Source organism: Nocardioides acrostichi, from assembly GCF_015319165.1.
In the GTDB taxonomy this organism is placed as follows: Bacteria; Actinomycetota; Actinomycetes; order Propionibacteriales; family Nocardioidaceae; genus Nocardioides; species Nocardioides acrostichi.
Genome location: NZ_JADIVZ010000001.1, coordinates 681,845 through 738,781 on the forward strand (window position 1 = coordinate 681,845; position 56,937 = coordinate 738,781).

General features: G+C 69.2%; 53 protein-coding genes and 1 tRNA gene (2 of these 54 only partly in view). 44 read left to right on the forward strand and 10 right to left on the reverse strand.

Annotated elements, in window-relative coordinates; all coding sequences use genetic code 11:
* Both ISG29_RS03235 and nudC read left to right on the forward strand, forming a co-directional pair.
* On the forward strand, nt 1-1,353 hold the end of the coding sequence (locus ISG29_RS03235; protein ID WP_328827774.1) for an ATP-dependent DNA helicase. 1,866 nt of this gene lie to the left of the window's left edge; the window shows 1,353 of its 3,219 coding nt (coding positions 1,867-3,219); the start codon falls outside the window, past its left edge; its stop codon occupies nt 1,351-1,353.
* A complete protein-coding gene (nudC, locus tag ISG29_RS03240) occupies nt 1,350-2,261 on the forward strand; it encodes an NAD(+) diphosphatase (RefSeq protein WP_194501879.1) in 912 nt (303 codons plus the stop codon). The genes ISG29_RS03235 and nudC overlap by 4 nt, the downstream gene beginning before the upstream one ends.
* Before the next feature lie 114 nt (nt 2,262-2,375).
* Here nudC and ISG29_RS03245 read toward each other — a convergent pair whose 3' ends face one another.
* A complete protein-coding gene (locus ISG29_RS03245) occupies nt 2,376-2,618 on the reverse strand; it encodes a mycoredoxin (RefSeq protein WP_194501880.1) in 243 nt (80 codons plus the stop codon).
* Between the two features lie 120 nt (nt 2,619-2,738).
* On the opposite strand from ISG29_RS03245, the gene ISG29_RS03250 reads away from it, so the two are divergent.
* The 6 genes from ISG29_RS03250 (at nt 2,739) to ISG29_RS03275 (ending at nt 6,480) form a co-directional block, all read left to right on the forward strand.
* A complete protein-coding gene (locus tag ISG29_RS03250) occupies nt 2,739-4,847 on the forward strand; it encodes an ATP-dependent helicase (RefSeq protein WP_194501881.1) in 2,109 nt (702 codons plus the stop codon).
* A 127-nt stretch (nt 4,848-4,974) separates the two neighbouring features.
* A complete protein-coding gene (locus ISG29_RS03255) occupies nt 4,975-5,199 on the forward strand; it encodes a hypothetical protein (RefSeq protein WP_194501882.1) in 225 nt (74 codons plus the stop codon).
* A gap of 190 nt (nt 5,200-5,389) precedes the next feature.
* A complete protein-coding gene (locus ISG29_RS03260) occupies nt 5,390-5,713 on the forward strand; it encodes a WhiB family transcriptional regulator (RefSeq protein WP_194501883.1) in 324 nt (107 codons plus the stop codon).
* Nucleotides 5,714-5,817: 104 nt separating this feature from the next.
* Nucleotides 5,818-5,982: a hypothetical protein gene (locus ISG29_RS03265; RefSeq protein ID WP_194501884.1), complete on the forward strand. Its 165-nt coding sequence runs from the start codon at nt 5,818-5,820 to the stop codon at nt 5,980-5,982.
* A 9-nt stretch (nt 5,983-5,991) separates the two neighbouring features.
* Complete coding sequence (locus tag ISG29_RS03270; RefSeq protein ID WP_194502296.1) at nt 5,992-6,219, forward strand: hypothetical protein; 228 nt, start codon at nt 5,992-5,994, stop codon at nt 6,217-6,219.
* A 99-nt stretch (nt 6,220-6,318) separates the two neighbouring features.
* Nucleotides 6,319-6,480: a hypothetical protein gene (locus ISG29_RS03275; protein ID WP_194501885.1), complete on the forward strand. Its 162-nt coding sequence runs from the start codon at nt 6,319-6,321 to the stop codon at nt 6,478-6,480.
* 19 nt (nt 6,481-6,499) lie between these two features.
* Here the strand turns inward: ISG29_RS03275 and ISG29_RS03280 are convergent, their stop codons facing one another.
* A complete protein-coding gene (locus tag ISG29_RS03280) occupies nt 6,500-7,471 on the reverse strand; it encodes a hypothetical protein (protein ID WP_194501886.1) in 972 nt (323 codons plus the stop codon).
* 141 nt (nt 7,472-7,612) lie between these two features.
* Entirely contained in the window at nt 7,613-7,771 is a 159-nt protein-coding gene (locus ISG29_RS03285) for a DUF5679 domain-containing protein (RefSeq protein WP_194501887.1), read from the reverse strand.
* A gap of 185 nt (nt 7,772-7,956) precedes the next feature.
* On the opposite strand from ISG29_RS03285, the gene ISG29_RS03290 reads away from it, so the two are divergent.
* The 3 genes from ISG29_RS03290 (at nt 7,957) to ISG29_RS03300 (ending at nt 10,698) form a co-directional block, all read left to right on the forward strand.
* Complete coding sequence (locus tag ISG29_RS03290) at nt 7,957-8,775, forward strand: enoyl-CoA hydratase/isomerase family protein (protein WP_194501888.1); 819 nt, start codon at nt 7,957-7,959, stop codon at nt 8,773-8,775.
* A gap of 301 nt (nt 8,776-9,076) precedes the next feature.
* The gene (locus ISG29_RS03295; RefSeq protein ID WP_328827780.1) at nt 9,077-10,123 is read left to right on the forward strand and encodes a PHP domain-containing protein; all 1,047 of its coding nucleotides are present in this window, start codon (nt 9,077-9,079) and stop codon (nt 10,121-10,123) included.
* A gap of 17 nt (nt 10,124-10,140) precedes the next feature.
* A complete protein-coding gene (locus ISG29_RS03300; protein ID WP_194501889.1) occupies nt 10,141-10,698 on the forward strand; it encodes a M48 metallopeptidase family protein in 558 nt (185 codons plus the stop codon).
* Between the two features lie 470 nt (nt 10,699-11,168).
* Here ISG29_RS03300 and ISG29_RS20660 read toward each other — a convergent pair whose 3' ends face one another.
* Nucleotides 11,169-11,606, reverse strand: coding sequence for an NUDIX hydrolase (locus ISG29_RS20660; protein ID WP_328827782.1), 438 nt, complete (start codon nt 11,604-11,606; stop codon nt 11,169-11,171).
* 110 nt (nt 11,607-11,716) lie between these two features.
* Nucleotides 11,717-13,135: a zinc-dependent metalloprotease gene (locus ISG29_RS03310; protein ID WP_194501890.1), complete on the reverse strand. Its 1,419-nt coding sequence runs from the start codon at nt 13,133-13,135 to the stop codon at nt 11,717-11,719.
* Between the two features lie 92 nt (nt 13,136-13,227).
* On the opposite strand from ISG29_RS03310, the gene ISG29_RS03315 reads away from it, so the two are divergent.
* From ISG29_RS03315 to ISG29_RS03370, 12 genes are all read left to right on the forward strand, one after another.
* The gene (locus tag ISG29_RS03315) at nt 13,228-13,656 is read left to right on the forward strand and encodes a molybdenum cofactor biosynthesis protein MoaE (protein WP_194501891.1); all 429 of its coding nucleotides are present in this window, start codon (nt 13,228-13,230) and stop codon (nt 13,654-13,656) included.
* A 65-nt stretch (nt 13,657-13,721) separates the two neighbouring features.
* A complete protein-coding gene (locus ISG29_RS03320) occupies nt 13,722-13,976 on the forward strand; it encodes a hypothetical protein (RefSeq protein WP_194501892.1) in 255 nt (84 codons plus the stop codon).
* A gap of 76 nt (nt 13,977-14,052) precedes the next feature.
* Nucleotides 14,053-15,126, forward strand: coding sequence for a YlbL family protein (locus ISG29_RS03325; protein WP_194501893.1), 1,074 nt, complete (start codon nt 14,053-14,055; stop codon nt 15,124-15,126).
* A complete protein-coding gene (locus ISG29_RS03330) occupies nt 15,123-15,734 on the forward strand; it encodes a PPA1309 family protein (RefSeq protein WP_328827787.1) in 612 nt (203 codons plus the stop codon). Before ISG29_RS03325 ends, ISG29_RS03330 begins: the two co-directional genes overlap by 4 nt.
* On the forward strand, nt 15,731-18,754 hold the full coding sequence (locus ISG29_RS03335) for a UPF0182 family membrane protein (RefSeq protein ID WP_194501894.1): 3,024 nt from the start codon (nt 15,731-15,733) through the stop codon (nt 18,752-18,754). Before ISG29_RS03330 ends, ISG29_RS03335 begins: the two co-directional genes overlap by 4 nt.
* Nucleotides 18,755-18,838: 84 nt before the next feature.
* A tRNA-Met gene (locus ISG29_RS03340) sits at nt 18,839-18,912 on the forward strand.
* 258 nt (nt 18,913-19,170) lie between these two features.
* The gene (locus ISG29_RS03345) at nt 19,171-20,727 is read left to right on the forward strand and encodes a TIGR02677 family protein (RefSeq protein WP_194501895.1); all 1,557 of its coding nucleotides are present in this window, start codon (nt 19,171-19,173) and stop codon (nt 20,725-20,727) included.
* Between the two features lie 5 nt (nt 20,728-20,732).
* Complete coding sequence (locus ISG29_RS03350) at nt 20,733-21,938, forward strand: TIGR02678 family protein (RefSeq protein ID WP_194501896.1); 1,206 nt, start codon at nt 20,733-20,735, stop codon at nt 21,936-21,938.
* The gene (locus ISG29_RS03355) at nt 21,935-26,011 is read left to right on the forward strand and encodes a TIGR02680 family protein (RefSeq protein ID WP_194501897.1); all 4,077 of its coding nucleotides are present in this window, start codon (nt 21,935-21,937) and stop codon (nt 26,009-26,011) included. Before ISG29_RS03350 ends, ISG29_RS03355 begins: the two co-directional genes overlap by 4 nt.
* A complete protein-coding gene (locus ISG29_RS03360; protein WP_194501898.1) occupies nt 26,008-27,228 on the forward strand; it encodes a TIGR02679 family protein in 1,221 nt (406 codons plus the stop codon). The genes ISG29_RS03355 and ISG29_RS03360 overlap by 4 nt, the downstream gene beginning before the upstream one ends.
* 74 nt (nt 27,229-27,302) lie before the next feature.
* A complete protein-coding gene (locus tag ISG29_RS03365) occupies nt 27,303-27,632 on the forward strand; it encodes a DUF433 domain-containing protein (protein WP_194501899.1) in 330 nt (109 codons plus the stop codon).
* The gene (locus ISG29_RS03370) at nt 27,629-27,985 is read left to right on the forward strand and encodes a DUF5615 family PIN-like protein (RefSeq protein WP_194501900.1); all 357 of its coding nucleotides are present in this window, start codon (nt 27,629-27,631) and stop codon (nt 27,983-27,985) included. The genes ISG29_RS03365 and ISG29_RS03370 overlap by 4 nt, the downstream gene beginning before the upstream one ends.
* A gap of 805 nt (nt 27,986-28,790) precedes the next feature.
* Here ISG29_RS03370 and ISG29_RS03375 read toward each other — a convergent pair.
* Nucleotides 28,791-29,063: a hypothetical protein gene (locus ISG29_RS03375; RefSeq protein WP_194501901.1), complete on the reverse strand. Its 273-nt coding sequence runs from the start codon at nt 29,061-29,063 to the stop codon at nt 28,791-28,793.
* A 429-nt stretch (nt 29,064-29,492) separates the two neighbouring features.
* Between ISG29_RS03375 and ISG29_RS03380 the strand changes: the two genes are divergently transcribed.
* The 13 genes from ISG29_RS03380 (at nt 29,493) to ISG29_RS03440 (ending at nt 42,262) form a co-directional block, all read left to right on the forward strand.
* Nucleotides 29,493-30,170, forward strand: a complete 678-nt coding sequence (locus tag ISG29_RS03380) for a GntR family transcriptional regulator (RefSeq protein WP_194501902.1) — start codon at nt 29,493-29,495, stop codon at nt 30,168-30,170.
* 260 nt (nt 30,171-30,430) lie between these two features.
* Nucleotides 30,431-31,465 carry a BMP family lipoprotein gene (locus tag ISG29_RS03385; RefSeq protein WP_194501903.1) on the forward strand — a complete coding sequence of 345 codons (1,035 nt, stop codon included), beginning with the start codon at nt 30,431-30,433 and terminating at the stop codon, nt 31,463-31,465.
* A 90-nt stretch (nt 31,466-31,555) separates the two neighbouring features.
* Nucleotides 31,556-33,049, forward strand: a complete 1,494-nt coding sequence (locus ISG29_RS03390; RefSeq protein ID WP_194501904.1) for an ABC transporter ATP-binding protein — start codon at nt 31,556-31,558, stop codon at nt 33,047-33,049.
* Nucleotides 33,046-34,170 (forward strand): ABC transporter permease, encoded by a 1,125-nt coding sequence (locus ISG29_RS03395; RefSeq protein ID WP_194501905.1) that lies wholly within the window; start codon nt 33,046-33,048, stop codon nt 34,168-34,170. Before ISG29_RS03390 ends, ISG29_RS03395 begins: the two co-directional genes overlap by 4 nt.
* 3 nt (nt 34,171-34,173) lie before the next feature.
* A complete protein-coding gene (locus ISG29_RS03400) occupies nt 34,174-35,268 on the forward strand; it encodes an ABC transporter permease (RefSeq protein WP_194501906.1) in 1,095 nt (364 codons plus the stop codon).
* 1 nt (nt 35,269) lies between these two features.
* A complete protein-coding gene (locus ISG29_RS03405; protein ID WP_194501907.1) occupies nt 35,270-36,202 on the forward strand; it encodes an amidohydrolase family protein in 933 nt (310 codons plus the stop codon).
* The gene (locus tag ISG29_RS03410) at nt 36,199-36,903 is read left to right on the forward strand and encodes a cupin domain-containing protein (protein ID WP_194501908.1); all 705 of its coding nucleotides are present in this window, start codon (nt 36,199-36,201) and stop codon (nt 36,901-36,903) included. The genes ISG29_RS03405 and ISG29_RS03410 overlap by 4 nt, the downstream gene beginning before the upstream one ends.
* 55 nt (nt 36,904-36,958) lie before the next feature.
* Entirely contained in the window at nt 36,959-37,504 is a 546-nt protein-coding gene (locus ISG29_RS03415; RefSeq protein ID WP_194501909.1) for a YbhB/YbcL family Raf kinase inhibitor-like protein, read from the forward strand.
* Nucleotides 37,504-38,688: an FAD-dependent oxidoreductase gene (locus tag ISG29_RS03420; protein ID WP_194501910.1), complete on the forward strand. Its 1,185-nt coding sequence runs from the start codon at nt 37,504-37,506 to the stop codon at nt 38,686-38,688. The genes ISG29_RS03415 and ISG29_RS03420 overlap by 1 nt, the downstream gene beginning before the upstream one ends.
* Nucleotides 38,685-39,605 (forward strand): MBL fold metallo-hydrolase, encoded by a 921-nt coding sequence (locus tag ISG29_RS03425; RefSeq protein WP_328827800.1) that lies wholly within the window; start codon nt 38,685-38,687, stop codon nt 39,603-39,605. Before ISG29_RS03420 ends, ISG29_RS03425 begins: the two co-directional genes overlap by 4 nt.
* 22 nt (nt 39,606-39,627) lie before the next feature.
* Nucleotides 39,628-40,032, forward strand: a complete 405-nt coding sequence (locus tag ISG29_RS03430) for a carboxymuconolactone decarboxylase family protein (RefSeq protein ID WP_194501911.1) — start codon at nt 39,628-39,630, stop codon at nt 40,030-40,032.
* Nucleotides 40,029-40,919, forward strand: coding sequence for an NAD(P)-dependent oxidoreductase (locus ISG29_RS03435; protein WP_194501912.1), 891 nt, complete (start codon nt 40,029-40,031; stop codon nt 40,917-40,919). Before ISG29_RS03430 ends, ISG29_RS03435 begins: the two co-directional genes overlap by 4 nt.
* A complete protein-coding gene (locus ISG29_RS03440) occupies nt 40,916-42,262 on the forward strand; it encodes an aldehyde dehydrogenase family protein (protein ID WP_194501913.1) in 1,347 nt (448 codons plus the stop codon). Before ISG29_RS03435 ends, ISG29_RS03440 begins: the two co-directional genes overlap by 4 nt.
* A 546-nt stretch (nt 42,263-42,808) precedes the next feature.
* Here ISG29_RS03440 and ISG29_RS03445 read toward each other — a convergent pair.
* Both ISG29_RS03445 and ISG29_RS03450 read right to left on the reverse strand, forming a co-directional pair.
* Entirely contained in the window at nt 42,809-44,137 is a 1,329-nt protein-coding gene (locus tag ISG29_RS03445; RefSeq protein WP_194501914.1) for a PGN_0703 family putative restriction endonuclease, read from the reverse strand.
* Between the two features lie 36 nt (nt 44,138-44,173).
* A complete protein-coding gene (locus ISG29_RS03450) occupies nt 44,174-45,160 on the reverse strand; it encodes a hypothetical protein (protein ID WP_194501915.1) in 987 nt (328 codons plus the stop codon).
* Between the two features lie 173 nt (nt 45,161-45,333).
* On the opposite strand from ISG29_RS03450, the gene ISG29_RS03455 reads away from it, so the two are divergent.
* Nucleotides 45,334-45,657 carry a hypothetical protein gene (locus ISG29_RS03455; RefSeq protein WP_194501916.1) on the forward strand — a complete coding sequence of 108 codons (324 nt, stop codon included), beginning with the start codon at nt 45,334-45,336 and terminating at the stop codon, nt 45,655-45,657.
* A gap of 585 nt (nt 45,658-46,242) precedes the next feature.
* Here ISG29_RS03455 and ISG29_RS03460 read toward each other — a convergent pair.
* The gene (locus tag ISG29_RS03460; RefSeq protein WP_194501917.1) at nt 46,243-48,246 is read right to left on the reverse strand and encodes an oxidoreductase; all 2,004 of its coding nucleotides are present in this window, start codon (nt 48,244-48,246) and stop codon (nt 46,243-46,245) included.
* Nucleotides 48,243-49,493 (reverse strand): NAD(P)/FAD-dependent oxidoreductase, encoded by a 1,251-nt coding sequence (locus ISG29_RS03465; RefSeq protein WP_194501918.1) that lies wholly within the window; start codon nt 49,491-49,493, stop codon nt 48,243-48,245. The genes ISG29_RS03460 and ISG29_RS03465 overlap by 4 nt, the downstream gene beginning before the upstream one ends.
* Before the next feature lie 248 nt (nt 49,494-49,741).
* Here ISG29_RS03465 and ISG29_RS03470 point away from each other — a divergent pair, with 248 nt between their 5' ends.
* The 7 genes from ISG29_RS03470 to hglS all read left to right on the forward strand — a co-directional run.
* Nucleotides 49,742-50,368 carry a GntR family transcriptional regulator gene (locus ISG29_RS03470; RefSeq protein ID WP_194501919.1) on the forward strand — a complete coding sequence of 209 codons (627 nt, stop codon included), beginning with the start codon at nt 49,742-49,744 and terminating at the stop codon, nt 50,366-50,368.
* Between the two features lie 72 nt (nt 50,369-50,440).
* Nucleotides 50,441-51,400, forward strand: coding sequence for an ornithine cyclodeaminase family protein (locus ISG29_RS03475; protein WP_207792652.1), 960 nt, complete (start codon nt 50,441-50,443; stop codon nt 51,398-51,400).
* A gap of 31 nt (nt 51,401-51,431) precedes the next feature.
* Nucleotides 51,432-52,373 carry a proline iminopeptidase-family hydrolase gene (locus ISG29_RS03480; RefSeq protein WP_194501920.1) on the forward strand — a complete coding sequence of 314 codons (942 nt, stop codon included), beginning with the start codon at nt 51,432-51,434 and terminating at the stop codon, nt 52,371-52,373.
* A gap of 202 nt (nt 52,374-52,575) precedes the next feature.
* Nucleotides 52,576-54,039: an APC family permease gene (locus tag ISG29_RS03485; RefSeq protein WP_194501921.1), complete on the forward strand. Its 1,464-nt coding sequence runs from the start codon at nt 52,576-52,578 to the stop codon at nt 54,037-54,039.
* A gap of 121 nt (nt 54,040-54,160) precedes the next feature.
* Complete coding sequence (locus tag ISG29_RS03490) at nt 54,161-55,429, forward strand: Glu/Leu/Phe/Val family dehydrogenase (protein ID WP_194501922.1); 1,269 nt, start codon at nt 54,161-54,163, stop codon at nt 55,427-55,429.
* 67 nt (nt 55,430-55,496) lie between these two features.
* Nucleotides 55,497-56,666 carry a Glu/Leu/Phe/Val family dehydrogenase gene (locus tag ISG29_RS03495; protein ID WP_207792653.1) on the forward strand — a complete coding sequence of 390 codons (1,170 nt, stop codon included), beginning with the start codon at nt 55,497-55,499 and terminating at the stop codon, nt 56,664-56,666.
* A protein-coding gene (gene hglS, locus ISG29_RS03500; RefSeq protein WP_328827810.1) for a 2-oxoadipate dioxygenase/decarboxylase crosses the window boundary here: on the forward strand, nt 56,663-56,937 show its beginning. 1,093 nt of this gene lie beyond the right edge of the window; 275 of the gene's 1,368 nt are visible here — the first part of the coding sequence; its start codon is at nt 56,663-56,665; its stop codon lies off the right edge, out of view. The genes ISG29_RS03495 and hglS overlap by 4 nt, the downstream gene beginning before the upstream one ends.

Below are 56,937 nucleotides of genomic sequence, written 5' to 3' on the forward strand. Positions count from 1 at the left end.
GTGGCCGACTTCCAGGCCGTCGACGGCGACGTGTCGCTGGCGGCCCTGCTGGCCTACCTGACGGCCGAGGATGATCAGGGCAACGGACTCGACGTGGCCACGCCTACCGAGGCCGACTCGGTGAAGCTGCTCACGGTGCACCGCTCCAAGGGTCTGGAGTGGTCCTCGGTGTTCTTGGTCGGGGTGTGCGAGACGAGGTTTCCCTCCAACCGCTCCCGTACGTTGTGGACCTCCTCGCCGGCCGTGCTGCCCGCGCCACTGCGGGGCGACCGGGCCGACCAGCCCCAGCTCGCCGGGTACGACAAGGCGGCGCTCGACGCCTACCGCGCCGAGACCCGCGCCCACGACGCCGAGGAGGAGCTGCGTCTGGGCTATGTCGCGGTCACGCGGGCCGCGCACCGGCTCTCGGTCACCTCGTTCTGTTGGACCGAGCGCGCCACTCCGTTCGGCCCGTCGGCCTACCAGCGCACCGTCGTCGAGCAACTGGGCGCGTGGGGCGAGTCTGCCGACCCGTGGCTGGAGCGTCCGGCCAGGGGCGATGCCAACCCCTACGACGCGGTCGACCCGTCGCGTCCGTGGCCGCGGAGCGGCGTGGGGGCTGAGCGTGAACGACGGCTCTCCGCGGCCGCGATGGTGCGTGCCGCGCAACCGGGTGCGCTCGACGAAGGGCTCGACATGATCGAGGCCGCGCGGGTCGCCGAGTGGGACGCCGAGCTCGACCGGCTGTTGGCCGAGGCGCGGGCCGACCGCGACGAGGAGCGGGTGGTCGAACTGCCCGGCACCCTCTCGGCGACCTCGATGGCCCGGCTGCGTGACGACCCCGAGGGCTTCGCGGCCGAGCTGGCCAGACCCATGCCGCGCGCGCCGTCGTCCGCCGCTCGGTTCGGTACCCGCTTCCACGCCTGGGTCGAGGCCCGGTTCGGGCAGCAGGATCTCTTCGACCCCGACGACCTGCCCGGCCGTGGCGATGCCGGCATCGACGACGAGCAGGATCTCCGAGAGCTCATCTCGACCTTCGAGTCCGGGCCGTTCGCGAGCCGCGTGCCTCACCGCGTCGAGGCCGCGTTCTCGCTGGTGCTGGGCGGGCAGGTCGTGCGCGGGCGCATCGACGCCGTCTACGCCGAGCCCGACGGCGGCTTCCTCGTCGTGGACTGGAAGACCAACCGCACCTTTGACGCCGACCCGCTTCAGCTGGCGCTCTATCGCACCGCCTGGGCCGAACTCGTCGGAGTTCCGGTCGAGCGGGTCCGCGCCGCGTTCTACTACGTGCGCACCGGCGATCTCGTGCGGCCCGAGGGATTGCCCGACCGGGCGGGGCTCGAGCAACTGCTGGCGCTACCGTCGGAGCCGTGACCTACGCCCACGAACAGCTGGCCGCCGATCCGCACGACCGCCTCGGACTGCGGCGTGGCGACGACGACTGGCTGAGAGCTCGGTGGGCCGACCCGGCGTCCCGGGTTCTGGAGGTGCGCGGCAGCCGGGCGCGACCGCTCGATGGCCGGTTGGTGTGGACCTCGCCGGCCGATGCCCCCGACGGACTGCGGCTGCTGCTGGGGGAGCAGGACGGCGCGGCCTGGTTCGCCGTCGTCACCGAGGGCCGATCGGCCCGCGTCGAGGACGGCTGGCTCCCGCTGCGGGGACTGCTCCCTGCACTCGACGACGACGTCGCGGTGCGCGAGGCACCGCTGGCCTTCCACGCCCTCGGCATGGCGGAGTGGCTGTTCGCCACGAAGTTCTGCCCCCGCTGCGGAGGCGGGTTGGAGCCGCAGAAGGCGGGACACGAGCTCAGATGCTCTCGGTGCGGCCGCTCCCAGTTCCCCCGCACCGACCCGGCCGTGATCATGGTCGTCACCCGCGGCGAGCCCGGCGCGCCCGACGAGACCTGCCTGCTGGGGCGCAATGCTGCCTGGCCCGAGCACCGGTACTCCTCACTGGCGGGCTTCTGCGAGCCTGGGGAGTCGCTCGAGGACGCCGTGCGCCGCGAGGTCGCCGAGGAGACCGGCGTCGTGGTGGGTGAGGTCCGCTACTTCGGCAACCAGCCCTGGCCGATGCCGGCCAGCCTGATGCTCGGCTTCCACGCACGCGCCGAGACCGAGACGATCGAGGTCGACGAGCACGAGATCGCGGACGCCCGCTGGTTCACCCGCGAGCAGATGCGCGCCGAGGCCGAGGCCGGGTCCCTCGTGCTGCCCGGAGGCGTCTCGATCAGCCGCTCCCTGATCGAGCACTGGTACGGCGGTCCGCTGCCCGGTCAGTGGTGACGGCTCCAGCCCGTAGCCCACGTTTGGTCGAGAACTGCACTCCCAGGGCCGTTGAAGCCCACGTTTGGGACCAATCGGCATCCGACTTGTCCACAGCAGACCTGTGGACAGGTCTCACGCCAGGGCGGCGAGCTTCTCCTTGACCTGGGCGATGGAGGGGTTGGTCTGGGCCGAGCCGTCGGAGTAGACGAGGGTGGGCACGGTCTGGTTGCCGTGGTTGACCTTCTCGACGATCTGGGCGGCCTCGGGCTGCTGCTCGATGTCGACGACCTCGAAGGCGATGCCCTCACGCTCGAGCTGTCCCTTGAGGCGGTGACAGTAGCCGCACCAGGGGGTGGAGTACATCGTGAAGCTCATCCGCACGTCGTCCTTCGCTGAGTCGGGTGTTGGTCCGTCCGGCGCAACGACGACCCGGGCCTGGATGTTCCCCGAGCCGACCCGGCCGCTGTCGGTGGGTCGCCCTAGTCTGGTCCGACGATGACGACCCCTGCTGCCGGCCCGACCGCCCCGCCCGACGCCCGCGCTCTGCTCGACGCCCTCGATCCCGAGCAGCGGCAGGTGGCCGAGGCGCTTCGGGGCCCGGTGCGGGTGCTGGCCGGTGCCGGCACGGGCAAGACGCGCGCCATCACGCACCGCATCGCGCACGGAGTCGCCACGGGCACCTATGCACCTACCGAGGTGCTGGCCGTGACCTTCACGACGCGAGCCGCGGGGGAGATGCGTCAGCGGCTGCGCGGTCTCGGTGCCGGCGGCGTGCAGGCGCGCACCTTCCACTCCGCAGCCCTGCGCCAGCTGCGCTACTTCTGGCCGTCCGTGCACGGTACGGAGCTGCCGCGCCTCACCGAGTCCAAGATCCCGCTGTTGGCGGGCGCCGCTCGCGCGCAGCGCACCCGGCTCGACCAGGCGCAACTGCGCGACCTCGCGGCCGAGGTCGAGTGGGCCAAGGTCTCCAACGTCGCTCCCGAGGAGTACGCGCGTGTGGCGGCGCGTCGTCATCGTTCCGGCAGCGTCAACGGCCTCGACGACGAACACGTGGCGCGCCTCTTCGACTCCTACGAGAACCTCAAGCGCGACGAGTCGCGCATGGACATGGAGGACGTGCTGCTCCTGACGGCCGGCCTCCTGGCCGAGGAGGAGCGTGTGGCGGCCGCCGTCCGCCGACAGTACAAGTGGTTCGTGGTCGACGAGTTCCAAGACGTCTCGCCACTGCAGTCCGCCCTGTTGGAGCTCTGGCTGGGTGGCCGCGACGAGATCTGCGTGGTGGGGGATCCCGCTCAGACCATCTACTCCTTCGCTGGCGCCGACGCCTCCTACCTGCGTGACTTCGCCCGCAAGTACTCCGGCACCACCTCGGTCGAGCTCGTGCGCAACTACCGCTCGACACCGCAGGTGGTCACCACGGCCAACGGACTGCTCGAGGGCACCCCGAGCGCTGGGGTGTCGCTACGGGCGGTGCGGGAGAGCGGCCCGGCAGTGCGGTTCTCCTCCCACCCCGACGAGGTCGAGGAGGCCGAGGCCACCGCCGCCCGCATCCTGGCTCTGCGCGACCAAGGGCATGCGCTCTCCGAGGTCGCGGTGCTGTTCCGGATCAACGCTCAGTCCGAGGCGTTCGAGGAGGCACTCGCCGCCCGCGGCCTGCCCTACGTCATCCGCGGCGCGGCACGCTTCTTCGATCGGCCCGAGGTGCGCGAGGCGGTCACCCGCATCCGCGGCGCCGTGCGCGGCGGTGAGGGTGAGGATCTCATGGAGATCGTGCGCTCGACCCTGGCCGGCATGGGCTGGACCTCGCGTCCGCCCGAGACCCGCGGCCAGACGCGCGACCGGTGGGAGTCCTGGCAAGCTCTGGTCGATCAGGCCGAGGAGTACCTCTCCGGCGAGGGCGCCCAACTCGAGGATCCGCGCTCCGGCTTCGTCGCCGAGCTCGACCGCCGAGCCGCCGAGCAGCACGCACCGGTCGCCGAAGGGGTCACGCTGGCCACCTTTCACGCGGCGAAGGGGCTCGAGTGGGACGCCGTCTTCTGCTGTGGCCTGCACGACGGCACCCTCCCGATCACCTACGCCACGACCGCGCAGGCGATCGAGGAGGAGCGTCGGTTGCTCTACGTCGGCGTCACCCGGGCGCGCCGCGATCTGCACCTCTCGTGGGCGCTGGCCCGCAACCCGGGCGGGCGTGCCTCGCGCAAGCCGTCCCGGTTCTTGGACTCCCTGTTGCCCGCCGATGCCCGCCCAGAGTTGGGTGGCGGCCGGCGCAACCGTCAGCACAAGGCACTGACCTGCCGCGAGTGCGGCCGTCCGCTGGGCACGGCTCGGGAGAAGAAGCAGGCCCGCTGCGCGGACTGTCCGGCTTCCTACGACGAGGCACTCTTCGAGCGCCTGCGCGCGTGGCGCAAACAGCGCGCGGACGCCGACAGCGTGCCCGCCTTCGTCGTGTTCACCGACGCCACCTTGCAGTTGGTCGCCGAGGTCGCCCCGACCACCGACCAGGCCCTATTGGCGATCAGCGGAGTGGGCCGCTCCAAACTCGAGAAGTACGGCGACGAGGTGCTCGCCGTGGTGGGCGGATGCGGGTCGGGAGAAAAAGAATAGAGAAACTCCGGAAAAGAATTTGCTGCCTGCGATCGACCCGAGTACTTTGCTTGAGCCAAGCAAATACTCGCGCACCACGGACCCTGGCACGGTCCGGCGCCCGACCACCCGAAGGAGGTGAGCACCGATGAACAGCATCACGAACGAGACCACCACGGCCCCGCAGCTGCTCGCTGCCGACCGCGGCGTCGTCATGCCCATCTGCGCTTACCTCCCGCTGACCTCCCCGGTCAGCGCCCGGACCACGGGCGCCGATGTGCGCGATCGCCAGGGCGGCATCGAGTCCGTCAAGGGCGGCACCGCCGTCGCGCACTTCCCGGGTGACCGGGCCTGGAGACCACCGATCTGTTGACACGACAGTCATCGGCAGCCTCCAGGCCGCGGAATCCCGAACCAGGGATCCGCGGCCTTCGTGTTTCTCAAGGGCCTTTCGCACAGCAGACCACCGAGCACGACCGAGACACAGGACTCACGTGACCAGACCGACACCCACCCAGGTCCACCACGAGAAGACCGAGCCGAACCGAGGAGGTGACATACCGATGACAACCAGCGTTCTCGACCGCCAGGAGACCGAGCCGACCCTCGGGCAGCTTCACGACGAGATGGAACGCGCCGACGACACGTCGATGCCCTGCCGGGTCAACAACCCCGAGCTGTGGTTCGCCGAGTCGCCGGCCGACGTCGAGGCGGCGAAGGCCCTCTGCCTCGACTGCCCCGTGCGCAGCCTCTGCCTCACCGGCGCCCTCGAGCGGCGCGAGCCGTGGGGCGTGTGGGGCGGCGAGCTGTTTCTCCAAGGCGTCGTGATCCCGCGTAAGCGGCCGCGGGGCCGCCCGCGGAAGCACCCGCGCCCCGAGGCGGCCTGACCCCGGCACCGCCTCCACGTCCGGTCGACGAGCAGCGACCGGTCCTGGTCCGGCAGCACTTCGCCCCATCACCACCGACACCACCACCGAGAGAGACGACCTCCATGACCCCGAACACCGAGACCCACGCTCGCGCGCACCTCGACGCGCGACTGACCGATGCCGCCCAGCGCAGGCGAGACCACGAGCTCGTTCGCGCCCAGCGCTTCCACCGCAAGGCCGAGCGGACCGCCCAGCGCGCCCGCCTCGCCCTCGCTCGGGCCTTGTGAGCCACTGACGTGACCACCGTGGCCGAGCGAACCCACACCACACACCACCTCGTAGCGAACCGGAGCAAGCAGATGTCACTACTCAACGAAGACCTGGCGCGTGCGCAAATGGCCGCGCGCCTGGGAGAGGCGCAAGCACTGCGGCGCGGCCATCAGTTGGCTCGCGCTCGGCGACTCAGCCGCAAGGCGGAGGCTGCCGCTTCGCAGGCCCGGCTCGCCCTGGCGCGGATCGTCTGATCCGAACCGCAGGTGAGCCTCCCCGGAGCCGGGGCACGATCCGACGCTCGTCGGAGCCGTGTCCCGGCTCCGTTCGCGTGCGCGGCCTACGATGCCGCCATGGCCAGCTGCGACTTCTGCGGACGCACCGAGGAGGATCCCGGACGACTGCTCACCTGGTCGACCGCCGTCGAGCACGGCCGCCAACAGATGTTCTGCACCGAATGCTCGCGCACCCACGTGCGTTCGATGGAGGGCAAGCTCGACTCCGAGTACTGGTGAGCCTCGGCACGAGGCCCGCTCACCACGAACACCCGCACTCCGGGTTCAGCGGCGCCGACACGACGACCGGCGCGCCCGTGGCCGACAAGGTGACGGTCGCCGACCAGGTGGTCGGTGTCTCGCCGTCCAGCCAGGCGATCACGTCGCGTACCGCCCAGGCCTGGGCCAGGTGACGGAGCACCGGATCGGCCGGGCGCCGCGCAGTGCCGCGTGCGTGCTGCTCGAGCACCAGGGGGTGCGCGGGGTCGATGGCGGTGCGCTGGGCATCGAGGCATCGCAGACAGGCGGTGACGCCCGGCAGGCAGAACGGGCCGACGACGGCACGGTCGACCTCGTCGCGGACCACGAGGTGGGGGACGTCGTGCCGGAGGAGCTCGTCGAAGACCTCGCGGCGTGGTTCCCGGTCACCGGCCCAGACGACCAGGTCGGGCGGGGAAGCCTTCGAGGGGGCACTCGCCACGGCGTCGAGGGCGACCAGTCGCACGACACCGACCAGCGCCTCGTCGAGCAGGTGGACCACCGACGCCAGGCCGGCTCCGGAGCATGCGGCCTCCGCTCCCGTGACCCACACCTCGCCCCGGAACCGGGAGAGCATCCGGGGGACCGCACTCGCCGGCTCCCGGGCGAAGACCGAACCCACGGTGAGAGGCGCACCCGGGCGTGAGGCGGCCGCGGTGCTGGTGGCGGCCAACAGGCGGGAGTCGGCCAGCAGGCCCCGCTCGTGCAGCCGCACCAGGGCCCGGGCCTGCACGTGCGAGAGATCCTCGAGACCGAGGGGCGAGCCCTCGGGTGCTTCCAGTCGGGCGAGAAGCCAGCGGATCTCGTCGGAATCGATCAGCGTCAGTCGTCGAGACTGCTCGAACCCCACCTGGAGGTGGTCGCCATCGCGACGCATCACCTCGGTGCCGGGAACGAGGGTGGGATGACCGGGCAACCGGTCTCGCTGTGGGTTCTCGGATGTCTGGGAGGTCTCGGAGGCATGGAGCGACACGCCTCTGGTGTACCCGCTCCCGGTGCTGAGCCGCGGCGGCTATCCACAGGCAGCCCACGCAACTGGCTCTCGTCAGCGCACCGGGCACGAGCGCCACGCGGCGGCGAGGACTCGCCGCGCTGCGTGGCGCTCGTGGGTGGATCAGGCCTTGCCGAGGATCCGGTTCAGGTTGGTGCTGCACACCGGGCACTGCGCCTTGGCCATGCGGGTGCCCTTGTCGTTCACCTTGACCTCGCCCGATGCCTCGCGCTTCTCCTTGCACTTCACGCAGTAGAACTCGCCGCTCCAGGTCTCTGCCATGACGGCCTCCTTGCCTTCTTGTCGAACGAATCGTCGCGACGGGGACAGCAGGGAAGCCCGCCGGGGCACGGGCGTGTGCCACGCAGCCGCTTCGACCCTACGACACGGTGTGACCGCCGCGCGTGAAGCAGCCGGCGCTCTGCGCGTCGGTGGTGGCCTCTGCGAGGCGGCGGTACGTTGCGACCATGAGCGAGCAGAGCGTCGAGCCCGCGTCCGCTGTCGAGCACCTGAGGGTCGAGCGTCCCGCCGAGGGCGTCGTGCGCCTGGTGCTGGACAACCCCGGACAGCGCAACGCGATGTCGGCTCCGATGACCGCGTCCTGGACCCGCGCCGTCGACGAGATCGCCGGCGACCCGAGCGTGCGTGTCGTGGTCGTGACCGGTGAAGGGCCTGCCTTCTGCTCCGGTGGTGACACGAGCTGGATCGCCAGTGAGCCCGACGCGAGCGTCGACGCGCTGCGCACACGGATGACCGCGTTCTACCGATCCTGGCTCTCGATCCGCCGCCTCGAGGTGCCGACGATCGCCGCCGTCAACGGTGCCGCGATCGGTGCCGGGCTCTGCCTGGCCCTGGCCTGCGACGTGCGCTACGCAGCCGCCGGCGCGAAGCTCGGAGCGCCGTTCACGAAACTCGGGATGCACCCCGGCATGGCGGCCACCTACCTGCTGCCCGACGTCGTCGGGCAGGCAGCGGCGCGTGACCTGCTGCTGACCGGTCGCATCGTCAGCGACGACGAGGCGTTGCGGCTGGGGCTGGTCTCGCGCGTGCTGTCGCCCGAGTCGTTCGCCGACGACGTGGTGGCGGCGGCCACGCAGATGGCGGCGTCCGCGCCGATCGCGCAAAAGCTCACCACCCTCGCGCTGCGCGGCTCCGGCCACGGTGACATCGAGGCGGCGGTGCAGTGGGAGGCGCTGGCGCAGCCGGTGACGCTGGCGACCGAGGATCTCCAGGAGGGCATCGCGGCCTCTCGGGAGAAGCGGGCGCCGCGCTTCTCCGGACGCTGAGTGGGGTGCACGGCATGAAGAAGGGCCCCGGGCGACGAACAGGCCTGCCTTCCCCTTGCGGACCTGCGCGACGGCACCGGGGCCCGTCTGACTCCCAGACTAGGAGGTCTCGACGAGGCCGGTCAACGACGTGTCGTCCCCCGCTGTGCAGAACCCTGTGGATGACTGTGGAGAACCGCTCGGTTCCGGTGGAGAGCCGTGTGCGAGCGGGGGAGGACGGTGTGGACGCCGAACCTTTGCCGAGCCCGGGGGTCGGCGCTGACCTGGGCAGTCGTCGTCCACCGGCTGTGGAGGAGAGATCGTGACCCCGTGGAGCCCGGTGGCTGCCCTGCGACGCATCGCCTTCCTGCTCGAGCGCGGTCGCGAGGACACCTACAAGGTCAAGGCGTTTCGAGGCGCGGCCGCGGCCCTGCTGCCGCTCTCGGACGACGAGATCGCGCGCCACGTCACCGACGGAACCCTGCGCTCCGTGCCCGGTGTGGGGGCCAGCTCGGCCGCGGTCGTGGAGCAGGCGCTCGCGGGGGAGGTGCCCGATCGGCTGGCCGCGCTCGAGGCCGAGCACGGCGGACCGCTCGTCGCGGGTGGTGAGGAGTTGTTGCCCCTGCTGCGCGGCGACCTGCACTCGCACTCGGACTGGTCCGACGGCGGCTCGCCCATCGAGGAGATGGCCTTCACCGCCATCGAACTGGGCCGGGAGTACCAGGTGCTCACCGACCACTCGCCCCGGTTGAAGGTCGCCCGCGGACTGTCCGCCGAGCGGCTGGCGCGTCAGCTCGACGTGATCGACGCGGTGAACGATCACCTCACCGCGGCGGCGGGGGAGGGCGGCTTCGCGCTGCTCAAGGGCATCGAGGTCGACATCCTCGACGACGGGTCGCTCGACCAGACCGACGCCATGCTCGACCGGCTCGACGTGCGGGTCGCGAGCGTGCACTCGAAGCTGAAGATGGACCCCGAGCCGATGACCCGGCGCATGCTGGCGGCCGTGCGCAACCCCCGTGTCAACGTGCTCGGCCACTGCACCGGTCGCCTGGTCACCGGAGGGCGCGGCACCAGGCCGGAGTCCCGCTTCGACGCACGGGCGGTGTTCAGGGCCTGCGCCGAGACCGACACGGCCGTCGAGATCAATGCGCGACCCGAACGTCGCGACCCCCCGACCCGGCTGCTGGAGCTGGCCCGGGATCTGGGCTGCCTCTTCGCCATCGACACCGACGCCCACGCTCCGGGCCAGCTCGACTTCCTCGCCTACGGTGCCGAACGGGCCGCGGCCGCCGGGATCGACCCGAACCGGATCGTCACCACGTGGTCGAGGAAGCGTCTGCTGGAGTGGGCCGGTGCTGGGGTCTGATTGGGTAGCCTGCGGTCATGGCCGTCCACGGTGTGACCTCCACCACGGACGGCGCACCCGAGCAGCGCGTCGAGGTGCGCCGCTCGAAGCGACGCCGGCGCACGGTCTCCGCCTACCGCGACGGCGACCGGATCGTGGTGCTGGTGCCCGCGGCCCTCAGCCGAGCCGAGGAGGCCGAGTGGGTCGCCACGATGGTCGCCAAGGTCGAGCGCGCCGAGGCCAGGCGGCGTCCGAGTGACGACGACCTGCTGGCCCGGGCGCTGCGCCTCTCCGACACCTACCTGGGCGGCATAGCGGCGCCGGAGTCGGTGCGCTGGGTGCGCAACCAACGCTCGCGTTGGGGCTCGTGCACTCCCGGCGACCGCACGATCCGGCTCTCCTCACGGCTCCAGGGCATGCCCGCCTGGGTCGTGGACTACGTGATCGTGCACGAGTTGGTGCACCTGATCGAGCCGCACCACTCCGCGGAGTTCTGGGCGTGGCTCGAGCGCTACCCCGAGGCGGAGAAGGCCAAGGGCTACCTGCTGGGGTGGTCGGCGGCATCGAAGCTCGACGAGCCGCCCACCGGCGGTTGAGCCGTCCCCGCCGGTGGTTGAGCCGGTCGAGCCGTCCCCGCCGGTGGTTGAGCCGGTCGAGCCGCTAGGCGAGACCGTGTCGAAACCCGGTGAGACGAAAGTCGGCGTTGCCCTCACAGTTGCTGGGTTTCGACGCGCTCGTCGCTGGCGCTCCTCACGGCTCAACCACCGGGGCCATCACGGTGGTTGAGCCGGTCGAGCCGCTAGGCGAGACCGTGTCGAAACCCGGTGAGACGAAAGTCGGCGTTGCCCTCACAGTTGCTGGGTTTCGACGCGCTCGTCGCTGGCGCTCCTCGCGGCTCAACCACCGGCGGGGGCGCTCGTCGATTTCGACACGCCTTCGCCTTCGGCATCCGGCGGCTCAATCCACCGGCTGGCGCTCCTCGCGGCTCAACCACCGGCGGGGGCGCTCGTCGATTTCGACACGCCTTCGCCGTCGGCATCCGGCGGCTCAACCACCAGCGCCGCGCTCAGCTGCCGGTGCCGAGGCGGCTGCGTCCGATTGCGATGAGTTCGTACATCTCGGCCTCGAGGTCGGGCGGGTGGGAGACCGGCCACCAGCGCACGTCGAGCGACTCGTCGCTGACGGCGGGCTGAGCGGTGTCGGGCGCGTAGGCCACGAAGCGGACGTCGAGGTGGTGCACCTCGACCCCAGGAGAGCAGAAGGGCACGACGTGCTCGTCGAGCTGGGCCGGTTCGGGGTCGAGCTGAAGCCCGGGCACTCCCGATTCCTCGCGGGCCTCTCGCGCGGCGACGTCGAGGAGGGTCGCATCGGCCGGCTCGCAGTGCCCGCCGAAGTGGAACCAGCGCCGGGCCTTCTTGTGCAGGTTGAGCAGCACGTGCTCGCCGGTGGCGTCGAGCACCAGTGCGCCGGCGGTGAGGTGGTCGGGGACGCAGTCACGCCACACGCCCCCCGGCTCGGCCTCGAGGTGCGTGACATAGCGCTGGCGCAGCCGCTCCTGGCGCTCGGACGGCGCACGCCAGGCAGCGAGCGCGGTGAGCGCGGCGTCGTGGAGGCTCAGGAGTCGTCCTCGCCGGAGCTGCCGTCGGTCCCGTCGTCCGTGTCGGTCTCGCCCTCCAGCAGCTTCGCAAGCTCGGCGTCGAAGTCGTCGTCGGTCAGCGGTTCGGGCGCACCCGCATCGGCGCGGAACCCGAGCGGGTCGTCGAGGTCGGCGTCGGTGGGCAGCAGGTCGGGGTGGTGCCAGACGCCGTCACGGCCCTCGACACCCTGCCGGGTGCGCAGCGAGCCCCACAGCGTGGAGGCGTCACGCAACCGGCGCGGGCGCAACTCGAGACCGACGAGTGAGGCGAACGTCTCCTCGGCCGGGCCGCCGGAGGCACGACGTCGTCGCATGGCCTCGCGGAGCTTCGGGGCGGCCGGCATCTTGCCGTCGGTGGCCTGGCCCACCACCTCGTCGACCCAGCCCTCGACGAGCGCGAGCACGACCTCGAGCCGCTTGAGGGCGGCGTCTTGGCGCGGAGACTTGGGCAGGTCGAACATGCCGCCGTCGAGCAGTTGCTGCATCGAGGCGGGGTCGGCGGGGTCGATGCCACGCATCTGCTCCTCGATGCGCTGTTGGATCGCCTCGGTGTTGATCTCGATGCCCTCGGCGTAGTCGCGCACGGCGCCGAGCACGTGCTCGCGCAGCCACGGCACGCCGGCGAAGAGCCGCTGATGGGCGGCCTCGCGCAACGCCAGGTAGAGCAGCACGTCGTCGTCGGAGACGTCGAGGCCCTCGGCGAACGCCTCGACGTTGGTGGGCACGAGTGCCGCCACTCCCGGCTTGGTGAGCGGTACCCCGACCTCGGAGGCGCCGAGCACCTCGTGGGCCAGTGCGCCGATGCCGGAGCCGCTCTGGCTGGCCAGCATGCCGCCGATCGCGGAACCGATCATGCCGAGCAGCGGGCCCGACATGGCGCGTGCCTGGTCGGGCAGTGCCTTGCCGAGGGAGTCGACGGACTGCTGAGCCACGGGCTCGACCAACACACGCCACACGTCGGCGGTGTGCACGACCCATTCCGCGCGACTCCACGCTGCGGTGGTGGTGATGCCCGAAGGCAGCTCGGTGACGGCGTCGAGCCAGTGGTCGGCCAGCCGCAGCGAATCGGCGACTGCGTCCTTCTGCTTCTGGGTGGGCGTCGGGTCGGGCTTCTGCGCGACCGTCTTGCGCGCGGTGTCGACCGCGAGCTCCCAGTTGAGAGGGCCGTCGTGCGGCTTCATCATCGCCTGCAGTTGGCCGAAGAGCTGGTTCAGATCGGGCATCTGGCCGCCGAACGCGCCCGCGAGCTGGGAGAAGTCGAAGCCGCCGCTACCTCCCGCGCCACCGCCGAAGAGAGCCTCGAACGGCGTGCCCTTGAACGGGTTCTGCCCCGCCCCGTGGTCGTCGCGGGGCTCCTCGCCGTCGCTGTCGCCGCTGCCGCGCTCGATGTCGCTCATGGGTCCACGATACGCAGCCGCGCCCAACCCCCGAGCGGCCCTCCGGAGCGCTCCGCACCCGACCGGGGGAGCTCATCCTCTAGGGTGCCCGCATGGCCGAGCCCGTGGTCCGACTGGTCGACATCCGCGACGTCGCGTTGGACGTCGAGGAGGCGATCGCCGCGGTCGCCGACGAGGGCGCCGGGGGCGAGACGGTGTTCGTGGGCCGGGTGCGCGACCACGATGGCGGCAAGGGTGTCGTCGGCCTGGAGTACTCCGCCCACCCGACCGCGTTGGCGCGCCTGCGCGAGGTCTGCGACCAGGTGGCGTCGCGCCAGCAGGTGCACGCGTTGGCGGCCGTACACCGCACGGGCACGCTGACGATCGGTGACATCGCCGTGGTGGTGGCGGCCTCCGCGTCGCACCGCGGTGAGGCGTTCGACGCCGCCCGCGACCTCATCGACACCCTCAAGGCCGAGGTGCCGATCTGGAAGCACCAGCGCTTCGACGACGGCCAGGAGGAGTGGGTCGGTACCCCCTGATCAGGGCCCGACCCGTCGCGGCGTGGCTACCCGCGGACGTACGGCTCGCTCCTTACCGTGAGTGCGTGGAGATCCTGCTGTGGCTGGTGCCGTCGGTGGTCGTGACGCTGCTCGCGTGCTGCTGGGTGGGCTGGGCCGGGCGGGAGCGCCGTGAGGTCGACCGGGAGGTGCTGCTCGCCCGCATGGCCGCCGGCATGAACAAGGAGACCCCGTTGCGTTATGCCGCGCCGACGCCGCCGCGCGACCGCAGCACCGGGATCGCCGTCCGTCGCTCGCGGGCACCGGGCGCGGGGGGCTCCGAGCAGCGCCGCGCCAGCTGAGCACGGGTGCCCGCTGCGTGAGGGGCGCCACAACCTCAGCGGCGGCTCGGGTTGAGCGGGATGAGAAGGTGTGCGCATGACGCAGCGCCTGGTGGCCATCTTCGTGGCGCTCCCGCTGACGCTCGCGCTCTTCGCCGCTGCGCTGTTCGTGCCGCTGCCCTATGCCACCTACATGCCGGGGCCCACGATCAACGTGCTCGGTGAGGTGAACGGCTCCGAGACGGTCTCGGTGCGTGGCGCGAAGACCTACCGCGACGACGGCGAGCTGCGCATGACCACGGTCAGCGTCTCCCCGGTGGGCGACCGACTCTCGCTGGTCGGACTCATGCGGGCCTGGTTCGACCCCCACGACGCCGTCTACCCCTACGACTTCGTGCACCCGAAGGACGTCTCGGCCGAGCAGGACCAGCAGCAGGGCGCGGTCGACATGGTGACCAGCCAGGATCTCGCCATCGCGAACGCGCTCACGGCGCTGGGCTATCAGGTGAAGCCGACCCTCCAGGTCGCCTACGTCGACCCGGACACGCCCGCCGACGGCGCGCTGAAGGTGCGTGACACGCTGCTGGAGCTGAACGGGCAGAAGATCACCGGCGCGCAGATGCTGGTCAAGGGCATCCGCGCCACCCCGGCCGGCGACTCGATCACCTTGACGATCCTGCGCAACGGCAAGAAGCGCACCGTGACGGTCAAGCCGAAGGACTCCGACGGCGTGCCGCGCGTCGGCTTCACCCCCGGCCGCGGTTTCACCTACCCGTTCCAGGTGGCGGTCAACATCGACCCCAATATCGGTGGGCCGAGCGCGGGGCTGATGTTCGCGCTGGCCATCTACGACACCCTCACGCCCGGTTCGCTCACCGGCGGCGGCGATGTGGCCGGCACCGGCACCATCGATGTCAACGGCAAGGTCGGACCCATCGGCGGCATCCAGCAGAAGATCGCGGGGGCCGAGGCCGACGGCGTCCAGCTGTTCCTCGTGCCGCCCGACGACTGCAAGGAGGCTCTCGAGGTGGACGACGGCTCACCGCGGCTGGTCAAGGCGCCCACGTTCGAGAGCGCCCTGGAGTCGGTGCAGACCTGGGCCGACGACCACGATGCCACCCTCCCGAGCTGTGGCGACGGTTCGAGGACCACCGCGGGGGCCGCGTCGTGAGCGGCAGGCGAGAGCAGGGCGACGAGCAGTTCCCCGCGACGCCGCGCGTCGGCGACCTCGACGTCGACCCGGCGCTGGCTGCCGTCGTCTTGGAGTTGGAGCAGCACGCGAGTGAGCAGGGCTGGGACCAGCCTGCCTCGTTGTTCGCCCTGGTCGACACCGCGGCGCTGGTGGCGGCCGAGCCCGCTCTCGCCTCCGCGATGGGCCTCGACGATGCTGCCGCGGCAGGTTCGCTCACGCCCGTCGAGCAGGACCAGCTCGACCCCGCCGTGGCGCTGGAGCAGTCCCTCCAGACGATCTCCTGGCCGGCAGAGGTCGGCGGCTGCGCCGCCGTGGTCGAACGGCTCGTGCTGCCGCCCGAGGCCGACGCCGACATCCCCGAGGATCCCGACGAAGCGGCCCGCTTCGCCGCCGAGCACCCCGCCCGCCAGGAGCTGCGCATCGTCGCGGGGGCCACCCGGGCCGGTGCCACGTACTGCGCGATGCGCTTCCGCAGCCACGACGACGCGTCGTCGGTCGTGGCCGGACCCGACCTCGTGCCCGAGCTGCTCGAGCTCGTGGTCGCGACCCTGATCGATGACCCGGACGAAGGGAACACCACCCCGTGAGCGAGACGACCGGCCCGCAACGCCCCGCCGGCCCCCCGCCCCTGCCGCGGCGCAGCAACCGCTCGCGAGCCCTCGGCATCACCGCCGTGGTTCTGGTCGTGCTGTTCTTCGGCGTCACGGCGTTCGCGAATTTTTACACCAACCGGCTGTGGTACGTCTCCGGTGGCTACGCGGGCGTGTTCACCACGATGGTCGTGACCCGCGCCGTGCTGTTCGTCGTCGTGGGGCTGCTGCTGGCAGCGGTGGTCTGCGCCAACGTCGTCGTCGCCTACCGCTACCGACCGTTGTTCGTCGGCATGCCCGATGCGAACGGCATGGGCCGCTACCGCGAGGCCATCACGCCGGTGCGTCGCTTGGTCGTGCTCGGCCTGGGCGTCGTGCTGCTGCTGTTCGCAGGCTCCTCGGCGTCCGGCCAGTGGCGCACCTTCCAGCTGTGGCGCAACGGCGGCAGCTTCGGCACCGACGACCCGTACTTCGGCAAGGACGTCGGCTTCTTCGTCTTCGACCTGCCCTGGTACCACTTCCTCACCGATGTCGCGATGGCGACGTTCGTGCTCTCGGCCATCGCCGCGGCGGTCACGCACTACCTCTACGGCGGCATCTCGTTGCAGACGCCGGGGGAGCGGATGTCGGGTGCGGCGCAGGCGCAGCTCTCACTCCTCGTGGGTCTATTCGTGCTCACCAAGGGGGTCGACTACTACCTCGACCGCTTCGACCTGGCCTCGCAGAGCGGGTCGCTGATCACCGGCCTGACCTACACCGACGACAACGCGTTGCTGCCCGCTAAGACGCTGCTGCTCATCTTCGCGACCATCTGCGCGGTGCTGTTCTTCCTCAACGTGTGGCGGCGCACCTGGATGCTGCCCAGTGTGGGCGCGGCGCTGTTGGTGCTGCTGGCGATCCTGCTGGGGCTGATCTGGCCGGGCGCGGTGCAGCAGTTCCAGGTCAAGCCCTCCGAGCTCGACCGTGAGCAGCCCTACATCGCCAAGAACATCGAGGCGACGCGCGAGGCCTACGACCTGACCGACGTCGATATCGAGAAGTACTCGCCCGAGACCACGCTGGGCTCCTCCCTCGCCGCCCTCGACGGCGAGACCAAGTCGATCCCGCTGGTCGACCCGCAGGTGGTGCGGTCGGCGTTCGAGCAGACCCAGCAGGTGCGGGCCTACTACTCGGTGGCGCCGGTGCTCGACGTCGATCGCTACCAGGTCGACGGCACCGACCGGGCCCTCGTGCTCGGCGTGCGCGAGCTCAACACGGGCGGCATCCCGGACAAGAACTGGACCAACCTGCACACGGTCTACACGCACGGCAACGGCATCATCGCCGCCTACGCCAACCAGCGCGGCCGTGACGACAAATCCCAGCTCGACACCTCCTCGTCCGCTGCCGACGAGGTGGGCATCGAGTGGGCGCAGGGCACGAACTCCGGTGAGGACGACCTTCAAGACGCCACCGGGGGCTACGAGGACCGCGTCTACTACGGCCAGGAGAGCCCGGACTACTCGATCGTGGGCAAGGCCAGCGCCGACGCGCCGAACTATGAGCTCAACCTGCCGCTGCTGGGCTCCGACGAGGGTTCGACCACGACGTTCGAGGGCAACGGCGACGCCTCGGTCGGCAGCAGCTTCAACCGGTTCATGTTCGCGATCCGGTTCGGCGAGCCGAACTTCGTGCTGTCGGGGCGCGTCAACGACAACTCCAAGGTGCTCTTCGACCGCGACCCCACGTTGCGCGTGCAGAAGGTGGCGCCGTGGCTGACCGTCGACTCCGACCCGTACCCGGCGATCGTCGACGGACGCATCGAGTGGGTGCTCGACGGCTACACGACGACCGATCGCTTCCCGGGAGCCCAGAAGGACTCCTACAGCGACATGATCGACGACTCGCTCCAGGAGGATCTGGGCGGTCTCCAGACGCTGCCGACCGACCAGATCAACTACATGCGCAACGCGGTGAAGGCCACGGTCGACGCCTACTCCGGCAAGGTGACGCTGTACGAGTGGGACACCGAGGATCCCATCCTCAAGGCGTGGGAAGGCGTGTTCCCGAACACGGTGCAGCCGAAGTCGGCGATCCCCGAGGAACTGCTCCAGCACCTGCGCTACCCCGAGGATCTGTTCAAGGTGCAGCGCTACCAGCTCGCGCGCTACCACGTGACGAACGCCGAGGACTGGTATCAGTCGAACAACCGCTGGGAGGTGCCGGAGGATCCCTACTCGCCGCGCACGTACCAGCCGCCCTATCGGCTGTTCATCGACGAGCCCGGCGACACGAACAACGATGAGACGTTCTCGCTCACCAGCGTCTACACGCCTTACGAGAAGGCCAACCTTGCCTCGTTCGTGGCGGTCGACTCGGATGCGACGTCGGCCGACTACGGACAGATGAAGGTGCTCGAGCTGCCCAACGAGTCCACGCCGGGTCCGAGCCTGGTTGCCAACCAGTTCGCCTCCGACCCACAGGTGGCCGATCTGCTCGCCCAGTTCAACCGCTCGGGTGCGCGCCCGGTGTACGGCAACCTGCTGACGCTGCCGGTCAACGACGGGCTGATGTACGTGCAGCCGGTCTACGCCAGCCGCGAGGTCACCGATGCCTCGTTCCCGATCCTGCGCTACGTGCTCACCAAGTACGGCAACAACATCGGCGTCGGCACCACGCTGCGCCGCTCGCTCTCCGACCTGCTCTCGACGTCCGGTGCGGGATCGGGCGACGACGGTCAGGGCTCGGGCACGGGCAACCAGGGCAATGGCAACCAGGGCAACGGCAACCAGGGCACGGGCAACGCCACGGTCGACCAGCTGCTGAAGCGGGCCGAGGCCGCCTTCAACGCCGCCGACCGTGCCTATGCGGCCGGCAACCTGGGCGGCTACCAGAGGAACGTCAAGAAGGCGCAGGATCTCATCGGCCAAGCCCTCGCCCTCTCCAACGCCAGCGCGGGTGGCTCGGAGTCCGACGACCCGTCGTCGAGCGCCAGCCCGAGTGAGAGTCCCAGCGCGTCGTCCTCCGCCGGGGGATGAGCCGGGGTCGAGGCAGGGCCTCCAGCTCCGTGAGCACCTCGATTTGGTGGCCCCAGCACCGCTGTGTAACGTTGGGTTCACCGACGCGGGGTGGAGCAGCTCGGTAGCTCGCTGGGCTCATAACCCAGAGGTCGCAGGTTCAAATCCTGCCCCCGCTACAAAGAAAACCGGCCCTGACCTGCGGAAACGCCGGTCAGGGCCGGTTGCATTTGCCCCGAGGATTTGAACCCACCGGCCAGAAACTGGCCAGAAATCGGGTCGATGACCCATGACACTCCTGGATTCTCCGCGTGAATCAGACCGCGGGCACGCGGATCTGAGGCGAGTTGACTCGGGTTCAAATCCCGCTGCCCCACCCGGGTCATGGTCTTGGGAAGCCGGAGTTTGTGTCGGCGGTCGGGGCTACCGTGTCGGCCGTGGCCGACGGCATGCTGCACCCGCGCGAGCGTCAGACGCTCGGAGCGCTGAGGTATGCGGTCAACGAGGAAGCGGCCAGCTACCTCGCGATCATGCGGCTGTTCACGAGTGGGATGAGTGGCTTTCTGTCCGATCAGTCGGCAGGCGAAGTCGCGGAGCGACTTGCCGCGCAGGGATTGGAGCTCGACCGGGACGTGGTCGATCAGCGTCTCTCCTACCTCGTCGAGCACGGCAACTTGGCGCGCAGCCCCCGCGAGTCCGACGCGCGGAGCGTCCGTGAGTACCTCGCTAATCGAGCTCGCTATCAGCTGACCCAACGTGGGGAGCTCGTTCACCGCCAGGTCGAGGAACTGCTGGCGCATTCCGACTCCGCGCGAGAGGTCTCGAGCGAGATGCTGCCCGGCATCCTCAGTGGCATCGAGGAACTGACTCGGATCTGCGGCCACGGTCTGGAAACCGCCGATCCTCGCGACTTGGCAGGTCGGATCACCACCTTGTTCGCCCAGTTCGAGGTCCTGGTCTCGTCTACGCGGCAGTTCTACTCCTACTTGACCCAGGTCCTCACGCGGTTCGACCTCGGTCGCGATGAGTTCGAGATGTTCAAGAGCGCCCTGCTGGACTACCTCCAGCGGTTCATCGACGAGATCTCCCGACACATGCCGCAGGTCGCCGACCGGCTGCGCGAACTCGAGCCGAGCGTGCCGTCGCTGTGCGAGCGCGCGAACGCTGGCGAGCGCCTGATCGGGTTGGATGGCGCGAGCGCCAGGCGAGCGACCGGCCTCGAGCCTGGCGACTGGGAGAGTCTGCACCTGTGGTTCGTGGGCTCGTCCGGCCGCCGTTCCGATGCCAACAACGTGCGCCGCTTGGCGACTGACGCGATGCGGTCGCTCCTGATCAACCTCCGCCGGATTGCAGCGGGTGCTGACCGCCAGCAGAGCAGGTACGGCGATCTGGTGAGACTCGCCGGCTGGTTCGACAGTGCCGACGACGCTCGCGCCCATGACCTGTGGGCGTCGGCGTTCGGCCTCTACTCTGCTCGCCATCTCTCGTTCGCTGCCGATCCGGACGGTGACCCCGTGGCGGCTACCCAGAGTTGGTGGCGGGCTCCCGTGGCCGAGGTGCCAATCGGCTTGCGCATCCACGGCGAGCGCAAGGCCGGCGGCCGCACCGGCGCTCGAGCCGACTACTCCGCCGCCAAGCAGGCCCGGCTCGCCGCGCGCGAGCGGGAACAGCAGAGGCGATCCGAAGCGCTGCGTGAGCTCGCCAGCCATGTGGGCGAGCTGCGCGATGTCCGACTCAGCGACGACGCTCGTACCGCGTTTCTGGACCTGCACGCGCAAGCAATGAGCGGAAACGGCGGTGCGCCGACAGTCGACGCGCCCGCGAGGGCTGCCACTCGGGTCGACGACGATCTGCTGACGATCTCACTGCGCGCACTTCCTGGCGGGTCCACCACGATCACCAGTCCGGCGGGCCGCTTGACGCTGCGCGACCTCGCCGTCGAGATCGCCGTTGTGGTCGACGCGGAGCGATCCGAGAGGATGGCGGAGGGATGACCGTCATGCCCGAACGCCCCGGACCGGCGCCCGACCTGCTTGCTGAGGCCGACCTGCGCGATGCCGCCCGCGCCCTGCTCCTGACGCCGCTGCTCACCGCTGACAGGAATCCTGATGAGTTAGGTCTCGTCCGCCGACATCGCGACGAGCTTGCGCGCTTGTTCGCCGAAGGGCTGGGCTACCGGCTGGTGGTGGAGCCGGGCCTCGCGCGGCTGTTCAAGACCGGGCTCGGGCGTGACGCTCTCCGTCCTTTGCGCCGACGCAACGACGCACCATTCACCCCACGGCGTTACGCATTGCTCGCGCTCACCCTCGCGGCCCTGACCCAGGCACGCCGACAGCTGATGGTCGACGAGCTGGTTGCAGCGGTTCGCTCGGCAGCGGTCGACGCAGGCCTCGATGTGGACCTCGACGTGATCACGGACCGGCGCGCCCTGCACTCAGCCCTCGTTGCGCTGGTCGACCTCGGTGTGCTCAGCGAGCGTGACGGCGACCTCGAACACTGGGTCGAACGGCGCACGGAGTCCCTACTCGACGTGCACCGTGACCGGCTGGCCGTCCTCCTGTCGGCTCCTGTCGCGGGGTGTCAGGGGCCGGACGACCTTCTGGAGGTCGCGGCAGTGCCGTCCGCCGCGGGCGGTGCTCGGGTGGCGGTGCGCCGCCGGCTGGCCGAGCAGCCGGTCCTCTCGACTGAAGACCTCACCGACGAGCAGCGAGAGTGGTGGCGCCGCAATCGGGAGCGAGAGCGCGAGTGGTTCCGCCGTTGGCTCGGGCTCGACCTAGAGCTGCGTGCCGAGGGCGCAATCGTCATCGACCCGAGCGGTGAGCTCACCGACCGGCCGTTCCCCTCGTCAGGATCAGCGCGTCACTTCGCCCTGCTTCTCCTCGGTGAGCTGGTCGAAGAGCTGCGGACCGAGCAGGGTGCGGCACTGGCCGGCGTTGCCTGGGCGCATGTCGCGGTGTCCACCGCGCGCGGGGCCGCCGATCGAGTCTTCAACACGTGGCGGCGCGGCCTTCGCAAGGACCACCGTGACGATCCCGACCTGGTGTTCAACGAGGCGGTCGAGGTGCTCGTGGAGGCTGGGCTGGTCCGCATGGACCCGAACGGGCTGCTCGTGCACGCGGCCGCGGCCCGCTACGCACCCCGCCCCGAGCTTCTGGCAGCCGGCCCGTCGGGGGAGCGGTCGATCTTCGAGGAGGACGAGGCATGACCATCGAGCTGACATCCCGCCGAGCAGACGCACCGAGCGGCGGGTCCGACCGATTCCGGCTGCATCGTGCCGGCATTCTCAACGTCTGGCAGTACGACGAGCAGGAGTTCGCCTTCGCCGACGGTCGCCTGTTGCTGCGCGGCGCCAACGGGGCAGGGAAGTCCAAGACCCTGGAGATGTTGCTGCCGTTCGCGCTTGACGGTGACAAGGCGCGGATCACCGCGTCCGCGCGTCATCACACCAGCCTGCTTTGGCTGATGACCGACGGCTACGAGGGTCAGGCTCGTGTCGGCTACATCTGGCTGGAGTTCCTGCGAGTGCTGTCCGACGGCTCTGAGGAGGCATTCACCTGCGGGGTCGGTATCCGTGCCTCCGCATCGGCGCGGACGGCCACCGCCTGGCACTTCGCCACAGATCGCCGGGTGGGGCACGACCTGTCACTCGAGGACGACGCGGGCCCGCTGTCCCGCCCGAGGCTGGAGGAGCTTCTCGGGCCGGAGCACGTGTTCGAGAAGGCTGCGGCCTACAAGGAGCACGTTGGCCGAGAGTTGTTCGGTCTCGAAGTCGCGCAGTACGACGAGGTGCTGCGGCTGCTCTACTGGCTCCGTCAGCCGCAGGTCGGCGAGGACATCGAGCCCGCGAAGCTGGCCGACCAGCTGTCCCAGGCGCTGCCCCAGGTCGACGAGCAGGCGGTCCGGTCGGCCGGCGACACCTTCGATGAGTTGACTGCTTTCGGCGAGCAGATCGAGCGTCGCTCGGCAGCAGCGGGCACGCTCGAGTCCCTAGCCGACGCCTTCTCCCGTTACGCGCGCGCTGTCGCCGCCCAGCGTGGCAGGGAGCTGGCGGAGTTACTGCGAGTCGAGCGGCGTCTGCTCAAGGACGTACGCAACGCCGAGACGCGCGTCGTCGAGACGGCGCAGGCCCGGGAGAGCGTCGAGAACGCCTTGCAGCAAGCACGGGACGGACTCGCGGAGGACGACGCGCGGCTGCGCGCCCTGGAGGCGGAACCTGCGGCACGCGACCAGCGCCGTCTGTCCGAGCTCGCCGACCTGCTCGTTCGCGACCTGAAGGCTTCTGCGAGCGGTCGCGAGCGTCTGGACCGCCATGCCCGGCACCACCGTGCCAAGGAGGAGGCCCTCGCACGGCGGGCCGGCGAGATCGAAGCAGAACTGTCCGAGCATGCCGGTTCAATGCGCACCACCGCACTGAAGGAGAGGGAGATCATCGCCACCGTCCACGTCGTCGTGCCGCCGGCCCTCGACGGGATCACGCTGGCCGAGGCTGCTGACGCCACCAGAGCCGCCGATGCCTTGGAGCAGACCACCGGAGCGTTCGAGGTGTCACAGACGGCCACTCGCACTCGGGCCGCCGCAGTCACGTCGGTGCGCGAGGCCGCCGGTGACGTCGAGATGGCGCGGACGCGTCAGGCTGAGGCCGACCGGCGAGCGGACGATGCCGAGCGGCGCTGGGAGGAGTCCCGCGCCCGGAGGGTCGCTGCACAACAGGCCGCAGACTCCGAGGAGGCGGCGCTGCTCACCGCCCTCGGCGACTGGGTGCGGGCCCCCGAGGCGCCGACGGTCGAGCTGCCCGACGACCTGACGCCCGAGAGCATAGAGGCGCTACCGGCGCTGGCGCGCGCCGCCGTACGACCTGGCCTGCAGCGGTTGCGCGAGGAGGAGCAGCGCGCCGCAACCCGGCGCGACAATGCGGCCTTCGATGTCGAGAAGCTCTCGATGGAGCGAGCTCGAGTCGAAGCCGAGCCCGAGCCGGCCCCTCCGCCCCCGGCGTTGGGCCGCACCTCGCGTCCCGACGGTAGTGCGCTCTGGCAGTTGGTCGACTTCGCCGACCATCTGTCCGAGGCCGAGTGCGCTGGCATCGAGGCCGCACTGCAGGGCGCGGGCCTGCTCGACGGCTGGGTCCGCCCGGGTGGCCGCTTGCTGGATGCCGACCATCGCGACGTCGTGCTGTCGGCGCTAGCGACCTCAACCGAATCGGGAACCCTTGCGGACGTACTCCGGCTCGACCTACCTGCCGACAGCGACGTAACCGCCGCCGACGTTAGTCGCGTGCTTGCCGCGATCCGGACCGGTGACATCGCGGAAGCAGCCGTTAGCGTCGCCCTCGACGGATGCTGGCGGATCGGGCCCGCTCACGGTCGTGCGACGAAGGAGCGGGCGCAGTACGTCGGCGCCACGGCTCGCACTCAGGAACGCGCACGTCGTCTGTCCGACCTCGACCAGCGGATCGAAGAGGCGCGCGCAGCACATGGCGCCGCCGCCACGGCGGTGGCCGAAGCCAAGGCTGCCATCGCCACACTCGAGCGTTGGGAGCAGGCGCTGCCGTCGTCTACCGCGCTGCGCGAGGCGTGGTCTCAGTTGAAGGTGGTCCGCGAGGCCGAGGACCGCGATGATACTGCGAACCGTGAGGTCCAGAGGCTGGCCCAGGAGGCGAGGGCCGTGACCGCCCGAGCTACGAGCGAACTCGATCGGCTGGCAATCGGCCACGGGCTCCCCACTGACCTGGATGCGTTGGCGGCGGTAGAGCAGCGTATCCGCGACCTGCTCGACGGCCTCGCGACGCTCGTAGGCGCAGTGTCCCGGCTGGCCCGCGATCTGAGGCGGTGGTCTGCCGATCACGACGAGGTCCGGCTCGGCGGGGAGTCGCTGGCCCAGGAGGAGCAGGAGGCACGCGCGGCCGACCGCCATACCGAGGAGACCCGGGCGGAGCTCACCGCGCTCCGCGAATCCGTGGGCGCCTCGGTACGCGAGCTAGAGGAGAAGGTGACCGCGGCAAAGGAGTCGCGGTCAGTGCACAGCAGGCAGGCCAAGGTGGCGGAGCAGGAGCGGACGCACGCAATCGAGCGCCACGCGACCGCCGAGGCCGACCTGCGCGCGGCACGCGTCCACGTAGCCGAGCAGGTGGCGCGTCGCCAAGACGCCTTGGCGTCGTTCGCCGCGCTCGCTACACCGCCCGGACTTCTCGCTGCGGCGACCGACGACGCTGACCTCCTTGATGGGACCGTGTCGATCGCATCCGTGGGGCCGGACGACCCCACCCCGACCGCGCTCGCCCGGGCAGCCCAGGGCTTCGCCGCCCTATCCACAGACGATCCCGTCGCAGCCCGCAACGAGGTGTACAAGGTTCACCGGGAGGCTTCGACGGGACCCGCCGCGGACCACCAGCCATCCATCGCCCCCTACGAGGCGTGGGATCTCCTTGCCGTCATCGGACGTGATGACGGGGGAGAGGCAGGGATCGTCGACCTTGCTCGACGTGTCCGAACGTCGGTCGACCGAGACCGCAGCCTGCTGACAGAGAGGGAGAAGAAGCAGTTCGAGCAGCACGTGCTGGGCGAGCTGGGTGATGCGATCCGGCGTTGTCGGCGCGACGCCGACGAGCTCGTGGCCGCCATGAACGGATTGCTCGGCGACGTGATGACGTCGCAGGGGATCCGGGTCCGGCTGGATTGGAAGCTTCGTGACGATGTGCCCGCCGAGGCGCGTGCGGCGGTCGACTTCCTTGCGCAACCAGTGGGAGCCCTCATCCCGGAGGAGCGCGAGAAACTGCGCGATGTACTCCACCGACTGATCGAGGCGTCGCGTGCGGAGCGACCCGAACTGGCTTACAGCGAGCATCTCGCGGCTGCCCTGGACTACCGAACGTGGTCGGCGTTCACGATCCGCTACTCCCGGCCCGAGAAGCCCGGACAGTGGGACCGCCTTCATCGTCGATCGCCTCTCTCCCAGGGCGAGCAGAAGGTCTTGTGTTATCTCCCGCTGTTCGCGGCGGCGGCGGCGCATTTCACCTCGCTCGCCGGCGCTGCCCCGCACGCGCCGCGGTTGGTCCTGCTCGACGACGCGTTCCCGAAGATCGACGTCCGGACGCATCCCCTGCTCTTCGGCCTGCTCGTCCAACTGGACCTGGACTTCGTGATGACGAGCGAGCGGCTCTGGGGCGATCACTCGACGGTTCCGGCGCTTGCGATCTACGAGGCGCTGCGCGATCCGAGCCAGCGCGGCATCGCCCAGTACGAGTACCGCTGGGACGGGCGCGTGCTGCAAGGCATCGGATGAGCACCCTGCCGGAGTGGATCGCCCACCCCGCGCTGAGGCCCACGTGGGAACGCGTGGCCACCCGCCTGGAGCAGGCTGGCCTCGTACCGGAGGGCTCGGTCCGGGTTCGCCTTGCAAGCAGAGAGGAACGGCAGGCGGCCGGTGATCTGCTCGGTCGCACGATCACGCGGGAGGCTGTCAGCGTCGACTTGGCAGCGCTGGACCGCCGACTCCATGAGCGGTCAGGTGTGGGTGGACTCCACGCGGTTCTGGTGAGGCTCGGCATCGGTCTCGAAGACCGACCGGCGGCGCGGGCCGCGAAGACTGAGTCCCGGCAGCGACCGCTCTCCATTGCAGCCGCCGCGATCGACGCTCCCTGGGTGCCGGATTGGGTTGCCGGCCTCCGCCGTTCTGGGCTGTTGACCAATCGCGATAACGCCGAGTCGATCGCGCGGAATGCAGCTCTGGTCCTCGACGACCTCACACGACGCGAGCGCAGGTCGCAGTCGCGGGTCGAGCTGGGCGCGAGGCTGTTGGGCGACGCGCATGCTCTCGACCGGGATCGGCTGCTCCATCAGGTCGTCATTCGCGGTCTCGCAGCCGCGGCTGGTGTTCCCGTGCCGATGGGCGGCCGGAGTCGTGAAGCCCTCTGGGCTCGCTTCGGTGTCGACCCCGATCTGCTGTCACGCACCTGCCTGCTTTGGGGTCTTCGCCTCGCCAGTGACTCTCCGGTAGCCGCGCGCCTCGACGCGGCTGCGGAGGCGGGCGACCCCGTGCATGTCACCGAGTGGGACCTTCGCCGTACTCCGCGCCTCATACCGGCCCCGGACACTCGGATCCTCGTCTGTGAGAACCCGCGGGTGATCGAGGGGCTGGCTGAGAACGGTGTGGCGGGGTGGGCGGCAGTGTGTACGTCGGGTCAGCCGAACCTGGTCGTCGACAAGGTCTTGGACCACCTGGCTCGGAGCGACGTCGAGCTTCGCTACCACGGAGACTTCGACTGGCCCGGTGTCGCGATCGCGAATCGGGCGGTCGAGAGGTATGGCGTGATCCCCTGGCGGATGTCCGTCGACGACTACACCCGCGCCGTGCGAGCCGAGGGGCTGGCGCTAGGCGAGGCGGTCGTCGAACCCATTTGGGACTTAGAGTTGGGGGCCGCGATGCGCAGTCGGGATCGGGTGGTGCACGAGGAGTCCGTGCTCTCGGAACTGGTCGACGCGCTGGCAAATGAGCCGTAGGCGCCCGACTCCCAGGAATCCCAAGCGGTCATGCAGGTGTTCGCCGGTACGCTTGGGGCGGAGGTGCAACCGAGATGACCGCAGCTGCGATCGAGCCAGAGCCGGTTCCGCTGACCAGGGACGCCGCTGGGCGACTGGTGGTCAGCGGCACGCGTGTTCCGCTCGACACCCTCGTTGCCGCGTTCGAACGGGGTGACTCGCCCGAGGCGATCCACGAGTCCTACCCGACCGTCTCTCTGGGTGACATCTACGCGATCTTCACCTACTGCGTGCGTCATCGTGACGACGTCAACGCCTACTTGACGGGGCGGGCGGAGGACCGTGGCGCGCAACGCGCGGAGATCGAGACGAGGTTCCCGCCCGAGGGCCTGCGCGCAGAGTTCCTCGCCCGGCCGGGTGCATGACGATCAAGTTCCTGGCTGACGAGAACTTTGATCACAAGACACTGGCAGGGCTGAAGCGGCGCGAGCCCGATCTCGACATCGTGCCCGTGCAAGACGTTGGTCTTCGCGGGGTCGATGACTCGCAGGTGCTTGAGTGGGCTGCCGGCGAGGAGCGCATCGTGGTGACCCACGACGTCTCAACCTTCGCCGACGTTGCCTACGAGCGCGTTGCGGCGCGACTGCCCATGCCGGGGGTCATCGAGATCCCGGAGTCCGTCCCTCGCTCTGTGATCATCGACGAGCTCATCCTGATCGCTGGCGCGAGCGATCAGGACGACTGGGAGAATCGGGTCGTCTACCTCCCGCTCCGCTGACACGTCGACTGGCCCCGAGTGCAGGATTCGATCGCGGCCACAAACCGGCCACTTACAGCCAGGTGCCATCCCATGCCACCCCGCTACACTCCGAAGTGGACTGTGAGGTTCCCGTGTAAACCCGAGGAAGTCCACGATCCTCCAAGCCAGTCCTTGGTGGCCGATCTCGTCCAGAGGTCGCAGGTTCAAATCCTGCCCCCGCTACAAGAAACAAGGCCCGACCTGCGGAAACGTGAGTCGGGCCTTGTTGCATTGTGGGTCGTATGCCAAAGGACTCCCAAGCCATTCTCGAAGCAGAGCGCTCGTAGGTGAGTCTTGGGAGGCCTCGACGGCTCGACATCGTCGGCAGGTCTCGGCGGCAACGCCATGACGCTGGCGGCGTGGTTCGCGGTGTCCTGCCGTCCGAGGTAGCGGGCGGTGACGTTGGTGTCGGCGTGCCCTAGCTGATTGGCGATAGCGGGTGCGCTGTCGAACCACGATGACCATTCTCGCCTCCCCGCGAGGTCGCCCAGGGCGCGGTCCATGGCGTTGCGGACCACGACTTCGACCGTGCCGGTGGTGTGCATGATCGCGCGGAGGCGGTCATGTTCCACTCGTAGAGCGCGAAGGCCGCCTCGATGTCGCCGCGGCTCCACTGGAGGTAGGAGTCGAGTCGTTCGGAGGTGAGCAGGTCGTGCAGGGTCGGGTAGTCGCGGGCCGGCGCCTTGTCGTCGGCTTCCTCTTCTGCGTTCCCTGGACCATGGCGGCCGATCCGACATCCGCAAGGCCCGCGACCGAGCGACCCGCTTCGCTAGCGTGCCCGAGGTCAGTGCTCGATCGAGGTACGACAACTTCTAGGGCGCATCAGGAGGCCGTCCAGGCATCCACGCAGGGCGAACCCGCACCGTTCGCGCCAGAACGTCTCGTTGGGATCGCGCGTTGGCGCCACCTCAGTGAGGCCACCATGGCACCTGCAGAGCCCCAAGTCGGACGTTTCGTTCACGTCGGGCACGCTCCCCGTTTCGGGGTCGACGACGTCCTCCGCCGCCTCCTCGAGCGCCTTCAGCCTCCCGTCGGCGGCGTCGTCACCGTCGGCCACCACGGGAGGTTCCATTGCTCCCCGGGCGCCGATCGGGCCGCCCGCGACATCCCCGAGAGGAAGACGGAGTGTGTCCGGCCCACAATTTTTCGGTCCAGGTCTTGTGTGAGTGCTCGCTACTTCGAGAGTGCTGATGGGGGGTTCTGATGCCGGCTAGGAAGAAGCACACCGCGGAGCAGATCGTTGCGGAGCTGCGGGAAGCGGAGAAGGCGAGATGCCCAGCCAGGCTGGGGGAGCCGCCCTACTGTGCTCGAGGCAGCACGCTCAGCGGCGGCTCGCCGCGTCGGCGTCCACCGTTTCGCGTCTGGGCCCAACACGGTCGATGACGGTCTCGGTCGTGGCCTATCCTTCGTGCGAACCGTCCGTGCGAGGCCCGTCCGGGTCCACGGCGCACGCACGCAACCTTCGACCGGGGAACGGTGGCACTAGATGTCGACTGACGCGACGCGCGATCAGCCCTCGAAGAAGGATCTGATCGCCGAGCAACTGCGTCGTGATATCGCAGCGGGGCTGATTCAACCAGGGGAGAAGCTGTCCGAAGCTCGTCTCGCCCAGCGGTTTGGCGTGAGCCGGATGCCCGTGCGGGAGGCGTTCAAGGAGCTCGAGAGGGCAGGCTTCGTCTCTGTCGAGCAGCGCCGTGGAACCTTCGTCAAGCAGATGGCCAAGCACGACATCTTGGATCTGTTCGAGGTTCGCGAAGCCGTCGAGGGAATGGCTGCGCGTCTGTGCGCGAGCCGGGCAGGAAACGAAGTGCTCGCGCGCATCGACGAGGTCATGGACGAGATGCGATCTGTCGTCGAGAGCGGCGACGTCGACGCCTACAGCGACGTCGACGCACGGTTGCACGAACTGATCGCCGAGGGCACCGGCAACGACCGCCTCCTCGAGCACTATCGACTCCTCGTCCAGCACCTCAACCGCGGGCTCCTCTCCTCGATCGTCAGCCATCGCGAAGGCCGAGTCGTGCGCTCCTACGACGAGCATCTGCAACTGGTGGCCGCCCTGCGATCGCGAGACGGTGACGCCGCCGAACAGGCAATGCGAGCACACGTGCGCAGTGGCCGTACCGAGCTTCAAGACGAGGTCGCAGCCAAGTTCGCACTCTGACATGTCAGGTGCCCTCGACGAGGACTCATGTCGGGGAGGCAACGCGCGCCCGACGGTGCGACCAGTGCGGTGTTAGCGCTTTGTTACGGGTTAGTTGCATGCGTCTCCGACCGTTGACAACTGGTATGTCAGTTCTACATGCTTCTCGATACCGGCTGATTTTCGGGGTGCGAACCCGCATCAACTGACATACCACGAGTCGCAGCGCCGGTGTCACCCATCCGACCCGGCGTGAGCCGGGACGCCTGAAAGGCATGCCCATGCGCTTGAAGCTCGCCGCGATCCCGGTCGCGCTCGCCTTGCCACTCTCGCTCGCCGGCTGCGGCTCATCCTCGTCCGACAGCGGCGAGGTCGCGGACAGCGGCACCGTGAAGGTCGGCTTCCTCTCCCCGGCTCCTCGCAACGATGGAGGGTTCACCCAGTACGCCCTCGTCGGCGTCCAGGACGCAGTCGATGCCGGCGACATGGAGCTGACCTCGATCGTCGACAACGTCGCGGAGTCCCAGGACCAGATCGAGGGACTGCAGACCCTGGCCGCCAACAACGACGTCGTCATCGCCGACGGGGCCGTCCTGAACAAGGCGGTCGCCGTCGTCGCGCCCAAGTACCCCGACACCCACTTCGTGCTCGTCGCCTCCGACCTCGACGAGTTCGCCGAGAACGTCAGTTCCGTGACCGTTGCCGTCGGCCTCGACGCGATCGTCGCCGGCGCCGTCGCTTCGATGCGCTCGAAGAGCAAGAAGATCGGCATGATCGCCGGCCCCGAGGTTCCCTCGTCCACCGCCTGGTACTACGGGATGAAGCAGGGTGCCGCCCTGGAGAACCCCGACACCGAGGTCTACCAGGCCTACACCAACGACTACAACGACGTCGGCAAGGCCAAGCAGGCCGCCGAGGCGATGATCGCCAACGGTGCCGACCAGATCCTCTCCGACCTCGACAGCGGCTCCGAGGGCATCTACCAGGCCGCGGACGCCGCAGCCGGCACCGAGGTCTACAACGTGTTCGCACTCCACTGCGACGAGAATCCGAACATCGTCGGGTCCGGTGTCGTCAGCTGGGCCGACGTGCTCAAGACCTCGACCACCGAAGCGGCGGCGGGCGACCTTCCGGCGGGAGCGATCAGCTTCGGCCTGGAGTCAGGTGCGCTCTCGTTCCAGTTCTGCGACGACAAGCCGAGCGCTGAGGAGAAGGCGCTGGTCGAGAAGGTCACCGGCGAGATCTCCGACGGCACTATCACCCCCGAGGAGAACGTCCTGCTGCCGAAGCCCGACTACGACTTCGAGCAGCGCTGATCCATGACCTCGATGCCCGATCCCGGTGCGCAGACCACCCGTCGATCTCCATCGCAGTCCTCGACGCAGCCCGCTCTGCGACTCTCGGGGGTGACCAAGCGTTTTGGCGGCTTCATTGCCAACGACTCGGTCGACCTCGAGGTCGGCTGGGGCGAGGTGCACGCCCTGCTGGGTGAGAATGGCGCTGGAAAGACGACCCTCATGCGTATCGTCACCGGCCTCTACCAGCCCGACGACGGCGATGTCGTCGTCGACGGGACGCCGGTCGACTTCCGACGCCCCGAGCAGGCACTGCGCGCCGGGATCGGTATGGTCCACCAGCACTTCACCTTGGTGCCCACCCTCACCGAGCTCGAGAACCTGGCCCTGGCACCGGCCGCGTTCCCGGTGCGCGACGGCCGCCGTGCCGCGCTCGAGCGCGCCGAGCAGGTCGAGCGGGAGAGCGGACTGCGGATCACCCCGGACCGCCGGGTCGCGGACGCCTCGATCAGTGAGCGGCAACGACTCGAGATCGTCAAGCTCCTGTGCCGCGGCGCCCGGATCCTGATCTTCGACGAGCCCGGGGCCGCGCTCACCCCCGAGGAGTGGGAGGAGCTGGCGAGGCTGATGCGCCGGCTCGCCGACGACGGTCACGCAGTCATCCTCATCTCGCACAAGATGTCCGAGGTCTTCGCGGTCGCTGACCAGTGGACCGTGCTGCGCGGTGGAGCCGTCGCAGGTACCGGAGCCATCGCCGACACGACCCGTGAGCGACTCGTGGAGCTCATGGTCGGAGCATCGATCGAGACCCGACGCGTCCTCGAGCCCGTCTCGCCCGGAGCGCCCGCCCTGGTCATCCGCGACCTCACCGTTCCCAGGGATCCAGACCAGCCCCGCGGACCGAAGGCACTGGACGGCGTCAGCCTCCAGTTGCGCGCGGGCGAGATCCTCGGCGTCGCGGGAGTGGCCGGCAGCGGTCAGGCCGAACTGGTCGACACCTTGTTGGGAGTACGGCGGTCCACCGCCGGTCGCATCGAGCTGGCCGGTAAGCCCTACGACGACCGCACGCCTGCCGCCTTCTACGCCGCCGGCGGTGCCCTGATCGCCGAGGACCGTCACCACGTCGGGATGGTCGGGGCGATGCGCCTGTGGGAGAACATCAACCTGCGCACCCTGCGTCAACGACCCCTCGCCCGCCGAGGCGTCCTCGACCCCCGCGCAGCCCGCAGCCGCGCCCGGAAGCTCATGGCCGATTACGAGGTGCGAGCCACCAGCGAGAACCAGCCCATGGGACGGCTCTCCGGCGGTAACCAGCAGAAGGCCGTCCTGGCCCGAGAGCTGGCCACCTCCCCGAGCCTGGTCGTTGCCGTCCAGCCGGTGCGCGGCCTCGACGTGCGCGCCACCGAGTTCGTCTACCGGCGTCTCCTCGAGCACCGCGCCCAGGGCGGCGCGGTCCTGCTCATCTCCATGGACCTCGACGAAGTCCTCTCCCTCTCCGACCGCATCCTCGTCCTGGCCCACGGCCGCGCCCAGGGCGCGCTCACCGCCGCCGAAGCCACTCGCGCCCGCGTCGGCGAGCTGATGACCACCCAGGAGGCGTCATGACGCTCCTCTCGACAGCCACGATCCTCGGGCTCGCCCAGCGACTGCTGACCCAGGTCGCCGTCGCCGCGGTCACGTTGCTGATCGCTGCCCTGCTGCTGCTCACCATCGGTGTCTCTCCGCTGGATGCAGCCGATGCGTTCTGGGCCGGCACCTTCGGTAGCTCGACGAACGCCGGCACCACGCTCACCCAGGCCGTCCCGCTCTTCCTGGTGGCCCTCGGCTGGATCGTCACCGAGAAGGCAGGCCGCATCCAGGTCGGGTTCCCCGGCCAGGTCGTCATCGGCGGCTGCGCGGCCGCGGCCGTCGGCCTGCACGCCGAGTCGCTACCCGGCCCCTTCGCGGTCCTGCTCTGCGCGGTGGCCGGCATCGCCGGCGGCGCCATGTGGGCCGGCATCGTCGCCTGGCTGTGGGCATCGCGCGGCGTCTTGGAGATCGTGTCGTCGCTGCTGCTCAACCTGGTCGCCGTCCAGGTTCTCGCCTGGCTGGTCCGCGGCCCGCTGCAGGGATCCCTCGACAAGCAGCCCCAGTCGGCCAACTTCGCGCCGTCCACCTCCTGGCCGGCGTTCCCCCAGATCCCCGGAATGACGCTGTCCTACGACGTCCTCCTCGCCCCGGTGCTGGCCGTCGGGCTGGTCTGGGTGCTCTCGCGCACCACCTTCGGGTTCACCGTTCGGGCCTCGGGCGGCAACGTCACCGCAGCCCGCTGGCAGGGCATGGACCCCGTCCGCGCCGGCGCCAGCGCGATCGTGGCCTCCGGAGCCTTCGCCGGCCTGGCCGGCGCCGCGCTGCTCTTCGCCGGCGCAGCGCCCTGGCTCAGCGAAGGATTCGAGGCCAGCGTCGGGTTCAACGGGATCGCCGTTGCCCTACTCGCCCGCAATTCGCCGATCGGTGCCATGGTCACCGCAGTCGTCTTCTCCTCCCTCAACGTCGGCAGCACCTCCCTGCAGAGCCTGCTGGACGTGCCGTCCACGCTCACCTCCGTGCTCCAAGGCGCGGTGATCGTCCTCGTCCTGATCGCCGCCGCGGTCGCGATGCGTCGCCGACGCACGCCGCCACCCGTGCCCGAGCCGTCGACGCTCGAGGCGAGCCCCCGCCCTGCCACCGCCGGAACGGGGGTCTGAGTCATGGGTGTGTTCGACGTCGCCTTCCTCGTCTCGGTGCTCACGATCGCCGCACCCGTGCTGCTGGCCGCCAACGGCGAGCTGCTCGCCCAGCGGGCCGGCGTCATGAACGTCGGCCTCGAGGGCGTGATGCTCTCCGGCGCCTTCTGCGGGTACGCCGTCATGTGCCAGGTCGACAATCAGATGCTCGGCTTCCTGGGAGGCATCGCCGGCGGTGTCCTCGGCGCCGCCCTGATGGGGATCCTGGCCATCGAGGCTCGGGTCGACCAGATCGTGGCCGGAATCGCGATCGGCATCCTCGGCTACGGCGTCACCGCCTTCCTCAACCAGCACTTCATCCCCGAGCCCCGGACCTTCGATCCGCTGCCCCGCTTGGCCATCCCCGGACTCTCCGCCCTCCCGGTCATCGGCGACGTCCTCTTCCGCCAGGATCTCTTCATCTACGCCACCGCCATCGTCGTCGTCAGTACGGCCTACGCCCTGCACCGCACCACCTGGGGCATCAACCTCGTCGCGGTGGGGGAGACCCCGATGGCCGCTGACGCGGCAGGGGTCAGTGTCCGCGGAGTGCGGTGGGCCACGGTGCTGCTGGCCGGCGTCGCCGCGGGCGCAGCCGGTGCCTACGTCTCGATCGGCGACGTCGGGGTCTTCCGCGACGACATGGTCGGCGGGCGCGGATACCTGGCCATCGCCGCGGTGCTCTTCGGCATGTGGCGCCTGCGCGGCGTCCTGCTCGCCGTGGCCATCTTCGCCACCACCGACGCTATCCAGCTGCGGCTGCAGTCTCTCGACGTGATCCCGCGCGAGGTCTGGGCGGTGGCTGCGATCCTGCTGGTCCCGATCGTGCTCCGGCTGGCCACCCGCGCCGACGGCACCCGCACGGCGACGGCGCTGCTGACGCCTCCACGACTGCTCGTGGTCGCCGGCTCGACCGTGCTGGTGTGGTTCGCCATCCGTCCACCGGACGTCAGCCTGCCCGCGTCGCTGTGGCTGGCGATGCCCTATGTCCTCGCGCTCGTGGCGCTGGCCGCGGCCAAGGCGTCGCGGCACCAGGCGCCGTCCGCGCTCACCATCCCGTACGTCCGAAGCGAGGCATGACGTGATCACCGACGTCCACACCCACTACTGGACCCCCGAGCACCAAGGACCGCCCTGGACCGACGGGCTCTCCCGGGTCGCGCGCCGGCACGCGGCCGCCGACATCGACCTGGTCACCATCGAGAGCTACCGACGTCAGGTGGCACCCGCCGAGCGCACCATCGTCTTCGGGCTCCAGGCAACCGCCGCCGGCATGTGGGTGCCCAACGACGAGGTCGCGGCCTTCGTCGAGGCCGTCGGGGGGCAGACGGTCGGGTTCATGTCCGTCGACCCGACCCGCCGCGACGCGGCCGAGGAGGTCGAGCGCTGCCACGCCGACCTCGGTCTGGTCGGCATCAAGCTCGGTCCGATCTACCAGGGCATCTCGCCGCTGCACCCGATGTACCTGCGGGTCTTCAGCACCGCCGAGCGGCTCGGCCTGCCCGTCCTGATCCACCAGGGCGCGATCTTCACCGACAGTGGCCGTCTCAGCGAGGCCAACCCACTGCTGATCGACGACGTCGCGCTCGCCTTCCCCCAGCTGCGCATCGTCATCGCGCACCTGGGCCATCCCTGGATCTACGAGACGGCCGTCGTGATGCGCCGGCACCCGCACGTGTACGCCGACACCTCAGCGTTGCCCAACCGGCCCACCGTGCTCGCCAACGCCCTGGTCGCCGCCAAGGAGTACGGCGTCCTGGGCAAGGTCCTCTTCGGCAGCGACTCGCCGATGGTCGGCGCCACGAGCGCCGTGGAGGCTCTCCACCGTGTCGTCGCCCACACCCAACGCGCGGGCATCACTCCCATCACCGACGACGAGCTCCACGAGCTGCTGCACCGACCCTCGTTCGACCTGCTCGGCATCGAGTCGGCCGACGTGTCAGCGACCGCGGCCGGACCGCCGCCGGTGACCGCCGACCTGATCACCGCACCGACCACTGGAGGAAACCCTTGACCACGCGAAGCCAGGCCGCGCCCTACCTCGACGGCGCGAGTGTCCTGCACGGCGAACTGCCGATCGAGATCGACATGTCCCCGATCACCTTCGGCGCGCCGTACGCCTACGAGGAGGTGGTCTCCGACGCTGCGGACGGCTTCTTCGCCGTGTGGGCCTGCGACGCTGGCGTCTACCCACGGCATAAGGACCGCCGGGGCTCGTTCATGTACTTCACCGAGGGCGCCGGCAACATCGTCGACTGGGACGGCACGACGCACGAGCTGACCCCCGGGTCGATCCTGGTGCTGCCCTACAGCTGGATGGGCCACTGGGACATCCGCGAGACGATCCGGAAGGTCTACGTGCACAGCACTCCGGTACCGCCGCTTCCGGTCGAACCGGTGCCGTGCACGTTCGTCGACGCCGAGACCGTCGCGGGCCCGCTGCCCGAGGGCGGACTGGTCGCCTTCGACGGGCCCGACGGTTCCTGCCTGGTCACCGAGGTGCCCGAGGGGCAGAGCCGGTACGACGCGGACGAGCACGCACGCTTCCTCCACCTGATCTCGGGTGCGGCCCAGGTGCTCGGCGACGACGGCACCGTGCTCACGCTCGACGCCGGCAGCGTCGTTGCTCTCAACGCCGGCTGGAGCGGGGTGCTGAGCGTCACCTCGCCGCTGCGCCTCCTCACCGTCATCACCACCCCCGACCCGCGCGGCTGACGCCGCTTCCGACACCTCACCGACTCTTGTCTGAGACGCTGAACCAGGAGCACGCATGAACGATCTGAACCCCGACGACCCGTACGCGGCGTGGACCCCGGCCCCCGCCCTGGCCGTGACCAGTGCCGACCTCGAGCACGGCGGCGAGGTGCCCGTCCCGTTCCGCGACCCGGAGATCGGAGGCACCCATCTCTCGCCCCAGCTGGCTTGGGCCGGCGCACCGGAGGGGACGAAGAGCTACGCGATCACCTGCTACGACCCGGACGCACCGACCGGCATCGGGTTCATGCACTGGGCGGTCGCGAACATCCCCGCCGAGGTGACATCGCTGGCCCAGGGTGCCGGCGCCGAGGGTGCGGACTCGATGCCCGGGGGAGCGCTCACGCTCCCCAACGACGTCCGCATGCGCCAGTTCGTCGGACCCAACCCCCCTCCCGGAACGGGCCGCCACCGCTACGTCTTCATCGTGCACGCCGTCGACGTGCCAGTCCTCGAGATCCCCGAGGATCTGACCCCCACGGTCCTCGGTTTCAACCTCCACTTCCACACCCTCGCCCGCGGCCACCTGACGGCGTGGGTCGACTCTGCCGAGGTCAACTGATGAGCAGCACCGCCAGCGCTACCGGCTCGACCAGCACCCCCAGGCACGCCGAGGTTGCCGGAGCCGGCTTCGCCGGCCTGACCGCCGCGATCGCGCTGGCACGCTCCGGGTGGAGCGTGCGCGTGCACGAGCAGAACGACACCCTGCGCGACTTCGGCGCCGGGATCCTGCTGTGGCGCAACGCCATGCTCGCCCTGGAGGTCATCGGCGTTGCGCCCCGGATCAAGGCCGAGGGCGTCGTCCCCGACGCCTACGCCACCAGCCTCAACGGCGAGATGTTCACCCCCGAGCTCGCCGGCTACCCCTACTGGGCGATCACCCGCCCCCGGCTGCACGCGATCCTCGTCGACGCCGCCCGCGACGCCGGCGTCGACCTGGTCACCGGATCCAAGGCAGTCGCCGCCGAACCTTCGGGCGTGCTCGTCCTCGAAGACGGCAGCCGCCTGCAAGCCGACCTCGTGCTCGCCTGCGACGGCGCCGGGTCCGCCGTCCGCAACTCCCGGCCCGAGCTCGTCCAGGAGCGCAAGAAGTACCAAGACGGCGTCTGCCGTGTCCTGGTGCGGCGTCCCGAGGAGTTCCAAGGCGAGGAGTGGGACCGGGTCATCGACTACTGGACCCTCGAACCGGACGCGATGCGGATCCTCTTCATCACCACCGGTCCGGACACCATCTACATGGGCATGATGGCGACTACCGACAACGAGCGCGCCTCCCAGATCCCCATCGACCCCGAGGTCTGGTCGGCTCGGTTCCCGCACCTTGCCCCGGTGATCGAGCTGGCCGCTGAGGCCACCGGAGGCCGTCACGACCCCTACCAGACCAACAGGGTCGAGCCGTGGTCGGCAGGCCGAGTGGTGCTGGTCGGCGACTCCGCCCATGCCATGTGTCCGGCCCTCGGCCAAGGCGCCAGCGTCGGCATGGTCAACGCCGTCGAGCTGGCCCATGTGCTGAGCGAGCACGACGACCTCGGCACCGCACTCGCGGTCTGGGAGGACCGCCAGCGCGCGATGACCGACGCCGCGCAGGCCCGCAGTGCCTACATGGCCGAGACCCGCACGCTGGCCCGGGGGAACGGCTTCACCCCCGAGGTGATGGAGACGGCGAACTTCGAGCTGGCCGCGGCCACGCCCGAGCACCTGGCGCTCTACCCGGTGCCCCTCGCCACAGAGCCGGCGTCGTCGTGAACATTCCCTTCGGGCCGCCGGCCACGGTGACCATCGGCGACGTCGAGGTCACCCGGATTCAGGAGTACGCCGGACCCAGCCCCGGCACCCCCGGGTTTCTGTTCCCCGACGCCGATCCGGCGTACTGGACCCAGAACGTCGACTGGCTCGATCCGGCGTTCTACGACGCCGGCACCGGGACGCTTCGCACGGTGCTGTCGAGCTGGCTCATCCGCAGCCAGGACCGCCTGATCCTCCTCGACACCGGCGCCGGCAACGGCAAGGAGCGGCCGTATGCCTCGGTCTACGGCCACTTCGACAACCCCTACCTCGACCAGCTCGCCGCGGTGGGGGTCACGCCCGAGGACGTCGACATCGTCATCAACACCCACCTGCACGTGGACCACGTCGGGTGGAACACCGTGCTGGAGGGCCGCTCGTGGGTGCCGACGTTCCAGCGGGCGACGTACCTGATGCCGGCTGCTGACGTCACCTACTGGGATCCGATCGCGAACCCGCGAGGGCCAGGCGACGGCAACCAGAACGTGTTCGAGGACAGTGTGAAGCCAGTCTTGGAAGCCGGGCTGGTACACCAGTGGCGCGGCAGCTACCGGCTCGACGACAACCTCGTCCTCGAGGCGCACCCCGGGCACACGCCCGGCTCCTCGGTGCTCCGTCTGGAGAGCGGCGGCGAAGGTGCACTCTTCGTCGGCGACATCCTGCACTCGCCCGTGCAGGTCGCCAGCCCGGACGTCAACAGCTGCTGGTGCGAAGACCCTGCCATGGCCCGCGCTGCCCGTCGCCGGATCCTCGGTGAGGCGGCGGAACGTCGACTTCTGCTCTTCCCCGGCCACTTCGGCGGTCACTCCGCCTGCACGGTCCATGCCGACGGCGATGGCTTCGCCGTCGAGGGCTGGGCCGATCTGCCCCTGATCTGATAACTCCAACCGAAGGAAACCCATGAACAACGACCTCTTCGAGACCGGCCTGACGAACCGCCGCGCGGTCCTCGGCACCGCCTACGTCGACGCCTCTCTTGCCGCGGCCACCGACTTCTCCCGTGACCTGCAGGAGTACGTCACCCAGTACTGCTGGGGCGACGTGTGGGATCGTCCCGGACTCAGCTTCCGCGACCGGTCCCTGGTGAATCTCGGCATGCTCACCGCCCTCAACCGGGGCCACGAGTTCAAGGTCCACGTGCGAGGCGCATTGAACAACGGCGTCACCCGCGACGAGATCAAAGAGGTGCTGATGCAGACCGCCTTCTACTGCGGTGGCCCGGCTGCCCTCGAGAGCTTCCGCCTGGCTCAAGAGGTCTTCACGGCGATGGACGCCGAGGCCACAGCAGGGGCGGCCGGCGCATGAGCCTGCCGCTCATCGGCTTCATCGGCCTCGGCAACATGGGGACTCCCATGGCCGATCGCCTGCACGCCGCGGGGTACCCGCTCGTCGTCTCCGACATCGCCCCCGGAGTCGCCGACTCGTTCGTCGCCACGCACCCAGGCGCGATGGCGGCAGACGACCAGAGGTCGCTCGCCACGGCTGAGCTGCTCATCCTCATGCTGCCAAACTCCGCGGTCGTCGAGGGGGTGCTCGAGGGCACCGGCCGAGGTGACGGGCTGGCCGCGCTCGCAGGTGCCGGATCTCTGGTCGTCGACATGAGCTCCTCCGACCCCACGCGCACGCGGGCGCTGGCCGAGCGTCTGCAGAGGCTGGACGTGCGCCTCGTCGACGCCCCGGTCTCCGGGGGTGTCCGCGGTGCGATCGCCGGGACGCTCGCCGTGATGACCGGCGGCGCCGACGAAGACCTCGCCGAGATCGCGCCGCTGCTCGAGCACCTGGCCAAGAACGTCGTCCACGTCGGCCCGGTCGGCGCCGGGCACGCCGCGAAGGCGCTCAACAACCTGGTCTCCGCTGCCAGCGTGTCCGTGACCGTCGAGGCACTGCGGGTCGCCGAGGCGTTCGGGATCGAACCCGAGATGATGAACGAGGTGCTCAACGGCTCCTCGGGTCGTTCCAACACCAGCGAGAACAAGGTCGTCCAGTTCATGACCAGCGGCACCTTCGGTTCCGGCTTCGCTCTCCAGCTGATGGCCAAGGACGTTGCCATCGCCCTCGAGGTGGCGCGGTCCCTGGGTTTTCGGACCGACGTGTCCGACGCCGTGGGCCAGCAGTGGAGGACCGTGGCAGCCGAGGTGGCCCCGGCCACCGATCACACCGAGATGTACCGCCTCGTAGGAGGGCCCCGATGACCGCACTCCAGGACACCTCCCTGACTGACGCGCAGCGGGCCGTCGATGACGCCTGTCGGGCCGCCGCGGCCGCCGCACCCAACTGGCGGTACCTGGCGTCTTTCGACCGCGGCCGGGTGTTGATGGCCATCGCCCGGCGGATGCTGGCTGACCTCGACGAGCTCGTGGCCATCGAGTGCGCCGAGACCGGTAAGCCGACCGCGTTGGCCGAAGCCGAGATCCGCGGCGCGGCCGAGTACTTCGAGTTCTACGCCTCCCTCGTGCACCTGCCCGCGGGGGACGTCCTCGACGTGCGCTCGGACCTGCACGTCTACACCGTCCGCGAGCCCTTCGGCGTGGTCGGGGTCATCACCCCGTGGAACCTGCCCCTGAACCAGGCTGCCCGCGCCTGCGCTCCCGCACTCGCAGCCGGCAACGTCGTCGTCGCCAAGCCCGCCGAGACCACCTCCGGCACCACCGTTGCGTTGGCCCGCATCGCACTCGAAGAGGGCCTACCCGCGGGCGTGTTCAACGTCGTCACCGGTCCCGGGGCGACCGTCGGCACCGCGATCGTCGAGCATCCGCTTGTTCGCAAAGTCGCCTTCACCGGCTCCGTGCCGGTCGGCCAGACCATCGGCCGGATCGCCGCCGAGCGCATTCTGCCGCTCACCCTCGAGCTCGGCGGCAAGTCGGCGAACATCGTCTTCGCCGACGCCGACCTCGACTTCGCGGCCACCGAGGCCGTCCGCGCTTTCACCGGCAACGCCGGGCAGGTGTGCTCCTCCGGCACCCGCCTGCTGGTCGAGCGGTCGATCCATGACGAGTTCGTCGCCAAGGTCGTCGGTGTCACACGTCGCCAGCGACCAGGCCACGAGCTCGGTCCGATGATCACCGACAAGCAGTACGAGACCGTCCAGCACTACTTCCGGGTCGCGGCAGAGGACGGCGCGGTGGCAGCCACGGGCGGCGCGATCGCCGACGACCCGGCGCTCGCCGGAAAGCGGTACGTCGAACCGACGGTCTACACCGGCGTCAGCAACGACATGCGCATCGCCCGTGAGGAGGTCTTCGGCCCGGTTCTCGCCGTCATCCCGTTCGACACCGAGGCCGAGGCGATCGGCATCGCCAACGACTCCGAGTACGGGCTGGTCGGCGGCGTCTTCACCAACGACATGTCCCGGGCCTTCCGCGTCGCCACCGCGATCGAGGCCGGTCAGGTCTACATCAACTCCTGGTCGACCCAGTCGGTGCAGATGCCGTTCGGAGGCCACAAGGCCAGCGGCTACGGGCGCGAGAAGGGCATCGAAGCGCTGGCGCACTACTCCCACCTCAAGAGCGTCAGCGTCCGCATCTCGTCGCCGTGATCGGCACCGTCTCGCTCTCGTCATGACCAGAGCGACCTCTCGCGGGCGGGGTTCTCGTTCCCGTGATGGCGGACGAGACCTAGGGGTACCTGGTCGACGTCGCCCAGCTCGACGCGGCGTGCACTGAGCGGACGAAAGCGCTGACGACGACCTCATCGAGGGGCTCGATCGCCTGCAACGTCTCTTCCGCTCGACCTGAAACTCCTGACTCTCGTGGGATCGGCGAGGGGGAGCGACTATCGATCGATGCCAGATTTGTCGCGACAACGCTCCCGGCCGTCATACGTCGAACTCGTATCGGGCAAGGTCGCCGACGGGCACCGGTCCGGCCGTGATGCTCGTGCCCGCCACCGGCTTCACCACCGCTTGGCTCGTGAGGATTCGTATCGTTCCTCGAGAGATGCCTCGCATCTCGGGTTTTGGGCCGGCGTCGTGCCGACTGAGCTACCTGCGCCGCGGGCAGTGCCTCGCGAATCGCCGCGGTCCAGATGTCGGCAGCTTTTGCATTTGACCGGCTCGCCGCCGGAACGAGGTGAGCGGGTCGAGCTACAGGCCGGATCGAGACTCCATGTCGACCGGCGGCCAGGTACTGATGATATGGCTGACTTGTTCGGGCCAAGAGGAGCTGGTCAGGCCGTTCGGCTCACTCAGGCCTGTCGCGACCACCGCGCGGAGGAACGCCCGCGCGTACTCGAGCGAACCGACGATCATCGTCTTCTCGTCATCGAACAAGCTGAAGTACTCCCGGTCAGGTAGCGAGACCAGCTCCGTGCGATCGCGCGGCGGAGAATCGAAGTCCTGCGCCGGTCGGTGGCACCACTCGAAGCCATTCTCGTGTACGTAAGCAGCGGCGGTAATGCGCTCGTCGCTATCGCGCCACACGCTGACGCCCCAGGGCATTTCATTCGTGCCGGTCGGGGAGTAGCGGTCGACGTAGTCCCAGCTGGTGATGCTCTGGGCGAGGAGGACGGCGGGGTCGAGATGACGGAACCGGTCGGGAGTGCGCAGCAACCTCCTCCACACGTCGTCGACGCTCCCACCCAGTGCGCGATGCTCGGCCCGGACCATCGAGGTCTGGTACGCACGATTGTCAGGTGGGAGGACGTGCAACACACGCACGATGTCGGCGCCCTCGGCGCGATCCTGCTCGAGCCGCCAAGCGAGCAGTTGCTGGCGCATCAGCTGGTAGAACGGCTCATCCAGCATCCACTCGATGTCGATCAGCTCCGAATGAAGCGGCCCGGAAGGATCGTTGTAAGCCGCGCCGTATCTCTTGATCCGGGTCTTGTCATAGCCGGGGTTGGGCTTGCGGGCGGTCGTGTACCTCTCGGTGTATTTCCACTCGACCAGAGCGAGCTCGGTCGTGCCGACGCAGGTGCGGTAGAGGAATGCCGCGTCGAAGCTGGTGCACCGGGTGCCTCTCACGCGCGGCTTGCCTGCACCTTCGTCGAAGTAGTCGGTCGGGCCGATGTACTCGAAGGTGAGATGGCGTCCGGGCTCGATCTCGAGAACCTCGGCGATGTCGACTGCGTTGCCGAAGGCTCGGACGATCCGCATAGGGTCGTGGACCATGGGCATCAGCGCGTTCACACACTGGACCTGGCTTGAGAGCAGGTTGTTGCCGGGGCCTCCGTCGATGCCGCAGTGCCAGGGTATGCCTAGTTCGCTGAAGAGTTCGGTGGCTCCGTAGCTATCGGGCAGGAGGTTTCCGGCGGCGTTCTCGGCGGGCAGGCAGTGGGCGTAGTGGCCGACCGGCTTGCCGTCCTGATCGATCCAAGGTGCCGCTTTCCTCGCGGCGGGCCACAACGTGGGAGTGCGCTTCTTCCAAGCGGCAGCGAGCGCCTGTTGCTCGATCGCGTAGTCGTCGTGCGTCATCACTCAGGAGGGTAGATCGGATCTGGCACAGAACACTCAAGCTGGGGTGTGGGGGTCGAGGCGCCCTGACGGCGCGACGGCATAGAAGGCGAGCTCCGGGTCGCCCACCTTCTCCTCGAGGAGCACGTCTTGGACGTCATACATCCGCTGGACCAACACGGGCGAGGCCATCCGTTGAAAGGCGACGGCAGGCACCACGCGCGGTTGGAGCGTCGGCAGTTCGAAGTCGGGCCGGACCAGTCCGAGTGCCTGCCGTTGAGCGAACATCTTGGTGATCGTGTCCTGCCAGGTCGGGTCGTTGTCGACCCAGTGCTGCAGGATCCGCGCGTACATCGTGGCCTGGGCCGAGACCCATGCAAGTGAGGCGACACTGCCGGGCTTGATCTCGATGGCAACCAGGTGGCCCCCGGCATCCACGGCGAGCGCGTCGCATTCCATTCCGAACCGGGCGGGTGGTACGCCAGGAGTCGGTCGCCGCCGTGCGAGGGCTTCGACCAATGGGTCGTTGTATGTCGCGTGTACAGCGGCCTTTGTTGCCGTGTCGCGGAAGGAGGGCAGGGCTTCACGATCGATCACGACGCGACTCTGGTCGAGGAGATGTGCGGAGACCGACGCTTGGACGATCCCTTCTGTTCTCACGTATCTCCCGTCGGTAACGATCTTGGGGATTGCACGTTCCAGATACGCCTCGACGAGCGGCCAGCGCTCCCCCCAGGTGACCGCCGATGCCGGCGTGGCCCATTCGTCGCTCCAGCCGAGTTTGAGCGTCGGATCCCGGTAGGTCTTGTGAGCGTCGAGCGCGAGTCCCTTGGAACCCTTATCGAGGACGTTCACGACTGCCGTGAGTCCGACGTACAGCGTCGCCCACTGGCGGCCGGTCTTCGGATCCTTGCGGTACTGGAAGTCGATTGGGTACTTGCCACGTGCGTAGTCCACGAGTGAGCTGGCAAACCCTGATTGAAAGAGACACGCGAAAGCGGATGTCACGCTGCGGTCGTAGCGAAGGTCGCCGATGTCCACCATGGGTCGGTTCTACCTCAAGCCACCTTGAAGTCGCATCCGAACTGGCTCGGGTTGTTTCCGGCATAGGAAGACCAGCAGGCCTCCCGGGTCACCTTGGGACTGCTGAGGGGGTAGGAGGGCTGCGGGAGGGTCTTCTCTGGCGTCTTGCGCGTACGATGGCGCAGACTGTGGCGGTGAACGGCGGGCGCACCTCCACTCCTGGTGGGTTGAACGGATTCGGTGCGGCGGTCGCGACGAACGCGCTGGTGGCTCTCGCTCTCTGGTTCACGGTGACAGCCAGGTACGGCTTCTCCGGCTACGGCGCGATCTCCTACCACTACGGTCGGTGGATGTGGCCGGTCATCGCAGTCCTTGCCGTGACGGTTCTCGCCGGACTGGTTGCCCTGGCGGTCAGTGGCCGGCGCCGGCTTGGGGTGGGAGTGGTCCTCGGAGCACTCGTGACCGGACTGGTGGACCTAGCGTGGTCGTTCGTCTATTTCGTCAGCCAGACGTCGTAGCTCACGCCTGACGGCTCGATGCGGATGCCATCGTGAGTGGGTGTCGTGTCGTAGACGCGACGAAGGGGCTCGCGGTCAAGGCCCCGGGACGTGACCTGACAATTTTCCCTTGTGAACCCGTCGGCCGAGTACCGCGGCGCCCGCCCCGACGAGGACGTCGCCCGACCTCGCCGCGTGCTCGCCCTGCGGGCGATGGTCGCCGCCGGCATGTCGCAGCGCCCGATCGCCGAGGCGGTGGGCATCGCCCAGCCTGCTGTGAGCCAGCAGCCCAAGTTCGCCGTCAAACGGAGCGGGGGTCCACGCCGAGGTGTTGCTCGAAGCGGCCGCGCCCACCTTCAAGGCCCTCGCGGTCGAACACGGCTGCGACTGTCCGTCTTCGGATCGGTCGCCCGCCGCCAAGCAACACCACATTCCGACATCGACTGGTCGTCTGAGTAACGGCACGTCGACGTTCGGTTTCATCCTCTTCAGGCAGCTCATGGAACAAGTCCTCGGCCAGCCCCGGGGGAATCAGGGGCGACGACACGGCCCGGACCTCGTGGCGCGCCGAGCAGTGCACACCCAGGACGAGTCAGTCCGGGGGGACTACGTGGCCTTGAAGTAGGACACAGCTTGGTTTCGCTCCTGGGAGCCTTCGGGGCTCGGACCCGGCGAACCTGGGATCGCGTCCGTGGCTTGCTTGGCGTCGCCGGTCGCATCCATGACCCGACGTGGGCGAAGGGCATCCCCGATGATGAGCGGGCTGACGCCCGCCAACTCCAGGCTGCCAACCAGATCCAGAAGCGGCATCCCGCCCGACCAGCCCACGAAGGAGTCGGTGGAGATCATGCGGTCCTCACCGCCGAAGACGCCCGCCAGACGCACGGAGCCTCGCGAGACCTCTACCGGTCGCACGCGCTCTACGACAGTGACGCCGATGTCGTTCAGTCGCCGCAACATGGTGAAGAGAGTGTTGATGCCCTCGCCCTCGCCCACGTGCACGCGCGCGGTGGCCAGCGTCACCTCGTGCCCGATCGCGACCAGGTGCTCGGCGATCAGTGCGCCGTCGAGTTCGCCCACCTCATCGAAGACGAGGACCCGATGCCCACCCGGGATCACGTTGTTGAAGGCATCGGCCGGGGTGTGGCGCACGACGCTGCCGTCGTCGACGCGGATCTCGGTCGGAACCTGACTCGAGCCCGTCGCGAGCACGACCGTCTCGGGCATCAGCTCCGTCACCATCTCAGAGGTGAACGGAGTGTTCAGCCGCACGTCCACACCGAGCGCGTCGAGCTGACGTTCCTGCCAGGCGACCCACTTCATGAGTTCAGCCCGACTCGGCGCCGTGGCCCACTGGGCCAGTTGGCCACCCAGGCGGGGGAGTGCCTCGAAGAGCGTCACCTCGCTGCCACGGGTTGCCAACCGGCGAGCGGCCTCCATCCCTGCGGGGCCTCCGCCGACGACAACGCTGCGGTGCCCGACCAAGCGTGCGGCCGAGGCGAGATCGTCCGAGGTTCGTGCGTCCGGGTTGATCATGCAGGAGAGGGGGTGATCTCTCAGCAGCTCGTTCACGCAGACGTTGGCTCCGATGCAGGGCCGCACGTCCTCTGTCCGCCCGGCCCTCGACTTGGAGATGATCTCGCCGTCGGCGATCTGGGCTCTCACCATTCCCACCAGGTCTGCGTCCCCGGCATCGATCAGGTCGTGAGCGAGGTCGAGGGTGAGAATGCGTCCGACCGCCGCGACGGGAATGTCGACGGCGTCCTTGACGGTGCGCGCGACGTTTCGGAAGAGGCCGGGCTCCGCCGGAGTCGGAGGCCAGTGCTGGACTCTCGCCTCGAGGCGGTTGTTGTTGCCCACCATGACGCTGATGTAATCGGCGCGGCTTTGGAGGGCTTGCGCGATCTGCGCGGCGTCAGCAGGAGTCAAGCCACCCGCGACCAGGTCGTCGGCGCCCAGTCGGATGCCGAGGACCATGTCGGTGCCGATAGCGGCGCGGACAGCGTCGAGCACAAGGATGGGCAGGCGGAGCCGGTTCGCGAGCTCGCCGCCGTACTCATCGTCTCTGCGATTGGTCAAGGGGGAGAGGAACGAGGCGAGAAGCATCCCGTGGGCCATGCTGATCTCGACGCCGTCGAGCTCGCCCCGGCGACAGCGGTCCGCGGCCGCCGCGTATTGGGTGACGACCTCCTCGAGCTGTGACGTGGTGGCGGCTACGGCGACCTGACGCGTGGGCTCGGAGAGATCCCTCGATGCGCCGAACACGTGCGGTCCGCCGTACTCCGTGGGGCCGGGGTGCGCCAGCTGGGCCAGCATGCGCCCGCCCTCCGCGCGCACCGCGTTGCCCAGCTTGCGATAGCCCGGGACGATCGACTCGTCGATGTTCCAAAGACAGATGTGGGACCACTGCGACGAGGCCACCACGGGCGTGGCGCCCGTGATCTGCATGGCAGCCCCGGCGCGGGCTCGCTGCCGGTGGTAGGCGATGTACCGCTCGCCGGGCGTGCCGTGCTCCGCCAGACCCGGCTGATGTGCGGGTAAGAACACGCGTCGCGGAAGCGTGATCGGACCGATGCGGATGGGGTCGTCGATGCGCCACGTGCTGTTCATCGCTGAGCTCCCGCCAGACGGCGTCGACCTCGGGTGAAACGGTGGGGCGAGAGGGGGTCGGCGAACTCCACCGGCTTGCCCTCGAGCAGGTCGGCGATCTGGACTCCCGCGAGCGGCGCGAGGGTGAGGCCGAGCATCGCGTGCCCCGCCGCGACCGCAATACGTTGACGTGAGTCGACCCATCCCAGATAGGGCAGACCGTCCGGGGTGCAGGGTCGCAGGCCCGCCCATCGCGAGACCACGGTGGCGTCGGACCAGCTCGGGAGGTTGCGCGAAGCGGCCCTCATGATCCCCTCGATGCGCCTCATCGAGAGGCGAGGGTCGACGCCGGTGAACTCCATGGTCCCAGCCAGCCGCAGCCTGCGGCCCAGAGGCGTGACTGCGACCCGGCTCTCCTGCAGCATGAAGGGTCGAGCTGGCATCTCCCGGTCGCCGGCGTCGAGATCGACCGTGTACCCCTTGCCGCTGATGAGTGGCATGGTGACGGACGTGGCGAGTGGCGGCGCCCAGGCACCGGTCGCCAGGACGACGGACCTGGCGGCGACGTCGCCCGCGGTCGTCTGCAACACGGACCCGTCCCGGTCGCGGTGGACGGCCAGGACGCGGGTAGACCCCAGCAGTCGAGCTCCCAGGCTCTCGGCGTGCGCCCCCACGCTCGTCACGAAGGACAGCGGGTCGCAGTGCGCCTCGTCGGGATACAGGACGCCGCCGACCACCGATCGGCTGAGTGCGGGTTCGACGCCGCGCACGGCTTCGGCGTCGAGAATCTCCGGGCGCAGGCCCGATGTCCGGTGGGCGTCGGCGGCGCGGCGGGCCCGGGCAAAGGCTGCCTCTGTCTCGTAGGTGTCGAGGAGACCCTCGTGGCGAAGCCCCGTCGCGAGTCCGTTCGCCACCATCGCGTCGTGGAGGGCCAGCGACGCGGCGCACATGTCGCGCGAGATCCTCAAGACCCGATCCGCAACGGAGCCGCGGGTGTGCGCGAGCAGTCTGGTCATGAAGGGTGCCAACTCGGGCCGCGGCGCGAGGCCCAGGGGACTGGTGGGGGAGAGCAGCCAGCCTGCGGCCTTCCCGATGTCGGCACGAGTGGCGTACGGGCCGGCGTGACTCGGGCAGATCAACCCTGCGTTGCCCCATGAGCAGCCCGCAGCCCAGCCCGCGCCCTGCTCGAGGACGAGGACGCTCCTCCCGCGAGCCGACACCTCGGCGGAGACGGCGGCGCCGATCGCACCGGCCCCGATCACCGCCACGTCTGTGGTCCATCTGTGCAACGCCGGCCCCCTGGGGTAAGTGATCGATTACCGATCTATAGTTACCTTCAACGGTGCGGGCGTGCATGTCAAGCACTCGAGAGTGGATCCGAGATATCGTGACGCGCCAGCTGGCTACTGCATCGCCCTCGTAGGAGCCTCGTCCATGCTCAGGAGGTCGGGTCGTGCATTCCGATCGGCTCCGCGCGCTGCCTCGGCTACCCAAGTCGTCGCTGAAGGATCAAGCCATGGTGGTGATCCGCCAGGCGATGGTGGACGGCGACATCCGGCCAGGCGAGGTGTTCTCCGCCTCGGCCCTCGCCCAGCAGCTCGGCGTGTCCAACAGCCCGGTGCGCGACGCCTGCATGGAGTTGGTGCACAGCGGCATCCTCGAGGTCGTTCGCAACCGCGGATTCCGCTTGGTGTACCTCGATCAGGAGGCTCTGGACAACGTCTACGAGATCCGCATCATGCTGGAGGGGCCGGCCGTGGAGCGGATCGCCGATCGCGACCTGACGGAGCACGAACCCCCGTTGCGTGAGTTCGTCGAGAGATGCCTCGCGGCAGCACTCGAGGTGGATACCCAGGGTTTCTTGCAGTACGACCGGCTCTTTCACTTGACTCTTCTGGGCCTGCTCGACAATCCGAAACTGGTCGACATCGTCGACGGCCTGCGCGATCAGACCAGAATCGCCGGCATGCATCGCCTGGTCGAGACCGGGGGTCTGGAGCGCTCGGCTCGTGAGCACGGCGAACTCCTCGATGCGCTCGTGGCGGGCGAGGCCGAACGCTCGCGCGACATCATGGTGCGACACCTCGCGCACGGCAGCTCGCGCCGCCCCGACCCCGTGGACTCATCGCGTTCAACCCATTGACACGCGAATAAGGCGGTGTCACCGTACTCCTCATCAGTAATCGATCACTGATTACTTCGAGGAAGGGTGCGGATGGAGATCCCGGTGTCAGGGCCGTCGTTCTACGACGTCCAGGCCGTCATGGCGACGGACTGGTCGTCGGCCGTCGACGCACTCGAGCAAGCGTTGTGCGACGGGCTGGATCCCGAACTGGACCCCATCCGCAGTCGCGTCGAGGCGGTCTCCGGCGAACTGCTGCTGATGCCGTCGGCGAGTCCCGCATGGGTCGGCACGAAGCTGGTCACGGTCTGCCCACGCAACCCCGACCGCGGCGAGCCGCTCGTGCAGGCCGTCTACGTCCTCTTCGACGGAGACACTCTTCGCCCCGTGGCGACGATGGACGGCACCGCCTTGACGGTGCTGCGCACCGCAGCCGTCTCGACCCTCGCCGCTCGCTGCCTGGCGCCTGCGTCGTCGACCCGCCTGGTCGTCTTCGGCAGCGGGGTCCAAGCACGCGGGCACATCGCGGCGCTGCGCGACTCGTTCGCTCTTCGAGACGTCACGATCGTCGACCCTGCCGCCGAGCGCGCGAGCGCCTTGGCGCGCGACCTGGATGCCAAGGTCGCGACACCCGACGAGGCAGAGATGCTGGTGGCGGAGGCCGACATCATCGTCTGCGCCACCAACGCCGGGGTGCCACTGTTCGACGGCGAGGCGGTGCGCAAGGGCTCGTTGACCATCGCCATGGGCAGCTACACCCCCACCACTCGCGAGGTCGATTCGTCATTGGTGGCGAGAAGCCTCGTCGCAGTCGAGTCACGTCACAGTGCACTGGCAGAGGCCGGTGACGTCATCATCCCGATGGCCGAGGGTGTGCTGGAGGAAGACGATCTGGTGACGCTCGCAACGCTGGTCACCGAGGCCCCGACCATCGATCCCGACGTGCCTCGACTCTTCACCGCGACCGGCATGTCCTGGCAGGACCTCGTGGTCGCTGCCGCGATCCACAGTAACTCCGGCACGTCGATCGACGGCGCCAACACCCATCACTGACCACAGTGAGCGACGAGAAGGACGACAACGCATGTCCGAGCTGCAGAACGCCTACTACGGTGAGGTCGCCCCAGAGCGCGAGGGGTTCATTCCCGAACGAGGGGACTCAAGGATCTGGTACCGGGCAAACGGCCTGGACAAGGACGGCGTGCCGCTCCTCATCGTCCACGGCGGCCCCGGGTTCTCGCACCACTATCTTCTCAGCCTGACCGACCTCGCCGCCGACCGGCCGGTCTACTTCTACGACCAGTCCGACACCGGCATGTCCGACCGGCCGGGACGCAGGGACCGGTGGAACGTCGAGCACTTCGTCGACGAGATCGAGACCGTGCGCCAGGGCTTGGGCTTGGAGCGGTTCTTCGTGCTCGGTCACTCCTGGGGTGGCACGCTCGTTCCGCCCTACGCCGCGAGACACCCGGCCGGGTTGGCTGGAGTGATCCTGGCGAGCCCCGCGGTCAGCGAACCGCGGTGGGCCGCCGACGCCATCAGGCTGCGCCAGACGCTGCCCGCGGAGATGCGCGAACGTCTCGAAAGCCACGAGCGCGCCGGCACCAGGGACAGCCAGGAGTACCAGGAGACCTGCGAGGCCTACTCTGCTCGCTTCTTCTGCAACACCGACCCTTGGCCCGAGGACATCCTCAAGACGTTCGACTACATGAACGGTGAGCAGTTCGCGGCGATGTGGGGCTTCACCGACTTCGGCGCGGAGCCCGGAACCTCGTGCAAGGGTTACGACGGCACGTCCCACCTCTCGGCCATCTCGGTGCCGACGTTGTTCACGGGCGGGGAGTTCGACGAGTGCCAGCCAGAGACTCTGCGTGACTATGGCGACCTGGTGCCCGACAGTCAGATCGAGATCTTCGCCGGGGCCAGCCACTCGCCGCAGTACGAGGTGCGCAAGGCCTGGATGGACACGGTGTCCACCTGGATGCGTGACGTCGAAGCGCGATCCGACCTCGTAGACGAGCAGTAGCCGAAACCGCCGGGATGCGTTCCCGGCCGGCTTCAACGTCGACGCTCCCACCGCGGATGGTGGTGCGTCGTCCCCGGCGCTGTGCGCGGGCGTACCCGATCGAGAGTGCGATCGGCCCACCGCACAAGACGCCCACACTCAAGCCCGGCGCCCAGATGGCGCCCGGGACCATTCGGCTTGTCCAAGTGACGTGGAGGTCTCCATGGCTACGACGCAACGACCCACCGGCACGGCGCAGCACCAGCCCCCCGAGCGCGAGCACCTGCGGGGGCGTCTCGGAGTTCCCCATCTCGTCTTCACGGTGTTGGCCTACAACGCCCCACTCGCGGTCTACGCCGGCTTCTTGCCGGTGGTCATCGCATTCGGCAACGGTCAAGGAGCGCCCACCACCTTCGTCGCGGTCGGCGCCCTCCTGCTGATCTTCTCTGTCGGCCTCAACGCCATGAGCCGCCACATGAAGAGTCCCGGCGCGTTCTACTCCTACATCTCGGCCGGCCTCGGCCGGCCCGTCGGTCTGGCCGGCGCCTTCACCGCCTTCTTGTCCTACGTACTCATCACGATCGGGGCCTACGCCTACGGGGGCATCGTGGCGAAGGCGCTGGTCGAGAACCTGCTCCACGGGCCCGAGCTCCCATGGTGGCTGTGGTGCCTGGTCTTCTGGGCCGTCGTCAGCGTCTTGTCGATGCTGCAGATCGACGTGTCGGCCAAGGTTCTCGGCATCTCCATCACCTTGGAAGTGGCCATCGTCTTGGCTTGGAGCCTCGCCGTCGTCGTGCGTGGGGGCCCCGGCTCCCACCCCCTGGACAGTTTCACGCCCACCGCTGCGACGTCGGGCTCGGTGCCCTTCGCCATCATCTTCGGTGTCTTGTGCATCACGGGATTCGAGGCGCTGGCGGTGTTCCGCGAGGAGACGAAGGATCCCGTTCGGACCGTCCCTCGTGCCACCTACGCTTCCGTAGCCCTGCTGGCCACGCTGTACACGGTCGGTTCCCTCGTGTGGCTGAAGGCGTTCGGTGTGGACGGAGCCATCGACGCAGGCGGCACCGACCCGTCAGGATCATTCACCGGATCGGTCAAGACCTACCTCGGGAGCGTCTTCGCCGACCTCGTGTCAGTCCTCCTCGTCACCAGCGTCTTCGCCTGTCTGCTCGCGCTTCACAACATTGCATCGCGATACGTGTACACACTCGGAGAGGATCGAGTGATCCCCGCTGCTCTCGGGAAGGTCCACCCCAGGTTCGGATCCCCGGCCAACGCCGCTCTCACGGTCGCGGCCATCATGCTCGTCGGCTTCGCCGGGTCGGCCGTCCTCGGCATCGATCCCCTGACGGTGTACGCCCGAGCGCAGGCCGTGGGCGCGGTCGGCATCATCATGCTGATGGCTGCGACCGCCCTGGCCGTCGTGGTCTTCTTCCGCCGCCATCGCGAACTCGACGTCAACCTCTGGCAGTCCCTGATGAGTCCCGTCCTCGCCCTCGCCGGTCTTGCCACCGCGTGGTACCTCGCGGTGAGCAACATGGACGCGGTCGCTGGCAGCAGCAAGGGGGAGGCAACGCTGTTCTTGGTGCTCGGGGCGGTCGTGATCCTCGCGGCAGTCGGCTTGGCGCTCGTGCTTCGACGCCTCCGCCCCGAGGTGTACCGGCGCATCGGGAAGCAAGACGTCTGACCGCTCCGGTGCCCGACGCCGTGGTGGACCCGCCTGGATGGTCCGCCTCCTCGGGACGCTTTGTGCCGTAGCGGGTCGAGCCGTGCGATGGGTGATCCCCAAGCTCTGAGAGGAATCCGACATGACAGCAGATCCCTTCCAACTCATGGACGACTGGGGTCCGGAGAAGATCGTCGTGGTCTCCGACCGGCGCTCCGGGATGCGAGGTGTGCTCGTGCTCGACAACACCGCACGCGGCATGGGCAAGGGCGGTACCCGCATGGCTGCCGATCTCAGCGTGCACGAGGTGGCCCGCCTGGCGCGCACCATGACGTGGAAGTGGGCCGCGTGCGACCTCTTTCACGGTGGCGCCAAGGCAGGCATTCAGGGGGATCCGAACTCTCCTGACAAAGAACGGATACTCCGCGCCTTCGCTCGGGCGCTGGCCGCCGAAGTGCCCAGCGAGTACGTCTTCGGTCTCGACATGGGGCTCTCGGAGACCGACGCGGCCATCTTCGTCGACGAGCTCAACGACCGCGGTGCCGCGGTCGGTCTGCCGAGCAGCCTGGGGGGCCTGCCGTACGACGAGCTGGGAATCACCGGCTACGGCGTGGCTGAGGCCACCGACGCGTCAACGAACGCCCTCGGGTGGGAGACAGCCGGTTCCCGCGTCGCTATCCAGGGCTTCGGCGCGGTCGGCCAGGCAGCGGCCCAGCGACTAGGCGAACTGGGCGCACGGATCACGGCCGTCTCGACGGCTCGTGGAGCGATCCTCGACGAGGACGGCCTCGATGTCGCCAAGCTCGTCGAGCTGAAGGATGCATACGGAGACGACTGCGTCGTCGCCTACGGGGGGAGACACGAAGCAGACGCGCTCCTCGATGCAGCCGTGGACATCCTCATCCCGGCAGCGCGCGAGGATGTCGTCGGCACGCAGGTTGCGCGCGCGACCACGGCCCGGCTCGTGGTGGAGGGCGCGAACCTCCCCACCACTCGCGAGGCCAGAGCGATCTTGCACGCACGGGGTGTCGCCGTCGTACCCGACTTCATCGCGAACGCCGGCGGCATCATCGCCGCAGCTCACTCGATGGACGCACGGACCTCACCCTTTCCCGTCGATCGAAGTGAGGTGTTCACGATGGTGTCCTCGAAGATCCGGTCGAACGCAACCCTCATCGCCCACGAGAGCCGGCGCAGCGGAGCACCACCCCACGAGGTCGCTCGAGCCATCGCGCAAGACCGCGTGCGACGAGCCATGCAGGCTCGAGGCCAGATCGCGCCATCCGCCCTCGCCACCCCGAGCCCGAGCCCGAGCCCGAGCACGTGCCCGAGTCCGAGCCCAAGTCCGAGCCCCTCGACCGTCGCCGACCTCGAGCGGCATGGCGTGTCACCAGAGGGCAAGACCTGCTGAGCCTGCCGCGAGACAACCGCATGCTCCAGGTCTTCCAGCCGACCCCAGGAGAGGGTGAAATCATTCCGTGCTGATTCACGACACTTTCGACCTCATCGACGAGTGGGGTCCGGAGAAGACCATCTGCGTCTCCGATCGCCGGACCGGGATGAAGGGCGTCCTGGTCATCGACAACACCGCTCGCGGGATGGGCAAGGGCGGAACACGGATGAGCCCGACCCTCTCGGTCCAGGAGATCGCACGCCTGGCGCGAACCATGACCTGGAAGTGGGCGGCCGTCGACCTCTTCCACGGCGGCGCCAAGGCCGGGATTCTCGGGGATCCGGGCTCACCCGACAAGGAGGGCATGCTGCGCGCGTTCGCACGAGCCCTGTCCAACGAGGTGCCCAGCGACTACGTGTTCGGTCTCGACATGGGCCTGAGCGAGACCGATGCCGCGATTTTCCTCGACGAGCTCGGTGACCGCGGTGCGGCGGTCGGCCTCCCGCGAGAGCTCGGCGGGCTGCCCTACGACGAGCTCGGGGTCACCGGCTTCGGAGTGGCCGAGGCGACCCAGGCGGCGGCGGAGGAGATCGGGCTGCCGCTGGCCGGAGCGCGGGTGAGCATCCAAGGCTTCGGCGCCGTCGGTGCCGCAGCACTCGAGCGGCTGGTCGAGCTGGGTGCGGTCGTCGTCGGCGTGGCTACCGCCCAGGGCGCGGTTCTCGATCCGGACGGCCTGGACACCACCGCTCTGCTGGCCTTGCGCGCCGAGCACGGGGACGCCTGCGTCCACCACTGCGGACTGGCCCTCCAGCCCGCCACGGCGGTGCTGCGAGCGGCCGCGGACATCTTGATCCCGGCCGCCCTGGAGGATGTCGTCGACAAGGATCTGGCCGCCGAGACCAGCGTCCGGCTGGTCGTCGAGGGGGCGAACCTGCCCACGACGCCGGCGGCCAAGGAGGTGCTCCACAGCCGGGGCATCACCCTCGTGCCGGACTTCATCGCCAATGCCGGCGGGATCGTCGCCGCCGCGCACTCGATGGATGCGCGCTACAGCCCCTTCACGGTCGACCCGGCCGCGGTGCTGCCGATGATCTCCACCAAGATCCGTGCCAACGTGGTCTCCGTGCTGGCGGAGTCCCGAGACCGCGGCGTCCCACCCCACGAAGCGGCGCTGCTACTCGCCCAGGGACGGGTGCGTGCGGCGATGCGGCTGCGGGGCCGACTTCCTGCCGGACCTCGAGGAGCGCGACCGTGACCACCACCGCTAGCAGGATCTTTGTCGACCCGACCACGCTGCGGGCGCGGTTCGCCGCGCGCCTCTCGGACCTCTACGGCACCGAGGTGCCGGCGTACACGACGCTGCTGACCGTCTCCGGTGAGGTCAACCGCCGCGTCCTCGCCCGCGACGGAGCCGACGCCGAGCGCCTCGGGAGCATCGAGCGGGTGACCGCTGAGCGACACGGTGCTATCCGCGTCGGGAGTCCTCGGGAGCTCGCGCAGGTCGCACGGATCTTCGGAGCGCTGGG

What these genes read in the sequence shown, in the direction of transcription:
- ISG29_RS03325 (WP_194501893.1), top strand. Translation starts at nt 14,053, where the DNA reads ATGACGCAGCGCCTGGTGGCCATCTTCGTGGCGCTCCCGCTGACGCTC.
- ISG29_RS03300 (WP_194501889.1), top strand. Translation starts at nt 10,141, where the DNA reads ATGGCCGTCCACGGTGTGACCTCCACCACGGACGGCGCACCCGAGCAG.
- ISG29_RS03290 (WP_194501888.1), top strand. Translation starts at nt 7,957, where the DNA reads ATGAGCGAGCAGAGCGTCGAGCCCGCGTCCGCTGTCGAGCACCTGAGG.
- ISG29_RS03415 (WP_194501909.1), top strand. Translation starts at nt 36,959, where the DNA reads ATGAACGATCTGAACCCCGACGACCCGTACGCGGCGTGGACCCCGGCC.
- ISG29_RS03350 (WP_194501896.1), top strand. Translation starts at nt 20,733, where the DNA reads ATGCCCGAACGCCCCGGACCGGCGCCCGACCTGCTTGCTGAGGCCGAC.
- ISG29_RS03370 (WP_194501900.1), top strand. Translation starts at nt 27,629, where the DNA reads ATGACGATCAAGTTCCTGGCTGACGAGAACTTTGATCACAAGACACTG.
- ISG29_RS03420 (WP_194501910.1), top strand. Translation starts at nt 37,504, where the DNA reads ATGAGCAGCACCGCCAGCGCTACCGGCTCGACCAGCACCCCCAGGCAC.
- ISG29_RS03285 (WP_194501887.1), bottom strand. Translation starts at nt 7,771, where the DNA reads ATGGCAGAGACCTGGAGCGGCGAGTTCTACTGCGTGAAGTGCAAGGAG.
- ISG29_RS03315 (WP_194501891.1), top strand. Translation starts at nt 13,228, where the DNA reads ATGGCCGAGCCCGTGGTCCGACTGGTCGACATCCGCGACGTCGCGTTG.
- ISG29_RS03380 (WP_194501902.1), top strand. Translation starts at nt 29,493, where the DNA reads ATGTCGACTGACGCGACGCGCGATCAGCCCTCGAAGAAGGATCTGATC.
- ISG29_RS03250 (WP_194501881.1), top strand. Translation starts at nt 2,739, where the DNA reads ATGACGACCCCTGCTGCCGGCCCGACCGCCCCGCCCGACGCCCGCGCT.
- ISG29_RS03255 (WP_194501882.1), top strand. Translation starts at nt 4,975, where the DNA reads ATGAACAGCATCACGAACGAGACCACCACGGCCCCGCAGCTGCTCGCT.
- ISG29_RS03400 (WP_194501906.1), top strand. Translation starts at nt 34,174, where the DNA reads ATGGGTGTGTTCGACGTCGCCTTCCTCGTCTCGGTGCTCACGATCGCC.
- ISG29_RS03260 (WP_194501883.1), top strand. Translation starts at nt 5,390, where the DNA reads ATGACAACCAGCGTTCTCGACCGCCAGGAGACCGAGCCGACCCTCGGG.
- ISG29_RS03310 (WP_194501890.1), bottom strand. Translation starts at nt 13,135, where the DNA reads ATGAGCGACATCGAGCGCGGCAGCGGCGACAGCGACGGCGAGGAGCCC.
- ISG29_RS03275 (WP_194501885.1), top strand. Translation starts at nt 6,319, where the DNA reads ATGGCCAGCTGCGACTTCTGCGGACGCACCGAGGAGGATCCCGGACGA.
- ISG29_RS03440 (WP_194501913.1), top strand. Translation starts at nt 40,916, where the DNA reads ATGACCGCACTCCAGGACACCTCCCTGACTGACGCGCAGCGGGCCGTC.
- ISG29_RS03470 (WP_194501919.1), top strand. Translation starts at nt 49,742, where the DNA reads ATGGTGGTGATCCGCCAGGCGATGGTGGACGGCGACATCCGGCCAGGC.
- ISG29_RS03475 (WP_207792652.1), top strand. Translation starts at nt 50,441, where the DNA reads ATGGAGATCCCGGTGTCAGGGCCGTCGTTCTACGACGTCCAGGCCGTC.
- ISG29_RS03365 (WP_194501899.1), top strand. Translation starts at nt 27,303, where the DNA reads ATGACCGCAGCTGCGATCGAGCCAGAGCCGGTTCCGCTGACCAGGGAC.
- ISG29_RS03265 (WP_194501884.1), top strand. Translation starts at nt 5,818, where the DNA reads ATGACCCCGAACACCGAGACCCACGCTCGCGCGCACCTCGACGCGCGA.
- ISG29_RS03245 (WP_194501880.1), bottom strand. Translation starts at nt 2,618, where the DNA reads ATGAGCTTCACGATGTACTCCACCCCCTGGTGCGGCTACTGTCACCGC.
- ISG29_RS03435 (WP_194501912.1), top strand. Translation starts at nt 40,029, where the DNA reads ATGAGCCTGCCGCTCATCGGCTTCATCGGCCTCGGCAACATGGGGACT.
- ISG29_RS03490 (WP_194501922.1), top strand. Translation starts at nt 54,161, where the DNA reads ATGACAGCAGATCCCTTCCAACTCATGGACGACTGGGGTCCGGAGAAG.
- ISG29_RS03355 (WP_194501897.1), top strand. Translation starts at nt 21,935, where the DNA reads ATGACCATCGAGCTGACATCCCGCCGAGCAGACGCACCGAGCGGCGGG.
- ISG29_RS03450 (WP_194501915.1), bottom strand. Translation starts at nt 45,160, where the DNA reads ATGGTGGACATCGGCGACCTTCGCTACGACCGCAGCGTGACATCCGCT.
- ISG29_RS03445 (WP_194501914.1), bottom strand. Translation starts at nt 44,137, where the DNA reads ATGACGCACGACGACTACGCGATCGAGCAACAGGCGCTCGCTGCCGCT.
- ISG29_RS03485 (WP_194501921.1), top strand. Translation starts at nt 52,576, where the DNA reads ATGGCTACGACGCAACGACCCACCGGCACGGCGCAGCACCAGCCCCCC.
- ISG29_RS03360 (WP_194501898.1), top strand. Translation starts at nt 26,008, where the DNA reads ATGAGCACCCTGCCGGAGTGGATCGCCCACCCCGCGCTGAGGCCCACG.
- ISG29_RS03460 (WP_194501917.1), bottom strand. Translation starts at nt 48,246, where the DNA reads ATGAACAGCACGTGGCGCATCGACGACCCCATCCGCATCGGTCCGATC.
- ISG29_RS03395 (WP_194501905.1), top strand. Translation starts at nt 33,046, where the DNA reads ATGACGCTCCTCTCGACAGCCACGATCCTCGGGCTCGCCCAGCGACTG.
- ISG29_RS03480 (WP_194501920.1), top strand. Translation starts at nt 51,432, where the DNA reads ATGTCCGAGCTGCAGAACGCCTACTACGGTGAGGTCGCCCCAGAGCGC.
- ISG29_RS03385 (WP_194501903.1), top strand. Translation starts at nt 30,431, where the DNA reads ATGCGCTTGAAGCTCGCCGCGATCCCGGTCGCGCTCGCCTTGCCACTC.
- ISG29_RS03430 (WP_194501911.1), top strand. Translation starts at nt 39,628, where the DNA reads ATGAACAACGACCTCTTCGAGACCGGCCTGACGAACCGCCGCGCGGTC.